This is a genomic window from Halosolutus sp. YCN4 (genome assembly GCF_059736495.1).
Genome location: NZ_JCASSM010000001.1, coordinates 52,853 through 108,388 on the forward strand (window position 1 = coordinate 52,853; position 55,536 = coordinate 108,388).

Consider the following 55,536-nt stretch of genomic DNA (forward strand, 5'->3'; position numbering starts at 1 on the left):
GGCCGGCCGGCGATCGCACGTGTCCGCTCGCGACGAACCATAGTAACAACTGAAACGATTCACACACCGATCGCACAGCCGTCGTGCGATCGGGTGTTCATTGACTTTCAGTTGCTACTATAGCGTCTCACTCGTAGGCCGTCGCGACGTACGGCGAGGCCGCACTGCGGGCGAGCGCACCGTAATCCAGTTCGAACGCGAGGGTGTCGCCCGGTCGAATCGGTTCCCGAACCGCGGTAACGTCGAGGACCGCGTGGTCACTGCTCGCCCCGAGGACGTCGACGCCCTCCCGAACTGGCGTCAGTCCCTCGACGGGGACGTCGACGCGCCCCATCGCGACGATCGCACGGTCCCGGACGCCCCGGTCCTCGACCGTCGGCGCCTCCCCGAACGCGTCGCGGCCGCTCGGCCCCGCCGGTGCGGACGGTTTGGCCTTGCACTCGATCACGTCCGCGGACAGGACGACGGCGTCGGTCTCGAACCCTGGCAGTGGCTGGCCGGTGGTGGGATCCGTCCCCAGCAGGATCGCCTCGCCGATCCGGAGCTGCGTCACCCGCTCCGGGAGGTCGCCGTCGAAGCACAGCCCCAGGGTGTTGGAACTCCCCGCGGAGCAGATCGGGAACTGCCGGCCGATCGACTCTTCGGCCCGCTCGAGCCGGTCGACGAACCGCGATATCGACGTCGCGGTCGGAACGACGCCGTTGAGCGAGCCGGTGTGGGCGGCTACCCCCGCGACCTCGATTCCATCGATCTCTGCAGCGACCGAAAGCATCGCCGCGAGGTCGTCGAGCAGGACTCCCTCGCGTCGGTCACCGACGTCGACCGCGAGCACGACCCGGTGATCGATTCCCCGTCGCGATGCGGCGGCCGCGATCGCTCGCAACACCGACGGCTCGGACTGGAACGAGACGTCCGCGTTACGGAGGACGGCGTCGATCTCGTGACGCATCGGTGGCCTGAGCAGGTAGCGGTCGCAGTCGACCCGAGCGCCGAGCCGTCGCAGGTTGGCCAGCCGCGAATCGGCGATCGCGGTCGCGCCGCCGTCGACCAGCGCCCTGGCGACCCGGGGATCGCCCCCGACGCCCTTCGTGACGCCGACGAGATCGCCGTCGAACCGATCGGCGACCCGGCGGGCGTTCCGCTCGACGATCGCGGGTCGAATCGTCAGGACCGGGGCGTGATCCTGCCGATCCCGACTGGGATCGTCGATCACGGCTCACCCCGCGAACGCGGTCGTCGCGTCGACGAGAATGCGAGCCACGTCGACGACCTCGTCGGTGTAGACGAACTCGCCCGCGCCGTGGATGTTCTCGCCGTCGGGGCCGACGATCACCGTCGGGAGGTCCGCGCGGTGACCGAAGTAGTTGAAGTCGCCGACGCTCGAGAAGTAGCCGATCGCGGGAGCCTGGCCGGTCACCGACTCGGCGGACGCCTTCAGGGACCCGACCAGCGGATGGTCCTCGTCGGTGACGTAGGGGCCGTAGCGGACGTCGGGCGCGGGTGCCTCGCGGAACCCGATCTCGACGTCCGAGTCGAGGTCGAGGGTCGCGACGACGCGCTCGGCATCGGCCAGGACCGTCTCCGCGTCCTCGCCGGTCACGACGTGGCGGTCGACCAGCAGACGACACGCCTCGGGAACCGAGAGCGTCTCCCCGCCGCCCTCGATCGACAGCGGACAGACCGATCCGTCGCCGAGTTCGGGGTGCGTGCCGACGTCCATCTCCGCGAGCGCACCGGCCAGCGTGCCGGCGTCGACCACCGCGTTCCGTCCCTTCTCGGGTTGTGAGCCGTGGGCCGCGTGCCCGCGGACGGTGATGTCGTAGAGGAATCGCCCGCGTGCGCCGAGCAACAGCGCCGGGTTCTCCAGTTCGGACTGGGCGAGGATCGGCCCGGGCTCCGTGACGATCGCCGCGTCGCACTCGTCGGTGATGCCGTCCCTGATGAGCTGGTTCGCGCCCAGCCCGTAGGGCCCCTCCTCGTCGACCACTGCCGCGAGCACCACGTCGCCCCGGAGGTCGGCGTCCGCGAGCGCCCGGAACGCGACGAGCACCGCCGCGAGCCCGCCTTTCATGTCGCAGGCGCCCTGGCCGTAGCACTTCCCGTCCTCGACCCGCCCGGAGAGGGGATCCTCGTCCCACTCCTCGACCAGCTGGACCGTGTCGACGTGGGCGTTCAACAGCAGCGTCGGTGCGTCGGGGTCACTGCCCTCGAGCCGGGCGAGGACGTTATTGCCCTCGTAGCCGGTGATGTCGGGTTCTCTCACCGGCTGGTACTCCGGATCGAGCCCCGCGTCGTCGAGCCACTCGTAGACGTACTCGACGATCGCCGCCTCCTCGAAGTACGGGCTCCGTATCCTGACCAGGTCCTGGAGCAGTTCGATCGTCTCGTCGTACTCGATCGCGTCCGCGTTCGTGTGCGTTTGTTCGCTCATAATGTAGTGTAGAATCGGTCGCGTCAGTCGTCCGCGGGGGTCCCGTCGTCGGCCACCGTCGGTTCGTCGACGATCGCGGGGCTGTACTCCTCCGTCGGGACCCCGGGAAGCGTGTCGAGGATCGCGTCGACGTCCGTATCGGACTGCTCGCCCAGGTACCAGTAGACGGCGAAGACGACGAGGCCGATCGCGAGCCACGGGACGTAGATCGTCATCGATCCCTGGTAGGCCTGTGACAGCAGGAGGACGCAGCCGCCGAGTCCGAGCACGCCCGGGACGAAGATCCACCGGCCGGGATCGAACGCGGCCTCCTCGCGCAGGGCCGGCCGCTCGAGGTACACGTATATCGCGGTGAACGACGTCGCCCCGTAGGCGATCAGGTAGCTGAACGTCGCGATCGCGATGACCTGGTCAAGTCCCGCGGTCCAGAAGGTCAGTCCGACCGAGACCGCAAACAGCGTCAACAGCGACCAGTGGGGGGTTCGCCAGCGCTCGTTGACTTCCGAGAACCGCGTCGAGAAGACCTCGTCCCAGGCCCAGCAGTAGGGAAGTTTGATCCCCGCGGCCATCACGGCGTGGACGCTGGAGGCGGTCGCCAGCAGCCCGCCGAATCCGACGACTGCGGTCGCGTTCAGCGGGAGGAACGTCTCGGCGGCGGTCGAGAGCGGCCGGTCCGAATTGGCGAGGACGGTGTAATCCCCGATGACGCCGTAGATGACCGCGGCGGTCCACATGTACAGCACGATCAGGATGAGCGTCCCGCCGGCCATCGCGAGCGGCAGGTTTCGCGAGGGATTCTTGACCTCGGCCCCGATCTCGCCGGCGACCGCAATCCCGATGTAGGCGTAGAACAGCGGGACGGCGGCCGCGAGCGCGCCGTCGAAGCCGCCCGTGAAGAACGGCGTGTAGTTGCCGGCCTCGACGGTGAACGTCCCGGGGACGACCAGGACCAGGATCGAGACCATCAGCAGGAGGAAGATCGCGTTCTGCGAGATGCTGTACCGGCGGGCTCCGAGCATGTTTACGAGGAACAGGACGGTGATCAGGCCGATCCCGGCCAGGCGCGGGTCGACACCCGGGTAGAACACCTGCAGGTAACTGCCGAACCCGATCGCCAGGACGGCGACGGCCGCCATGTACCCCAGCCAGAGCGACCACGTCGCGACGAATCCCGCGAGCCGGTTGCGAAACACCCGGGTGACGTAGGAGTACGTCGACCCGGCTGCGGGGAAGATCGTCGCGAGCCAACTGTAGTTGATCGCGATCGCCATCGCGATCACACCCGACAGCGCGATGATCAGGATGACGCTCGGTCCGGTCGACGAACTGGCCGTCCCGAGCGTGACGAACAGTCCCGCTCCGAGCGTCCCCGCGACGACGGTGGCGATCGCGCCGAGCGGGCCGATGTCGCGAGCGAGGCTCCGATCAGATTCACTGGCATCTGTTACCATGACGGTTGGTGCCACGAGTCGATCCGCGGTGAACACCCTCCCTAGATACACAGGGTCGGAGAACAGCGCGCCCGCGGCGGTCACCGCGTCTCGGGGTCGAGGAGTTTCGCTTCGGCCTTCCGAAGGTGTTCGAGCAGGGTCGCCTCCGAGATGTCGAGTTCCGCGGCGAGGTCGGCCGCCGACACCTCGCGCGGCCAGCTGTAGTACTGCCTGGTGCGGGCGAGTTCGAACACCTCGCGCTGTCGTTCCGAGAGACAGTCGGTTCGGAACACGCCGTTCGTCAGCCCGCTGTGGAGCGATCGCATCGATTCGATCCTGACGCTGGCCGACTTCTCCTCGCGGATCTCGTCGAGTCGATCGCCGATCGTCTCCCGGTCCTCATGGGTGACGACCGTCCAGTACTCGCGACCGTCGGTCATCCGGACGGGTTCGTCGGGGATAAATCCCCGCGAGACGAGCGCGTCGTTGATGCTGTTGGTGAGTTCGTACTGGACGACGAGTCCGGTGGTGACGTTCTCGGGGTCGGGCGTGCCGACGTCGGTCGCGTAGTGCTGGTCGGCCTCCCAGACGTCGTCGATCAACGGCGATGCGTCGACGGCGTCGACGAGGGTCTCCAGGTCCTCGACCGATCGTCCGTAGGCGGTGAACCGGCCGGTCGCCTTGCCGTCGATCGCGTAGACGCCGTGTCCGAGCAACCCGCCCGGCGTGTCCGCCGTAACCTCCAGCGTCCAGCAGTCGGGGTGCCAGATGTCGAGTTGCAGACGCGACCCCTCGACCTGTTCGTCGATGCGCGGGGAGCGAGTCACGATACGTGTTACCGGACGCTGGTCGGTGATAAATAAGTAGCCGTCCGACAGTCGTGAGACGACCCGACCGTGACGGCTACTCGATCGAAATCACGTTCGCCTCCAGGTCGCGCGGATAGTAGGTCAGCCACTCGATCCCGTCGTCGGTGACGGCGATCGTGTCCGAGTGTCGATAGCCGTACGTATCGGTGTAGATTCCGGGCTCGATCGTCCAAACCTGACCCGGCCGCATCACCGCATCGTCCTCGTCGTAGCTGGTGTGCTCGCTCTCGCAGTGGTCGCCCCAGCCGAGATCGATGTACGGCGGTTCGTGGCCGCCGAGGCCGATGTTGTGTCCGACGTGGTGCTGGGCGAGGTCATCGACCCCCTGCTCCTCGAAGTACTCCTGGACGGTTCGATCGACGTCGGCGATCGGAACGCCCGGCCCGAGCGCCTCGATCGCGATCGTCTGGGCCTCGCACATGAGTTCGAAGTAGTGGACCTGTTCGTCCGTCGGGTCGCCGACGAACATCGTCCGCTCGAGTTCGGAGTAGTAGCCGTCGACGGTCGCCGTCGCGCCCGTGATCAGGACGTCTCCCTCCTCGAGCCGTCGATTCGCGGTGTGACCGTGGGGCAGTCGCGTCTGCTCGCCCGTAATGTAGCCCGCGTGAACCGGGCCGTCGCCACGGGTCCGCGGGACGTACCGTTCGCCCAGCGTATCGAGCATCGCCCTCGAGGCGTCCATCGACGCGCGCTGACTCACCGTCACCGGGTGTGCGCCGGGTTCGGTGTACTCCGCGAGGTACCGATGGCCCAGGTTCGCCCACGTCGCCGACTCCCGGATCAGGTCGATCTCCGCGTCGGACTTCTCCCAGCGCATCCGCGAGACCCACGACTGCGTTTCGACGTCGACATGGTCTGAAAGCGGTGGCCCCTCGTAGCCCATGGTGCCGGGCGCCCCCTCGGCGTCGGCCGCGACGCGTTCCGCGCCGAGACCCGTCAGCATCTCGACTGCGACCGCGATCGGCCGCCCGCCCGGGTAGTCGCGGTAGTGATGCACCGCGTCGATCCGCGGGTTGGACTCGACGCGCTCGGCCTCGAGTCGCGGCACCGTGATCTCGGCGCGATCTTCGGTCACCGCCAGCACGACGGGGCGCTCCGTCTGGATGTGATCGAAGCCGGTCAGGTACTCGATGCTCGTCGCGCCGAACCACAGGCCGGCGTCCGCATCGGTCTCGGCGATCCGGTCGCGAATCCGCTCGAGTCGATCCTCGTATTCCGCATCGGGGAGTTCGGTTGCCATAGGAATCCCTCCGTGCGGTAGCTAAAAAGGATTTATACGGTTTCCTGTAAGTCATTTCCGACGCAACCGCCTCCGGATCGCGGTTGCGCCGGTACATCGTTACAGCAATCCGTATCAGGAGGCGGTGAGCGGGGAACCTCAACGGGGTCCAGTCGCGACCGGTCCGCAGGATCTACACGCTAGCTGCGGCTGGCCACGCAACTCGGGCAGCAGATCGTGGCGACCCGCGTTACGGGATTCCACGCGGGAGGGGGCGGAACGCGCTCGGAATCTACGTTGCCGTGATGAGCGTCTTCGTCCACGTCCTGCAATTGGTACTGCGCGTTCTCTCCCTTCTCGATAACTACTAGCATCCACAGATCGCGCGAATCCCCCACGGGGGAACCCTCCTCAGGGTAGTGTTCCCGGTTGGGTGTCCCCGAAGGTCGCTTCCGGAAACAGCCCGTCGACGTCCCCGTCGTTGAGCGCCTCGATGAGCGCCCCCGCCGTCCCCTCGAGCAACACCATCCCCATCTGGGCCGACGAATCGGCGATCGTGAGCGTCTCCGTCTCCTCGACGGACGACTCGAAGTTCTCGATGGCGGCTTCGATCAACTCGAGTTGCTCCTGTTGTATCTGCTCGAGTTCCACCCGGTACTCGGATTCGTTGAGTTCCGTCCGCTGTCGACTCAGATTGAGCTGGCGCTGCTGGAGTTCGACCAGGTCCTCCTGATCCGGCTGGACGTACGCCGCGACCGTGGACGTCGGCCCGAGGTTTTCGCTCGAGCGGTCGCCGTCACCGTCATCGGTGGAATTGTCTTCGGCGTCCAAGCCGGTCGGACCGGTACTGTCGAGTTGGCTACACCCAGCTACGGAGACCGCTGTTCCGGTTCCTGCGAGACCGAGAAACCGACGACGGTTCGGCGAGAGATCCATTACGCGTCTGCTCTCGACCACTGAAAAATAAGTTTACCTCTCGGGAATCGATCCCTTCGAGTCACGTTTTCCCGGCGCGGCCCCGAACCGATCGAGGGGCGGGTGGACCTCTGTGCGGCGAAAACGGCTATCGAGCGCGAAGCGGCGGGCAGGCCGCCGGGATCTGAACGACTGTCAGACGGACGCGATCGCTTCGCTCGTCGTGTGGGATCCCGAAGCGTCCGTCCTCCTGATTTGAACAGATGCCAGACGGTCGCGCTCACTCCGTTCGCGCGCTGCGACTGGCGTGTTCAAACCGGCTTAGGATAGACTTCTCACTGCTCACATTGTTCGCAGGAGAAGTCCGCCCTCCCCGATTTGCACGCCGGAAGACGCGCACAGCGAAGCGAGCACGTCTTCCGAGCCCTCGTTCGCTTCGCTCACGAGGACGGGGGACAAGCCGATCTACAGTCGGCCACGAATCGCCAGTAAAACGAGTCCGCCCTCCCCGATTTGAACGCAGTGAGACGTTCCGGGCGTGCGGCGCGAAGCGCCGTTCCGGGGCTGCGACTCACAAGCTCAAATCGTGTCGGTCGGATTTTCGGAGAAAATCCGCCCTCCCCGATTTGAACGGGGGACAAGTCGATCTACAGTCGACTGCTCTACCAGTCTGAGCTAAGGGCGGTCGCACTCAAACGTAGTCGCCGGTGCAAATATAAGGGTTATCATTCATCGACGCGTGAGTCCGTGTAACAAACCGTAAACGGAAGAATGATTAATATAGGTGAAGTGTTAACACGATAGGTAGTCAGCCGATGAGCAAGATCACGTTCCGTGCCGACGACGAACTCGTCGAGCAGCTAGAGGCACTCGACGCCTCGAAAAGCGAGGCGATGCGGGAGGCACTGCGTGCGTATCTCACGGGCGCGGAGCCGCGCGACGGGGACCAGGGCGCGGACCAGGAGGTTCGACGAGACGGGACGGATCCGATCGACGACCTGATTCGCGATCGCGTTGACACGCTCCTGTCGGAACGACTCCGCGATCGCCCACCGCGAGAACCCCAGGACGTGAACGTCTCCATTACGCTCGACGGGGACGCCGTGGATCGTAATACAACTGTCTCACAGTCGACCGGCGTCCCCGCGGAGCCCGCCGATCGCGACCAGCAGTGCAATCAGTGTGGCGAAAACGTCGATGCAGACCACGTCTACTGCCCGAACTGCGGGGAGAAAGCGTCTCGGCGATCGTTCTGTGAGTGTGGCGACGAACTCCGAACGGACTGGGCGTTCTGCCCCAGCTGTGGGCGTCGGACGCCCGCTGCGGACGTGCTCGACTCGAACTAGTCGGACATCACGACTGTCGTAAGACACAGAAAGTGATGTCGGACGAAAGTTTTATTATCTCAGACAGTCTCCACCTTAGTCGCGTAAGACGGTCGTCTTACAGCGGTCGGCTGGGGCCGGAAAACGCCCGATGTCGGGCGGTTCCGACGTAAGACACGCCGCGTCTGACAGGGGCGCGGGATCCGTCTTACCCGCAATGGGGAATACAATCATGGAGCGTGTGACACTGCGAATCCCGAAACAGCAGATCGAGGAGGTAGAGCAACTGGTCGACTCGGGCGAGTTCCCGAACCGGAGCGAGGCGATCCGGTCGGCGGTCCGAGAGATGATCAACGAACAGTACGACGGACACAGCGAGCAGTCCGGGAAGCGGACCTGGGCGAAGGTGTAACGATGCAGGATATCGTTCAGGACGCCCTCGAGAACGCCGAGGAAGAGGCCCGCGAGATGGACGCCGACATGGACGGCGACGAGTTCGGCGATCCGCGAATCGTCATCGTCGGCTGCGGTGGCGCGGGCAACAACACGATCAACCGCCTGTACAACATCGGCGTCGACGGGGCCGACACGATCGCGATCAACACCGACAAACAGCACCTCAAGATGATCGAGGCCGACACGAAGATCCTCGTCGGCAAGTCCCTCACCAGCGGGCTCGGGGCGGGCGGCGACCCCTCGATGGGCGAGCGCGCGACCGAGATGGCCCAGGGCACGATCAAGGAAGTCCTCGGCGAGGCGGACCTCGTGTTCGTGACCGCGGGCATGGGCGGTGGCACCGGTACGGGTGCCGCCCCCGTCGTCTCGAAGATCGCCAAGGAACAGGGTGCGATCGTCGTCGGGATGGTCTCGACGCCGTTCAACGTCGAGCGCGCCCGCACGGTGAAAGCCGAGGAGGGCCTCGAGAAACTTCGCGATCAGGCCGACTCGATCATCGTGCTCGACAACAACCGACTGCTCGATTACGTCCCGAACCTCCCGATCGGCAAGGCGTTCTCGGTGATGGACCAGATCATCGCCGAGACCGTCAAGGGAATCTCGGAGACGATCACCCAGCCCTCGCTGATCAATCTCGACTACGCGGACATGTCGACGATCATGAACCAGGGCGGGGTCGCCGTGATGCTGGTCGGAGAAACACAGGACAAGAACAAGACCGACGAGGTCGTCAAGGACGCGATGAACCACCCGCTGCTCGACGTCGACTACCGCGGCGCCTCGGGTGGCCTCGTCCACATCACCGGCGGGCCGGACCTCACCTTAAAGGAGGCCGAAGGGATCGCGGACAACATCACCGAACGCCTCGAAGCCTCGGCGAACGTCATCTGGGGCGCCCGGATCCAGGAGAACTACAAGGGGAAGGTCCGCGTCATGGCGATCATGACCGGCGTCCAGAGCGCGCAGGTGCTCGGACCGACGACGCAGAAGCAGGCCGACAAGTCCCGCCAGAGCATCGAGGGCGTGACTGAGGCCGACTTCGACGCGAGCAAGAACGTCGAGAAACACGAGTTCGGTGCCCAGAGCGACGGTGGGAAGCGCGAACTCGAGAAGCAGAACGGCGTCGACGTCATCCGGTAATCGACCGGCCGCTCTTTTTTACGCTGGGTGCAGGGCGTTTTCGTCGCTGCAATCTGCCCGAGACGACCGCTCAGGTGCGTTTACGTCGGGTATCGGTTCGGGGCGTGTCTCCTTCCTCGCGGGCCGATCGAGCCGGAGCACTCGAGTACGCGCCTCAGGCCAGCGACTCGAGGAGCGAACACTTCCGACAGACCTCCCGCGTGGTGGTCGAGCCGCATTCGACGCACGCTCGCAGGTCGGCCCGATCGCCGCCCTCGTCGCCGCCGTACTCGTCGGCCGCGATGCCGGCGAGTTCCTCGTAGCCGGCGATGATCGAGTGGCGCGTGCCGGGGTGGTTCTCCTCGAGGTCGTACAGCAACTGCTGGATCTCGCCGCGGTACGCCTCGCTCGAGTGCGGGCACTCGGTGATGTGGGCCGGGAGGTCCTCGATGTAGGCGTAGAGGGCGACTTCCTTCTCGGGAACGTCCCGAAGCGGCTTGGCGCGGGGGACGAACTCGTCCTGGTCGCCGCGCTCGGACAGCGGTCCGAGGCTGGCGTCGAAGTGCTTGGCGATCTGTTCGACGTCGCCCTCGAGGAAGTTCATCAGCGCCGTCTGGGCCTCGTCGTCGAGATTGTGGCCCGTCAGCAGCAGGTCGGCGTCGAGGTCCTCGGCGTACCGGGAGAGCACGTCCCGCCGGAAGACGCCGCAGTAGGCGCAGGCGGCCATGTTCTCGGGGTCGTCCTCGACGACGTCGTCCATTCGGATTCCGAACTCGTCCTCGTAGGAGACGAGTTCGTGGCGGATTCCCAGGTCGTCCGCGAGTTCGACGCAGGCGTCGACCGACCTGTCGCGGTAGCCCTCGATACCCTCGTGGATCGTCAGGCCGACGAGTTCGATGCGCGGGTCCTCGGCGAAGGTCTCGTGGAGAATCTGCGTGAGGACGACGCTGTCTTTCCCGCCCGAGAGGCCGATCACCCACGTCTGCGGGTTCTCGGGCGTCGCGTCGTGTGGCACGAGATCGTCCCGCCGCACTCGACGGCGCACCCGCTTTTCGACCGATTCGCGGAAGTGATCCGCACAGAGGTGCGCCCCGGAGTAGGCGGCGTGCATCACCGCCTCCTCGTCACACCGGTTACAGTCCATCGCCGCCACCTTACCGGTGAACGCGTATGTCCGTTTCGTCTCTTCGCCCCCCGTCGCCGCGAGTTCGTGACAGTCGAGACTCCTTTCGGCGGACCGAGAGAACGGAAGTATGACGTCGTACGACGGATCGGCGTCGACCGACTCATACGGACTACTGTCAGTCAGTTCCGGTACAACCGCGATCATTCTTGCGGTTGCACCGGTACATCGGTACAGCAGACCGTATCAGGCCGGGATTTCGTCTTCCTCGTCTCGCTCCTCGACCGCGGCGGCACCCTCCGCGAGCGCCGCGAGGAGCGTGTCGACGTGGGCCTCGCGACTGCGCGAGGAGAACAGTTCGTGGCCGCCGTCGTACAGGACGACGTGTCTGGCGGGCACGCGCTCCCCGATCGGGCGCAGGCTGACGACGGGGTCGCGAAGCGAACAGAAGACGACGGCGTCGTGGTCGATCGTCAGCAGGTCCCGCTGTGCGCGGCGGGTTTCCCGGACGAACGCGGGCGAAACCCAGCGTGGCGTCGTGGCGATCTGGTGGTCGGTCGCCAGGTCGCCGAGGGCGTCCGCGTCCATCTCGCCGATCGGCAGACACGGGAACGTCGTCGGGATCGCCGAGACGGCCTCTAAGGCCAGGTTCGGGAACTCCTCGCTGTACCCCCACCACGGGCTCAGGTAGACGTGGTTGTCCGCGCCGTCGAGGGCCTGCGCGACGAGCGCGCCGGCGCTGTGGCCCAGCAACTGGTAGCCGTCGAGGTCGAGGACGTACTCCGCGATCGGCTCGAGCCAGTCGGCTTTGAAGTCGTCGATGTTCGTGGGGAGTTCGAACGCGTGGACGCGGTAGCCGGCATCGGTCAACTCGCCGATGAGCCAGCTGACGTTCTCGTGGGTCCAGCGGTTGCCCCAGCCCATGACGAAGACGAGTTCCTCCTCGCCGTCCTCGTTGAAGACGCGGTGTCTCATATGCTTCCGTTCGACGCCGTCCGACAAAAATCTGCTCTCTTGACACGAGCCTGGGACAATCCGCACGAACCCGCATCCCGTTTGGTAACGGCTTTCGGTACCGGACCACAGTACCGCGTATGTTCGACGCCCTGCGGGCCCGCTTCTACCGGACCGCGTTCAACCTGTTTCCCGCCTACCGGGGGACCGGCGGGCGAGTCACCCACATCGATCCGGACTGGCGGGAGATCCGGATCGAACTGCCGCTCTCGTGGCGGACGCGCAACTACGTCGGGACGATCTTCGGCGGGAGCATGTACGCGGCGGTCGACCCGTTTTACATGATCATGCTTCTCAAGACGCTCGGCGACGAGTACGTCGTCTGGGACAGGGAAGCCGAGATCCGGTTCACGAAACCCGGCCGGGAGACGCTGTACGCGACGTTTACGCTCTCCGACGCCGAACTCGAGGCGATCCGGGCCGAACTCGATCGGCCGGGCACGGAGTCGATCGATCGCCACTACACCGTCGACCTGGTCGACGCGACGGGCGAGGTCCACGCGACCGTCCGGAAGACGGTTTACGTCTCGACGGACCAGTCGAAGAAGGCCTGAAACGCGCCAGCCCGCCGACCGGAAACCGTTTTGCGGCTCCGCGCCCAACTCCGGACGATGACCGGCTTCGACCGGAACGCAGCCGTCGATCGGCTCGAGACGCTCGTCGACACCGTCGAGGCGGAGCGGATGCCCGTCCCCGTCCGCGAGGTCTGGGCCTTCGGCGACGTCGCGCTCGGACTCGATCCGATCGATCGGCTCGACGTCTACGTGACGAAGGACGTACTGATGCGCGACGATAGCGATCCCGCGGCCGGCGACGCTGGCGAGCAGTTTCGCGTCGAGGGCGTCGGCAAGTCGGTTCGTGCCGACTGGGCCGCCGACCACCCGGAGCACCTCCGGGCGAACGCGAACGGCCACGCCGCCCCCGAGAAGTGTCTCGCCGCCCACCTGCTCGGCGAGGACGAACCGATCCACCTCGAGGTCTGCAACGCGTCCTTCGAGGACAACGTCACCCAGCGCCTCCGGGGGGCGAAACTGCGCGAGGATTACACCCGGTTGCTCGATCCCCGGGGCGTCTGTCTGTGGGCCGACGGCACCCGGAGCGAGGAGGCGTTCCGCAAACTCCGCGAGAGCGAACTGGCCCTGCCGACGCTGTCTGCGGCCCTGGAGATGCTCGGGATGGACGACGAGGAGGCGACCGAGGCCGCACGGGAACTCCACGCCTGGCGCGAGCGACAGGACGGGGTGACGGTTCGCGGAGACGTCGTCTGAGCGGGTATCAATAGTTGATAATTCGGTTTCTTTATTCAATTTTGGACGCGAACCTAGGCTGGTCGATTCGTTACGTGCAGATGCGAACTGACCAGAGATCTACGTCTCAGTCGTAATAGATAACCATCGTGTTCCCGTCGATTTGGATCTTATATTTATCGACGATGAACGAAATAGTGTGTGGGTTGTCGCTATTGACAAGCGTATCGAGCGCGTCGGGATCGACGTGATTGTATAGGATCGTGCCCAGTTCTACTGGAAGGGCAGTTGGTTCAACGCCTTCCAAAGAAGCTATAGCGTTGATGACGGCCTCACTCGGAGCGGAGTTGGACCAGTCGTATTGGCTCTGAATTGACTCAGAATACGCGTGAGATTCCCCCATGCGTTCCTGTGGCACCGCGCTCGGTTATACGTGTTGTGACCTTCTGGGTGACACTCCGCCCTCGTTCAGCCTACTGCCTGAACGTAACGCGAGCTTCACACGGGAGAAACCGTGCTACTATCTACTGCTATAGTAACAACTGAAGCGATTTTCACATCACCGATCGCACTGTCCCCGATTCGCCCTCGGTTCGCTCGCTCCGAACCGTGCTCCCGCCGTGCGATCGGGTGTGCATCGACGTTCAGTGGCTCCTAGTTGAGCATGATGCCCATCATCTGCTCGGCGACGTACTGGCCGTCGATCTTGTAGTGGGCCTGCCGGAGCGCTTCGGTCTCCCAGCGGTGGTCCTCGAGGAAGCGGACGGCGTCCTGGTTCGTCGCCGGGAGGCTCTGATAGACCTTCTCGAACCCGTTTTCGGACGCCCACTTGAGCCCCCGTTCCATGAGCTGGCTGCCGATCCCGTGGCCCCGGTACGCTTCGAGTACGCCCATCGTGAGTTCGGCGGTGTGAGACAGCTTCTCGTAGTTCGGGGAGTCCAGGTGGGCCCAGCCGACCACCTCGCCGTCGACGGTGGCCACGAAGAAGATTCGGGACTCGATGTCGTTGTGCCGGAAGACGACCTTCTCGTGGTCCAGCAGGTCGACGACGGTCTCCGCGACGAGGTAGTCGTTCTCCTCGGCCACCTCGCGCATCACGGCCACGATCCCCTTGAGATCGCTCTGCTTCGCCGGTCGAATCGTGAACGTGAGATCGTCGACCGTGTGCGTCGCCTCGGCACCGGTGTCGATCGCGATCCGCAACAGGCTCCCCTCCGCTTCGAGGTACTCGTCGTCTTTGAGCCGGTCGATCGCCTCTCGCAGCCGGTTCGGTTCGATCGAGAGTGCCGTCTCGAGTTCTTCGGGCGCGACGGCGCCGTTTCGCTCGACGTACCCGTAGATCGCCTCGTGCTCCTCGTTCTCGAATCGAGGTTGTTCGATGGCTTGCATCTCGGGACTAGTTCTCCGACGGCGTATTTAGTGATTGTCAGGTGTTACCAAACATCATTGTGGTGCGTCCGGACAGGTTCGGTCCGGCGAGGGCGCGACCGACGGTGCGGGACGCTCAGTTCAGGTCGCTCCGGGCGAACCAGAACTGGCTGACCAGTACCAGACCGATCGTCATCGCGAGCAGGACGGCGACGCCGACGAGGTCGTACTCGCCGTCGAGCAAGATCGCGTTCGGATCGTAGTACCGCATCGGCGCGATCGCGCCCAGCGCCTCGGAGTCGGTTTCGGCGAGCAGCGACTCGAACAGGTAGAGGCCGAACGTCACCCCCAGCGCGACCCGCTGGGCGATACTGGCCCGATCGAAGACGGCGGACGCGAGCAGGCCGATCCCCGCGCAGGCGAGGAGATACGGTATCGAGAGCAGGTGGACGGCGAGCACGTCGCTCGCGGCGATCGGGTGGTCGATCAGCCGCGAACCCACGAAGACGACGATCGGCGTGGGCAGGTTGACGACGACGATCGGGACGACCATCGCGGCGAACTTCTCCCCGACCACCCGGGCCCGCGAGATCGGCATCGCGAGCAGGACGTCCATCCGCCCGCGATCGACGTCGTCGGCGATCACGCCCGCCGTGGCGTAGGCGACGTACAGCCCCAGCAGGATGATCCAGCCGAACATGTAGAGTTCGAACGCGAGGAAGCCCTCGAGGGTGGCCATCGTCTGGACGTCGAACAGCTGGATGATCTGGTCGGGATAGGCATCGAGGAGCGCGTCGGCGTCCTCGAACGCCTCTCCGAAGGAGGGGTAGACCCAGATCACGAGCGCCGCGAGCAGGGCCATCCCGACCCCGAGGACGGCACTTCCCGTGAGTCGGTGCCGTCCGTCGTACCGGGCGACCTCAAACATCTCCCTCACCCCCGTAAAACCGCATGAAGACGTCCTCGAGCGGCGCTTCCTCGATCGAGCAATCCTGCAACTGGTATCCGGACAGCGCCGACAGGAGGTCGTTGACGTTGCCGGTGAACGTGAAGGTACACTCGTCGATGGCGTCCGGCGTCGAGGTCGCAGTCGCCGCGGAGTCGCCCGGACCGCCCGTCGTCTCCGCCGTCGTCCCGTGACGGGCCCCCGCCGCCTCCGGTGACTCGCGCGCAGGCGCGTCGTGTTGGCCGATTTCGAGGTCGTGGACGCCCGGCAGATCCAGCGCATCGACCGGGATCGGCTCCGCCGCCTTGAGTCGGACGACCTTCCCGCTCCGATCGAGCAACGCCTCGACGGGTTCGATCGCGACGATCCGTCCGTCGCGGATGATCCCGACCCGATCGCAGAGCCGCCGGACCTCGCCGAGGATGTGCGAGGAGAAGAAGACAGTCACGCCGCGTGCGCGTTCGTTCCGGACAAAACTCGCGAACCGCTGTTTCAGGAGCGGATCGAGCCCGTTCGTCGGCTCGTCGAGGATAACGAGGTCGGGTTCGTGCATGAACGTCGTCACGAGCCCAAGTTTCTGGACGTTCCCCTGCGAGTACTCGCGGACCGGCCGATCGAGCGGCGGATCGAACAACTCGAGCAACTCGTCGCTGCGCTCGTCGCCCTTGATGCTCGCGTGGAGGTCGAGCACCTCCCGGCCGGTCGCGCCCTCGTCGAACGCCGGATCGTCCGGCAGGTAGCCGATCCGTCGCTTGGCCTGGATGAGTTCCCGTTCCGCGGTGATGTCGTGGCCGAGCAGTCGCGCCGTGCCCGCGGTCGGCGACAGAAAGCCCAGCAGGGTCCGGATCGTCGTCGTCTTCCCGGCCCCGTTCGGCCCGAGGTAGCCGAACACCTCGCCCCGTTCGACGGTGAACGTCACGTCGTCGTTAGCGAGCACCTCGCCGTAATCCTTCGTCAGGCCCTCGAGTTCGATCGCACCCATGCGGCGCCTACGAGCGGGGGAGTCAAGGTATTGTCGACCTTAGAATAGGTTCGGAACCCGGACTGTGTCGACATCGGAGAGCCAGTCTACTGGTACGTCGATTCGGGCTAGGCGTCGGGGATCCGGCCGATCGTCACGTAGAACGGCACCGTCTCGGTGCGCCGGTACTCGCGATCGGTCATCTGGTCGATCACGTCACGGCCCATCTCGCGCCAGGCGCTCCGGAGGTCGTCGTACTCGACTCGACTCAACGGGCCGTCGAGCATGGTCTCCCTGTCGTCGGCCAGCCCGGCCCCCGACGCCTTGCGGCGAGCGACGATCAGGGCGTGCTCGTCGTACGGCGGTTCGATCGTCCGATCGTGGTCGTACCGGCGCGTCTCGCAGACGTCGAGTCCGGCGTCCGTAAACGCCGTTCTCGCGTCGGCACCGAGGGTGACGTCCGTGTCGACCCCGTCGAGGTAGGCCCGCCGCGCCCGGCGTTCGAGCGACTCCTCCACGTCGACGCTCGAGTCGACGGCCACCGCGCCGTTGTCGGGTTCGATGGCCGCCACGAGGTCGGTCGAGACCCGGGCGAACTCCGCCAGCGCGGCGGCGGGGTCGGGCAGGTTGATCAACAGCGCTTGGCAGACCACGAGGTCGAACGCGTCGTCCGGAAACGGCAACTCGAGCGCGTCGCCGGCGACCACCGGGACGCGGTCGCGGGCGACCGCGAGGAGGTCCCGATCGGCGTCGCAGCCGATCACCTCGCCGGGACACTCCGCGGCGAGCACGCGGCTCAACTCGCCGGTTCCGCAGCCGACGTCGAGGATCCGATCGCGGCTCTCGAGAGCCAGCGGCTCGAGCGCCTCCCGGGAGTCGTCCCACATCCCGGAACGGGTCCGGTGCAGGTAGTCTTCGGAGAACTCGCGCACGGCTCCCGGTAGGGCCGTTCGGGGTAAAAACGGGTCGATCCCGCGCCGGCAACGCACCCTCGCGGCGATCGATCGTCGGGGTTCGCGCCTTACTCCTCGCGCAGTTCCGTGACCGTCTCGATGTTCCAGGCGAAGCCGCGGCCGTCCTCCGTCGGCGTCTCGAGCGCGAAGGGCAGGTCGCGCAGGTCGGGGTGGTTGACGATCGCCTTCATGCCGTCCTCGCCGATGTATCCCTCGCCGATGTGGGCGTGTTCGTCCTTGTGCGTGCCCACGTCGTGTTTCGAGTCGTTGAGGTGGATGTACTCGAGGTACTCCAGGCCGACCTCGTCGTCGAACCGGCCGATCGTCTCGTCGACCGCCTCGGGGGTCGTCAGGTCGTTGCCCGCGACGAGCGTGTGGGCGGTGTCGATGCAGATCCCGATTTCCGTCTCGGTCCGATCGATGATGCCGGCGAGGTGCTCGAACTCGCCGCCGAGTTTGGTGCCGCTGCCGGCGTCGGACTCGATGAGGATCCGGACGCCGTCGGGGACGTCGAGGTCGTCGATGACGCCCGCGGCGTTGTCCAGGCCGCCCTCGACGCCCGCGCCCGTGTGTGCGCCCAGGTGGACGTTGACGTACGGGATACCGAGTTTCTCGGCGGCGTCGAGTTCCGCCTGCATGCTCTCTTTGGACTTCCGGCGGAGGTCCTCCTTCGGCGTACAGAGGTTGACCAGGTACGAGGAGTGGATCACCCACGGCCCCTCGAGCAGTTCGTCGGACTCCTCCCGGAACCCCTCGGCGGCCTCGTCGCTGATTTCGGGCTGTTGCCAGACCTGCGGCGAGGTCGTGAAGATCTGTCCGCAGTTCCCGCCGAACGCGAGCTGGCGGTGGACCGCGTTGCGGACGTCGTCGTAGGGCGGTGTCTCGTCGTCGGAGGAGACGCGCGAACCGGAGATCGAAACGTGTGCGCCGACCTTCATGGTCATGGACACCCGTCAGTACCGGTTCGTGATAGGTATAACGGAGCGCGGCGGGCGCCACGGATCGGTGCTGGTCGTCGGCCGATCGGCGGCCGTCTCGAGTCGTCGTGGTCCTCGGCGCCGCCCCACGATCGGCCTCACCCCTCGGTCGCTTCGAGCACGTCCCGATCGCGGATCCACGCGCCGGCCCCGAACTTCCGGTCGGCCAGGTCGCGGGCGGCCGCGAGTTCGTCCTCGCGCCACGCCGATTCCGTCGCGTCGCACCACTCGCCCAGCGAGTCGGCGAGGGTCGTGACCGCCTCCTCGCGATCGATCCCGGCCTGTTCGCGGATGCTCGTCACCCGGTTCGTGAAGGTCGATTCGTCGATCGTCGCGTCGAAGACGCCGACGTGGTGGGTCGGTTCGAGGTCGTAACTGATCGAGCCGTGCTGGATCACGACGTCGCGCTGGCGGTACTGGGCGTTACCGCTTATCTTCCGGGCGCTCGCACCCTCTCCCGCGGGCGCGACGACGTCGTGTGCGGGATGGATGTCCCGCAGGTAGCAGGAGGGCTGGTAGATCGCGTCCTGCTCGGTCGCCGCGAAGTCGGCGTCGACGCCCATCCGCTCGAACGCCTCGAGGATCGGCTCGCAAAACAGCGCGTAACAGTCCATCAGGTCACCCGGCACCTCGTCGGCGGGGGCGACGATCGAGTAGGAGATGTCGGCGCGGCGGTCGTGGTAGATCCCGCCGCCACCGGTCTGTCGGCGGGTGACGTCGATCCCCTCGCGATCGCAGTAGTCCCAGTCGACCGTGTCGGCGTCCTGGCGGTACCCCAGCGAGAGGGTGCTCGGGTCCCAGTCGTAGACCCGGACGGTACGGATCCCGTCCTCGAGCGCCGTCCGCGCGGCGACCTCTTCGATGGCCATCTGCAGGGCCCCCTCGCGGGGGTCGTCCCGGATCAGCCGCCACTCCCGATCGGCGAGTGCCGTCATACGCGGCCCCACGCCCGCGAGGGGCAAAGCGATTCCGACCGGACGATCGGTCGAAACGAGATCCGGCCGCCGTCGACTGCCCGTCTCAGTCGTCCGCCGGAATCGGATCGCCGGGGGTGTCCGGCCGGGGGAAGTTGTCGATGGTGTCCGCGCGGAACGCCTGCTCGTCGAACTCGTACTCGCCGTCGAAGAAGTCCATCAGCGTGTGCGTGTCCTGCATCGCGTTCTTGAGACAGGTCGACGCGCCCGGCGACGGGGTGATGTTGAAGATGATGTCGTCGCCGACGATCTTCGCCTCGCCCATGTCGAGGGACTTCGCCTTCGTGTCGACGATCTGCGGGCGGACGCCGCCGTACCCCTTCGCGCGTTCGATGTCCTCGAGTTCGACGCTCGGGACGACCTTCTGAACGTGCGGGAGGAACTGTCGCGGACCGACTTTCGGGAGGTCGTACACGAGGTTCCGGAGGACGTAGGGAAGGAGGACCCGATCGGAGAGGATGTTAGCGTAGCTGAGAAACGCCGCGCCGTTGAGTCCGAACACGTCGAGGAAGTCCCCGACGGTCGAGATGCGACCCCGTTCGAGCGTCGGGACGAGTTTCGCGGTCGGGCCGAACCGGGTGATACTGTCGTCGTGAACGTCCGCGTCGCCGTGGACGGCGGCGAAGGGCAGTTTCTTCATCTGGAGCGTGTAGACCTTCCCGTTCAGGAGGTCGTCGGCGAGAAAGAAGCTCCCGGCGACCGGCAGCAACACCTTGTCCTGGCCGTAGCCGAGTTCCTTCGCCATCTGGAGGCTGTGCGACCCGGCCGCGACGACGGAGACGTCACAGTCGAAGCGCCCGTCGCTCGTCTCGATCGTGTAGCCGTCCAGCGTCGGCGTGATGTCCGTGACTTCCGTGCCCGTGTAGACGTCCACGCCGGCTTCCTCCGCGGCGCGATCGACGAGCGATTTCGTCACCTCGCCGTAGTCGACGACGTAGCCGTCCGGCGTCTGGAGCGCGAGCATCTCCGTGTCCGGGTCGCGGCCTTCCACGACCTTCGGCTCGAGGTCGGCGATTTCGTCGCGGCCGATCGCCCGGAGTTTCGGGAAGAGGGCCCCGAACCCTTCGTCCTCGTAGCGACGCTCGAGTTTGTCCACCTCTTCGTCGCCGACGCCGAGCACCATCTTGCTTCGCCTGTCGTGCATCTCGCGGTCGGCGTCGTAGTTCTCCAGGTAGCCCGCGAGCAGTTCCGCTCCTTCCTTTACTTCTTCGGCCTTCTCGAGGGTGTAGTTGGTCTCGATGTCCCCGAAGTGGAGCGTCTGCGAGTTGTTCGTGCAGTGGGAGTTGATTGCAGCAATCTTCGATTCTTTCTCGATCAACGCGATGGATTCGACGTCGGTGAACGTCGCGGTCGTGTACAGAAGCGACGCGCCACTGATACCGCCACCGACGATAACGAGGTCGTATTTGCCCGACATTGTCGTTGGAGTAATCTGTACCTCGATATCCCCGATGGATAACTCATGGTTTTTTTGATCCGGTTTCCGGCGATCGACGACCCCGCTGTCGACGATTCGTGTATCGATCGCGAGCATCGGAAGATGCCGAGCGACATCCCGCGATGGGATGAGACTCGAACCGATCCGTGTCGCCGATTTCTCTCGGCAGGCGGATTTTATATATCGTTATAAGATATACTGCAGGTCGGCTTGGGCGCAAACCGGCCGTACTGGGTGTGGAACCGGTGGGTCAGTCACCGGGGTCCGTCGGTCCGTCGCCCGTCACGCCGTTTTTACGTACTCGCCGGCTACCCCGACGTATGGTGCGAAACGTCGCCGGGTTACTTCCGGAACTCGAGACGGAAGACTTCTATCTCCTCTCGGGTGTCGAACAGGGGATGCGCTTCTCCGAGTGGGTCCAGCGCGAGAAACTCCCCTCGTTTACCGGCCTGACCGAGGAGGAGGTCGACTACCGGCTCGAGCGCTGTCTCAAACGGGGATTGATCGAGAAGAAGACGATCCAGTACGAGGGGTACACCCTCCAGTTCGAGGGGTACGACGCGCTCGCACTGCGGGCGCTCGTCGAACGCGACACGATCGGCGAGTTCGGGTCGCCGCTGGGAGTCGGGAAGGAGAGCGACGTCTACGAGGTCCGATCGTACAAACCGCTGGCCCTGAAGTACCACCGGGAGGGGTACACGAACTTCCGGGAGGTTCACAAGGAACGCGACTACGCCTCCGACAAGGACCACGTCTCCTGGATGTACACGGCTCGCAAGGCCGCCGAACGGGAACACGACATTCTCGAGGACCTGTACCCGGACGTTTCGGTCCCCCAGCCGATCGACCAGAACCGCCACGCGATCGTGATGGAGAAGATGGACGGGGTGGAACTCTCCCGGACGAAACTCGAGGACGAACAGGTCCTGGGCGTGCTCGACCTGTTGCTCTCGGAGATCGCACGCGCGCACGAGCACGGGTACGTCCACGCGGACATGAGCGAGTACAACGTCTTCGTCGACGAAGGCGGCGTGACGATCTTCGACTGGCCCCAGGCCGTGCCGACGGACCACGGGAACGCCGAGGAGTTCCTCCGACGCGACCTGAAGAACGTCGTCGGCTACTTCCGTCGCAAGTACCCCCGGCACGTCCCGGAGGAGATCTCGATCGACGGTCTCGCTGCGTCGATCGCGGACGATGAATTCGAGACCGTCTCCGCGTTCGTCTGACTGCCGGTTCGGTTCCCGTCGTGGCGCTCCCCTCACACCGACCGTTGCCGGACGGGAATTCTCCTGCGCGAGGGTATCGTTCGAGTGATTCCTCCGACTCCAGCCACCCCCGTGCTATCGGTTCGGACGCGCAACGCCGTCGGGCCGATCGGTATCCGTCGACGGAATCGCCACCGATCGGCCGGCGGCGACTGGTGACGGCCCTGGCCGCCAGCGACGCCGTCGGGGTTCCGTTTCCGAATTCGCGGCCGATTTGGGGATCGGTGGCTCCGCATGGAGCGAGGCACCGACCAGCGCGGCGCGCGGCACGGACCGATCGACCCCAGAATCGCCGTCTGCGACGCTCCCGTCGTGTAGTGGGTCGTTCGTCGTCATAGAACGCTCTATCTGAGATAAACCAAATACCGATATACGAAATCTGCGTGATCTCGGTTTCGGGCAGGTCGCGGCGACGCCCTCTCGAACGGTTTAGACCGGCGTTCCCGAGAGGTCCGGCTGCCGGTCCGGCTCGATCGGCCGGTCGAGACTCCGGAGTTGCTCGTACGCGCGAGCGGTCGTCGCGAGCGTATAGACGGTGACGGCCGCCCCGGCGATCTGGGTGAGTACGAGTCCGACCGCGCCACCGAACAGGAGCGCCGGGAAGGCGACGGCCGCGTTGACGGCCAGTCCGATGACGAGGACGGCGACGCCAAGACCGAACAGTCGGAGCCGACTGCCGCGAGTGAGCGCCCAGCTACTCCGGAACGCGCGAACGAAGTTCTGATCCTCCACGGCGACGAAGACGGCCCAGTAGTAGAGACTGACGAGCAGGAACAGGCCCGGCAGGACGAGGAAGACGGTCCCGATGGCGACCACGAGCGCGAACGCGATCGCGCCGACGAGCGTGTTGAGCGCGACGAGACCGATGTTCCGGGTGGCGAACGCGCGGGGAACCGTCTCGGTTTCCTCGGAGACGAACGTCCTGAGAGCCACGATCGTCACGACGAGCGAGGCAACCGCGAGGCCGATCGAGAGGAGTCCGGCGACGACGGTCAGGAGACCGCCCGCCGGTTCTCCGCCCGCACCCATCGGGGCGAAGGCCGATCGGGTGATGACAGCGTTTCCGACGGCGAGAATGGCGAAGATCGCGACGAGGAGGAGTCCGTTCCGCTGGCGCGTGCGGTCGAACCCCTCGACCATCGCGTCGATGATGTTGAAAGCCATACGAGTTCTACGCGTCTCGAGTAGATATATGTAGCACTCGTTATAGGTGTCTCGGAGGCGGAGTGTTCGGTATCCGTGGCTCTACGTGCGTGTTGTGGCTGGTTCGTATTCCGCCGGATCCCATACTATCGAACGTCAGCCACGAATCGGCCCCGTCGCCGGAATCAGGTCTCTTCCGCGAGGACGGTTACCGTCCGCTCGGTGCCGCTTACCGCGGTCCACTCCCGATCGGTGAGGGTGCCGTCGGCGTCGGTCTCGGTGGTGACGGCGATCGGGCCGAACGTGTAGCGATCGGAGTCGGCGACATCGTCCGGGGCCGCCGCGAAGTGGGTGAGGCTCTCGTAGACCGATTGGGCGTCGTCGAGGCCGAAGTAGACGTGCGTGCCGCCGCCGAAGGCCGGAGTCGTCGCCTCGACGTCGCCGTAGGTTTCGTCGACGTCCCATCCCTCGGGAACCGTGTCGCGGACGAGGACCTCGCGATCGTCGGGATGGCGGACCGCGACGTCGAGCGCCGTGCGGTTGGTCTGGCCGCCGGTAAAGACGCTTCCGTCGTCCTCGCGGTCGCCCTCGACGACCAGTCGCTCGGGGTCGAACGCGGTCTCGAGGTCGAGGTGGGCGCGACAGTCGAAGCCGGTGACGAGGCCGAGGACGTTCACCAGTTTCGCGACGACGTAGAAGACGCGTTCGCCGCCGTTCGCTTCGAGGTCGTCGACGCTCACGCTGGTCGACACCGCCGCCTCGCCGTCGCTGTCGTCGGACTGCGTCTGACTGCTCGAGGCGTACTGCGCCTCGCTGTCGACGATCGTCGGCTCTCCCGTTAGCCCGTCGGGGTTCTGGGCGTCGTACAGGAAGAGGTCGAGGTGCGGATCGCCTTTCGTCGCGTCCGCGTTGGCCCCGCTGTAGTGACTGAACGCGACCGTTGCGGTGACCTCGCCGGGGTCGGAGATGCGGACGTGGCCCGCGACGGCGCGCTCGTCGTCCGGGACCGCGAGGCCGACGGCGTCGGAGACCGACCCGTTGGTGAGGTCGCAGGTAACGGCGTCGATCGCGGGGCCGACGTTGGCGCGCCCGTAGCCCTCGTAGGGGTCGCGACCGCCGTGGGTGTAGACGGGGGCCTTCGCACGGTGATACGGGGCGGCCGTCAGCGCGGTTTCGGTGGCCGTGGCGAGGATGGTGCTTTTCAGGCGGAGTACGTCGTCGTACCCCGTCTCGGCGGGGTCGGGAAGGGCGATCGGGTCCGGCGCGTCCTCCTCCATCGCCTGTGCGACGAGGCCGGCGATGCCACAGACGCTCGGACTGGCCATCGAGGTGCCCGCTTTCCCGGTGTAGTCGCGGACGCCGTCGCCGCACATGCCCTCGCGCCGGGCGCCGTAGCGCATCGCCTCGGCGTCGCCGTCGTCGAACAGGAGCGCGTCCAGCACGTCGCTCGAGAGTTCGAGGTCGTACGCCGCGTCGCCGGTGATCTCGTCGTCGAATTCGGTGTCGGGCGTGAGTTCGTCGTCCGAGACGTCCTCGAGGTCGCGGACCGGTTCGAGGTCAGCGTCGAGGGCCTCTGCGTCGCCGTCGTCGGTGCGGACCTCGTCCTCGGGGACCCCGTTCTCAGCGGCGATGTCGAGGACGTTAATCTGGCCGCCGGGTGCGGTAACGTCGGGCTTCGTGTATGGTTCGCCGGATTCGTCGATGCCGCCGATTCCGCCCGAAGAGTAGGCGGCGATCCCGTCGTAGGGTCCCGTCGCCACGACGGAGATGGCCTCGTTCGCGACCGCCGGCGCGCCGTTGCCGCTGGCTGGCGTGGCGTCGTTGCCCGCGGCCGCGACGGTGAGCATCCCCGCCTCGGCCATCTCGCGGATCCGTCCGGGAACGTCGTCGAGGGTTTCGCCCGCGGCCCCCAGCGGCAGACCGCCGACGTACCCCCAGGACATGTTGACCGCGCGGAGGTTGAACGTCTCGACGAACTCGTCAGCGTAGGTCGCGAGGTCGGCGGTCGGCGCGGAGAGATCCGTCAGCGCGAGGAGGCTCGCGTTCGGCGCGACGCCGGCGTGCACCGATCGATCGCCGTCGGCGGTTCGATCGCCGACGGTGTCGGCGGGGTGCTCGAACGCGCCGACGGCGACCGTCCGAACGCGCCCCGAGGAGACGAGTTCCCCCTCGATTGCGCGGACGTGGACGGTGTAGGTCGCCTCGCCGGCGTCGTGGACGGTCGGCGTCTCGGCGACGGTGTTCTCGAAGGTGACCTCGCTCGTTCCGGACGCGCCGGCCGACGTCGCGAGTTCCTGCCCGTCCGGCCCCTCGATGACGAGTTCGATCGCGTCGCCGTACGCGCTTGCGAAGACGCCGGTGCCGGCCTCGGCGGACACCTCGTAGGTGAGCGCATCGCCGAGCAGAAGTACCGCGTGTGGGTCGTCTTCCCAATAGCGGTCGGGATCGATCGCACTGGCGCGGCCCGACCCGGCCATGATCGAGGCGACGTGGGTCCCGTGGCCGTTCTCGTCGCGGGGCTTCTCGAACCCGCCGTAGCCATCGTGGTCGTTGTGCCAGCCGACGAGTTTCGTCGTACTCGGGATGATCGCACTTGTGTTGGCGAACGGGCTTCCGTCGACCTCGAACCCGTCCTCGGTCGAGACCGTGACTCCGCTCCACGGACCGATATCGGGGTGGCGCGCATCCGTCCCCGAGTCGGTGAGCGCGAGCGTTCGATCGGGTCGGCCCCGGTAGCCGCGTTCCCACGCCTGCCGGGCCTCACGGGCGCGAACGTTCGTGAACGCCGGATCGATGGTGCGCTCGTCGTCCGACGAACCGGCAACTGCGCTCCCCGATTCCAGTCCACCCAGCGTCAGTCCGGTGCCGGCGACCGCGCCGGCTTTCAGTATCGATCGACGCGACAGCGAGGCGTCGTGTTGCGAACGGTGATCGTCATTTTCGTTCATCGTCGCGTGGACGATCGGTCGTCCCTCAAGAAGAGATTGTGACAAACACGTCAAATAGTGGGTCGAGATCGACGATTCGGTTCCCGACTGCCGGTCGGTTATCGTCGCGCGTCTTCGACGGCCTCGACCATCGTTTCGGCCGTCCGCTGAACCTGTTCGAGATCCCCGGCCGCGATCGCGTCGTAATCGACGATCGAACTGCCGACGCCGACGGCGGCCGCGCCCGCGTCGAAGAAGTCGGCGACGTTGTCCGGCCCGATGCCGCCGGTCGGCAGGACCGGGACGTCGCCGAGCGGGCCCTGCAGCGCGCCGACGTGGTCCGGGCCGACCGTACTCGCGGGGAACAGTTTGAGGACGTCCGCCCCGGCCTCGATCGCGGTGACGGCCTCCGTCGGCGTCATCACGCCGGGCACGGAGAGAACGCCGTGGCGGTTACAGGCCGTGACGACCGCGGAATTCACGTCCGGGGCGAGGACGAACTCGGCCCCCGCGTCGATCACCGACCGGGCCGTCGCCTCGTCGAGGACGGTTCCCGCGCCGACGACGGCGTCCGTCTCGGCCAGCGCCTCGTCGACGGCTGCGACCTTCTCGCTCACGTGCGGATCGTTCGCCGTGACCTCGATCGCGCCGACGCCGGCCTCGTGGATGGCGCGGGCGACCGGGACGATTCGATCGGCGTCGACGCCCCGGAGGACGGCGACGATTCCGCTCTCGACGATCCGTTCGTGGACCTGCTGTGAGTCAGTCATGGGTATGACTCAGTTGCGCGTGACTTTAGCCCAGTGGTATGGGACGGCCAGGGGGCCGGCCCGCTGGAACGAGTGCGTTCGGGAGACGAGAACGGGAATCGCCGGGTCGGTTCGAGCGTCACGGGCCGCGCGGCGATCGCCGTCTCGACGAGTACCCGTCCGATCGCGTACCGTTACTCGGCTTCGGTCCCGGCCGCGGACGCCGCCGAATCGAGCAGTTCGAGTTCGATCGCCTTCGCCGTGCTCACGACCAGGCCCGTGGCGTCCTCTTCGAGGCGTTTGCCCTGCATGCGATCGGCGGGGCCGGAGACGCTGATGGCGCCGATCGGGTCGCCGTCGACGACGACGGGGCTGGCGACGCACTGCCAGTCGGGGGTCTGTTCACCACGGTCGAACGCCACGCGCTGGTCGCGAATGGACCGGAGTTGACTCCGGAGGGTGGCGGGATCCGTGACGGTCCGCTCGGTGAGGGCGGGGAGGCCGTGGTCGTCGACGAACGCGTCCACCTCCTCGTGGTCCCGGAAGGCGAGGATCGACTTGCCGGCGGCGGAGGCGTGGAGCGCGACCTGCCCGCCCTCGGGGATCGGGTGGTCGCCGTCGACGACGCGGTAGAGATAGACGCCGTAGTCGGCCTCTGGGACGACCAGGTTGACCGTTTCGCCGGTCGTCTGGGCCAGCGTCCGGAGGTCGGACTTCGCGGCCCGGTAGACGGCGCTCCGTTCGCGGATGCCCAGTCCGAGTCGGAGGAACTGGTGGGTCAGTCCGTACGCACCGTCCGCCCGACGAACGTAGCCGAGCGACACGAGCGTCGAGAGGTGATTGTGAACGGCGCTTTTCGACAGGTCCAACGCCGTGGCTAACTCCGTGACTCCGGCCCGATCGCGGTCCCGCAGTTCCTCGATGATCACGAAGGTCGTCGCGGTCGCCTGAACAGAGATGCCGTCCTGATCCCCCATCGTTCTCCTCAGGGATACTCTCACCGGTCTACTAAATCCTTGTTCTCTATCGGTGAACGATGTCGTCCGGCGCGACATTTATTCCACCAGAATATCTATGGATAGATCATGATGGAGGAAATTGTTACTTGTAAATTGGCCAATATCTGGTTGATGGCCATATAAACAAGGGGTGTTCTGCCATCAGAAACACGATCTAAACGGCCTGTAAACGCCGATACCTGTCCACAAAGAGAAAGGTTTAAACAATAATCGTGATTGTATCCGGAATACTCAGTGAGATTATGCCACGGGATACCACATACGGACAGTACGGTCGGCGACGGCTCCTGAAAGGAAGCGCTGCCCTCGGTGCGGTCGCACTCGCGGGCTGCATCGGGACCGTGAAGACGAAAACCGACGCGGTCGCGAACGCGGTCGATACGGAGGCATCCCGATAGCAATGCGAATCACTGACTACGAACTGTTCGAAGTGCCGCCCCGCTGGCTCTTCCTCAAACTGACGACGAGCGACGGAACCGTCGGCTGGGGCGAACCGGTCGTCGAGGGGCGCGCGAAGACCGTCCGGACGGCGGTCGAGGAACTGCTGGACAACTACCTGCTCGGCGAGGACCCGAGCGCGATCGAGGACCACTGGCAGGCGATGTACCGCGGCGGCTTCTACCGCGGCGGCCCGGTGCTGATGAGCGCCATCGCGGGCGTCGACCAGGCCCTCTGGGACATCAAGGGCGAGACGTTCGACGCGCCGGTGTACGAACTGCTCGGCGGGAAGGCCCGAAACCGGGTCCGGGTCTACCAGTGGATCGGCGGCGATCGACCGCGCGACGTCGGCGACGCGGCACGGGAGAAAGTCGACGAGGGGTTCACCGCGCTCAAGATGAACGCCACGCCGGAGATCCGATCGGTCGACAACCCGCGGGCGGTCGACGACGCGGTCGATCGGATCGCGGCCGTTCGCGAGGCGGTCGGCGACGAGGTCGACATCGGCGTCGACTTCCACGGCCGCGTCTCGAAGCCGATGGCCCGCAGATTGGCGCAGGCGCTCGAACCGTACGATCCGATGTTCATCGAGGAACCGGTCCTCCCGGAACACAACGACGCGCTGCCGGACATCCGGGCGTCGACGACGACCCCGATCGCGACCGGCGAGCGGATGTACTCGCGGTGGGATTTCAAGGAGGTATTCGAGTCGAACGCGGTGGACGTGATCCAGCCCGACCTCTCCCACGCCGGCGGGATCACGGAGGTGAACAAGATCGCGTCGATGGCCGAGGCCTACGACGTCTCGCTGGCCCCGCACTGTCCGCTCGGGCCGATCGCGCTGGCCTCCTGCATCCAGGTCGACGCCTGCTCGCCGAACACGCTCATCCAGGAGCAGAGCCTCGACATCCACTACAACGAGACCAGCGACGTGCTCGATTACCTCGCCGATCCCTCGGTGTTCGAGTACCGCGACGGCTACGTCGACATCCCCGGCGGCCCGGGACTCGGCATCGAGATCGACGAGGACCACGTCCGCGACCAGACGGGCGGCGTCGACTGGCACAACCCGATCTGGCGACACGACGACGGCAGCGTCGCCGAGTGGTAACGATGGAGGGCTATCGATGACGCGCCGGCCGGACTCGCCGATCGAGCACGCCGTCCCCGGCCGGTTCGAGGGGCAGACGGCGATCGTCACGGGATCGACCCGCGGCATCGGTGCGGGCGTCGCGAAGCGACTCGCCGCAGAGGGTGCGAGCGTCGTGATCTCCGGTCGAACCGCGGACGCGGGCGAGGCTCTCGTCGACGAGATCGACGACGCGATCGGCGCGGGCGCGGCGACGTTCGTCCGGGCGGACATGCGCGACCCGGAGGACATCGCCGCACTCGCCGAAGCCACCGCCGACGAGTTCGGCGGGATCGACGTCCTCGTGAACAACGCGGCGGTCCAGACCGAAACCCCCGCCGACGAGGCGACCCGGGAGGACTGGGACTTCGTCCTCGAGACGGACTTCCGAGCCTACTGGCTCGCGGCGAAAGCGACGCTCGCGCACATGGACCGGGGAGCGATCGTCAACGTCTCCTCGAACCACGCGTTCTCGACGATGCCCGCGCACTTCCCGTACAACGCGGTAAAGGCCGGGATCAACGGGATGACGCGGGCGATGGCGCTCGACTTCGGGCCGACGGTCCGCGTGAACACCGTCGCACCCGGCTGGGTCGAGGTCGAGCGGACCCGCGAGGAACTCCCCGAGGGCCGTCTCGCGGCGGTCGAATCGATCCACCCGACCGGTCGGATCGGCGTTCCGGCCGACGTCGCCGGGGCGGTTTCTTTCCTCGCGAGCCCTGACGCCGCGTTCGTCACCGGCGCGTCGCTGCTGGTCGACGGCGGGCGCGGCGCGGTGATGCAGGACGATACGCTTCCCGACTACCGCGCACGGGAGGACTGAAGTCACCGGCCCCACGACTCTAAGCCATGTCGACGCCGAAAACTGCGATCAACCTCTACAGCGTGCGCGCCCTCGACGAATCGCTCACCGACATCCTCGATCGGGTCGCCGCCGCCGGCTACGACGGCGTCCAGTTCGCCGGCCCGTACAGCCCGATCGCCACCGACGCCGACCTGGGAGCGATCGCGGACGCGCTCGCCGACCGCGACCTCGAGGCGACGCCGCCACACGTCGGCTTCGAGACCCTGCGAGACGATCGCGACGCAGTCCGCGAGGCCTACGAGTCGTTCGACGTCGACGGCGTCGTCGTCCCGTGGCTGGACCCATCGCGGTTCGAATCGGCTACGGCAGTCGACGCGGCCGCAGCCAACCTCGAGGACCTCGCGGCGGCGCTCGCAGCCGACGGGTGGGACCTCCACTACCACAACCACGCCCACGAGTACGTCGCCCTCGACGGCGAGCGGGCGTTCGATCGCTTCCTCGCGCGAACCGGGGTCGGGATCGAACTCGACGTCGGGTGGGCGCTCGTCGGCGGCGACGATCCCGCAGCGCGCATCCGCGAGTACGGCGATCGGTTGTCGCAGGTTCACATGAAAGACATCTCCGTCGGCGGGGTGTCCGGACCGGTCGCCGCCGACTCGGACGCCGTCGAGTTCGTCGAGATCGGACGGGGCAACGTCGACATGGAGGCCTGTGCCGAGGCGGCCGCGGCTGTCGACACGGAGTGGCTGATCTACGAACACGACGATCCAACCGATCCGGCGGCCTCGATCGATCGAGGGGCGGCGTTTCTGGACGCCCTGTGACGATAACGCGCCGTTCGTGGCGACGCAAAACGAAAGCGGATGCTGAACGCGTCTCGACGAAGCTGCCCACGGGTGCCCACGGGTGCCCACGGCGTCGAGACGGCTAGGCCGTCTATTCGAAGCGATCGACGGCCCGCTCGTAGCGAGCGGACGGCTCCTCCCAGTCGACGACCTCGAAGAAGTTGTCGACGAAGTCGCCGCGGTCGGGTCCGTAATCGTGGTAGTAGGAGTGTTCCCAGACGTCCAGCGCGAGCACCGGGTGCGAGCCCCAGAGCGCGCCCTGGTCGTGCTTGTCGACCACGACGTTACGGAGTCGATTGGAGAAACTGTCGTAGACGAGCAGCGCCCAGCCGCCGGCCGCTGACGCGGCGGCCTCGAACTCGCCCTTCCAGGCCTCGTAGGAGCCGAACTCCTCCTCGATGCGATCGGCGAGCGCGCCGGTCGGTTCGTCGCCGCCGTCGGGACTCATACTCTTCCAGAACAGGTCGTGGAGGACGTGACCCGATCCGTTGTGCGTGACGTCGCGGATCGCACCGGCGGACGAGGAGAAGTCCCCCTCCTCGCGGTTCGCGGCCAGCGTTTCTTCGGCGCCGTTCCAGCCGTCGACGTAGCCCTGGTGGTGCGTGTCGTGGTGCCAGGTGAGCACCTGTTCGGAGACGTGCGGTTCGAGCGCGTCGTAGTCGTACGGCAGCGGCGGCAGTTCGTAGCGTGTCATGGATTCGGTCTCCGGTAGGATTGCAGGTGCCAGCGGAGAATAAGGATTTCCTGAAATTCAGTTTTGTATCCCGAAACGCACGTTTCGCGTTGCACTACCGATCGCCGAACAGGCGGCACAACAGCTCTTTCTGGCCGAGTCGGAGGTGTCGATTGACGGTCGGCTGTGACACGCCGAGCATCTCGGCGATCTCTTCACCCGTGCTCTCGCGAGGCCACTCGAAGAAGCCGCCGAAGTAGGCCGCGTTCAGCACCTCCTGCTGGCGATCGCTCAGCGAGTCGACGAGTTCCCGTTCGGTGTTCGTCGATCGCTCGACGTCCTGCCGCGAGACGAGTTCGACGGACGGGAACTGCTCGCCGAGCATTTCGACGAACTCGCGGACGTCGGTCTCGACCGGGATGTCGACCACGACCTCGGCCCGGTCGGGGGTCGCGACGATCGACTGGGGGCTGCCCCCGTGACGAACGAGTTTCGCCGCGACGACCGGTCCTCGCGCCCGGACCTCGAACCGGTGGTCGCCGCCGACCGAACTGATGTACCGGTGGTCCGCGACCGAAACCAGATCGTTCAGGACGGCTTCGATCGTCTCTACGTGCGCGCCGGTGACGGTCACGAACAGTTGCGTCTCGTCGTCCGAGGCGGCGACGAGTCCGTCGTATCGGACGCGGGCGTTCGCGTCGCGAGCGAGTTGCGTCACGAACGAGTCGGCGTCGGTGAATCGCAGTTTCAACTGGAGAGCGGTACTCGCGTGGAGCCCTCGCCGGGTCTCGACCGCGTTTATCGAACTGGCGATCGTTTCGCCGAGTTCCTCGAAGACGGTTCGTTCGAGGTCGGTGATGGCCGACTGTTCGGTGGTGTACACTGCCAGCAAGCCGTAGGAGTACTCGTCGTACGCCAGCGGCACGACGACGATCGACTGGAACCCGAACGAGAGGGCCGTTCCTCGCCACGGTTCGTCTCGCATCCCTTCGACGACGTTCGAGACGACCGTCGAATCGCCGGTCCGAGCGGTCTGCCACGCCGGTTCGTCGCTCGGCACGCGTCCGTCGACCGCGATCGCGTCGAGGTAGTTCAACGTGGTCCCGTGCCACGTTCGCGGGGCCAGTTCCTGGCCGCTCGACTCGAGGTCGCCGATCCAGGCGAACTCGATCCCGTCGCTCTCGACGAGGTGTTCGCAGACGGCCGCTTCGATCCCGTCGCGACTCGTCGCCCGGACCAACGACCGATCGATCGTTCGCAGTAGTTCGTTGATCGCGACCTGCCGCGTGAGGGTCTCGTTCCGGGCCTCGAGTTCCGCGTCGCGTTGCTCGAGGCTCGTCTCGCTTCGCAGTCGATCGAACGCCGCGACCGCCGTCGCGACGAGCGTTTCCACCAGCCGTCGGGTCGCATCGTCGACGGCGATGTCGTCCGAAACGGCGACGAAGACGCCGTGGTCGCCGATCGGAACCAGGAGCGCGTTCTCGACCCCGTCGTCGAACGGGGACGATTCGCCGGGGACGTCCGGCAGGTCGAGCAGGGACCCGGTGCCGGTGACGAAGGCGTTCCAGACGGGCGACTCCTCGTCGCCGATCGCGATCGGTGACGGCTCGTCACAGCGGTCGTCGAACCCCGGCGTGGTCACGACCGGAACGAACTCGTTCGTGTCGGTATCGAGCAGATACATCGCGACGCCGGGAATGTCGAGGACGTCCGTCGCGACGTCGACCACGAGTGCGGCGGTGTCGGCTTTCGACTCCGTGTGGAGTAGGCCGCGCGTCGCGTCGTGGAGCGACTGCAGGGCGATCTCGTGGTGCTTTTGCGAGGTGATGTCCTGGAGCGACCCGCGAACGGCGACGATACGATCGCCCTCGAACACGGGCGTCCCGATCGTCCGCACCCAGCGGACCTCGTCGGCCGCCGTGATCAGTCGCGCCTCGATATCGTAGCTCTCGCCGTCCTCGATCGCTCGGGTGATCGCCGACCGGACGCGGTCCCGATCGTCCGGGTGGTAGAACTCGATGCCGCGCTCCATATCGTGAGCCGCGTCGAGCGGCAGATCGTGGATCCGGTAGAGTTCGTCCGTCCACATCCCGCTGTAGGGGGGTTCCGTCCGGAGATCGAGTTCCCAGCCGCCGACCTCTGCGAGCCGCTGTGTCTGCCGGAGCAAGTCGCTGGTTCGCTCGAGCACCTGCTCGTGCTCCTGGCGATCGGTGATATCCAGCGCGGCACAGGTCAGGCCGGCGATCGCTCCGGACTCGTCCCGCAGCGGTTCGACGGTCAGGTCGTAGGTGACCGTGCCGCTCGGCACCTCGTAGGTCACCACCTCGCGAACGCCGGTCCCCGTCTCCAGCACCTGCCGTTTCGGTGCCATGATCGTCTCGGCTGCGGCCGCCGGAAGCAGTTCGTCGTCTCGTTTCCCGAGCACGTCTTCGGGGCGGAAGTCGGAGCGTGGGTTGCTGATCCACGTGTACCGAAGGTCGGTATCCTGCCTGAATGCGACCATCGGCGAGTTCTCGAGCGCCACTCGGAAGTGCTCCTTCTCGGTGCGGAGTTCCGATTCGAGGCGTTTGCGCTCGCTCACGTCGCGGCCGATTCCGGCGACGACCGGGCGGCCATCTACGTCCTCGAGTGTGACGCCGATGAATTCGAACGGGATCGACGTTCCCGCTTTCGTCAGGAGATCGACCGCCAGTCGGTTCTGCCCCTCCTCGACGGTCTTCTCGAGCGCGTCCGCGACCCGCTGCGTATCCTCGTCGCCGAAAAATTCGAGCGCGTTCATCGACGCGACCTCCCGATCGCTGTAGCCGGTCACTTCGGTCAACCGATCGTTCCAGCGTTCGAGATCACCGTTCACGTCGAGCACGTAAAAGACGTCGTCGAGCGCGTTCAGGATGTCGTTCGTGTAGGTCTTCTGGCGGTCGAGTTCCTGTTCGCGTTTGTACAACGTGTGCCAGCGACGAACCTGGGCCGGAACCTCGTGGGCCGGAACCTCGTGGTCCGGTGTCATCGCGGTCCATAGGTGCACGGCAGGCATAAACTGGACGGCGAACCAGTCCGGCGTCGCCACGCCTCCGCCGATCGATGCGGCGATCGGGTCTATACACGTAATACCCATCCGCCGGCTGGTGAATACTCGTAAGAGGTAGCGACTTTTCCCCCGTCGTCCTCCGCTGTGGTAATGGATCACAAGAACGGGCTCCACCGACTGGCCGCCTTCGATGACCGAACGAGTATGCGAATCATCGACGCACTGTCGACTGCGCGACGCGTTCCGCCGGAGCAACTCGAACTGCCGCTCTACGACGTCGTCGATCCCGAAGCGCTCGATCGGCTCTTCGAGGCGGATCCGGCGACCGGTCTCCAGGTGACGTTCGAGTACGCGGACCACATCGTGCAGATCCGGAGCGGCGGACGAGTTTCGATCGACGGCGTCGGCTACGACCCGGGGGACGACCCCGAACGCAGTCTCGGCTGATGGGGCGTGTGAATCCACCGCCGGCGGAGTATCCTACGATCGAAGAACGGTACGAAGAGTACACGGTCGGGTCGACCAGGATCGCGTTGATCGGGCATCCGACGGACGGATGCGCCTGGATCATGTCCGATTACACGCTGCCGATCGGCCGGTGATCGACCGAGAGGCCGTCGACGATCTCGCCGTCGGCGACCGCCACGTCGAACGCCTCGATCGTCGCGTCACCGACGAGCCACGAGACCGCTCCGGCGGCGACGCGATACCGGTCGCTCGAGAAGTTCGTCACCCAGGTCCGGCCGCCGCGTTCGCAGACGCGGAGGCCGTCGGGGAGCCGATCGCTGTGGGACACGCCCGCGCGTCCGAGGAGAGGTCGGACGAGGTCGTCCGCGGGATCGGCCGCCGGCCAGACGCCACAGTAGACGGACGCTCACGGGTGGGTCCGATCGGGTCGCGGAGTCGGAACTCGTCGACGGTACCCTCCGGGCAACCGTCGACGGCTCGGACGTGGTCTTCCGGACGGAGTGAGGCGGCGATCGGCTCCGACCTCGACGGTTCGAAGCGCTTATACACGAACGCTGGATACGTTTCGACAGACTCGCTGGGTCGCGGGCACCAGCGGGCACCTGTTCGGCACGACGCCGCCACAGGTCGGGATGTGATCCGCGGGGCGACGCCCCGTCTCGGATTGAACCAGGAAACGCCCGCGGTGATGACGATGGCAAAAAGCTTCTACTCCCACATCAAGGACGCGTGGAAGGACCCCGACGACGGGAAACTCGGGGAACTCCAGTGGCAGCGCAAGCAGGAATGGCGAAAGCAGGGCGCGATCGAACGGATCGATCGCCCGACGCGACTCGACAAGGCCCGCGAACTCGGCTACAAGGCCAAGCAGGGGATCGTGATGGCCCGCGTCTCGGTCCGCAAGGGGACCGCTCGCAAGGAGCGGTTCACGGCCGGTCGCCGGACGAAGCGCCAGGGTGTCAACCGCATCGGGCGGCGCAAGAACATCCAGCGCATGGGCGAAGAGCGCGTCTCCCGGAAGTACCCCAACCTGCGGGTGCTCAACAGCTACTGGGTCGGTGAAGACGGCAGCCAGAAGTGGTTCGAAGTGATCCTCGTCGATCCGAACCACCCGGCGATCGAGAACGACGACGACCTCAACTGGATCTGTAACGACGATCACCAGAACCGCGCCTTCCGCGGCCTCACCAACGCGGGCACGGCCAACCGCGGCCTCAACAACCGCGGCAAGGGTGCGGAGAAGGTCCGCCCGTCCAACAACGGCGGCCAGGGCCGCGCGAAGTAACGTCGCGATCGCGCGATCGACCCCGTATCATCTCGCCTTTTATCGACCGCTCGTCTTCGAGAGCACTCGGTGCGGCTCCTTGTCTCGTGGGAGAAAGGGTGGGCGTTTATTTCAGGGGCCGCCCTACACACGGCTATGCCCGAACACGTTCTCGTCGCCGTCGACGAATCGGACCGATCGGCCGACGCCATCGATTTCGCCTGTACGGAGTACCCGGACGCCCGGATCACGGCGTTGCACGTCCTCGATCCGGGCGAGTTCTACACCGCGACCGGCGTCGAAGGCGGCGCGATGGCCAACTACGAGGAGATCCAGAAACACCACGAGAACCGGGCCGAGGAAATCCTCGAGGACGCCCGCGAGCAAGCGGCCGAACACGGCGTCGAGGTCGGTACCGACCACGTCATCGGCGGCGTCTCCCGATCGATCGTCTCCTACGCCGAGGAGAACGACGTCGATCACATCGCGATCGGCAGTCACGGCCGGACCGGCGCCAGTCGGATCCTGCTCGGCAGTGTCGCGGAGACCGTCGCCCGGCGGTCGCCGGTGCCGGTGACGATCGTTCGCTGAAAACGGTCGGCGGCAGTCCCGCGGTCAGGCCGAGAGGGTCTGGCTCTCTCGTTCGGCTTCCGTCGAACGCACGTCCAGGTCGGCCTTCAGAGCCTCGATGGCCTCCTCGGGATCGGTTTCGGAATCGAAGACCCGATCGAATCCCATCTCGCGGAACTTCTTCCGGGTCTTCTCGAAGTCGTCCTGTCCGACGGCGAGGTTGCCGCCGATGTACGTGGTGACGTCGAGGTCGGCGTCCGCCAGCCGCTGGTGGAAGCCCTGACAGTCCTGCTCGGCGTGACCGTACAGCGAGGAGACGAGTACGGCCTCGGCGTCGGCGGACTCCGCGGCCTCGATGAACTCCTCCTGAGAGGTCTGGACCCCCAGGTTGACGACGTCGAACCCGCTCGCCTCCAGCGCCTGTTCGAGGATGGTGATCCCGACGACGTGGGCGTCGGAACCGATCACGCCGAGGATGACTGGCTTCGTCATGGTCGTACCACCACCAACTGCGGCGATCCACATAAACCTAATCATTAATCATGTGCTACTCGGTGACATGGTTGTCGTCGTGCGATTCTGTTCGTTCGTCGAGCCACGCTGTCGATCGAGAGCCGGGAACGAGAACCCGATCGCGAACCGATCACTCGAGTGGAACCGTTCAGCGAAGAAAGTCTACGATCGTCCGGTCCGTAGATCGGCCGCACAGTCAGGCCGCGACGACTGTCCGCTCGGCCACGCCGCAGTGACCGGCCGGCGGTCGTGCCGATCAGACGGTCGTCAGCGCGCCGACCGGGGCGTCCGTCCGTTCGCGCGCCCGCATGATCCCGTCGTCACCGGCCGCGATGAGGGCGAAGACGCCCGCCACGTTCGCGTCGGCCGTCTCGACGATATCGAGCAGGAGTTCCTGGGTCTCGCCCGATCGGATGAGATCGTCCACGACGAGGACGGATTCGGCCGGACCGATCGCGGACGCTGGCAGGTAGTAGGTGAGTTCGATCCCCGACTGGAGGCGCTCGCGCGCCTCGATGAACTCCTCGACGGCGGTCTCCTTGCGCTTTTTCGCGTAGGCGCACCGGGTGCCGTAGTAACTCGCCAGCGCCGCGGCGAGGGTGATCCCGTCGGTCGCGGCGGTGAGGACGACGTCCGGTCGATCGAACTCGTAGCCGTTCGCCACGACGGGCGCGACGAGATCCAGGAACGACTGGTCGAAGACCGTTCCGGAGTTGTCGACGTACCCCTCGTCGTCGACCCGAATCCTGGCCTCGAGTTCCTCGGCCAGCGCCTCCCGCCCGAGGTCGTCGACGACCTCCCGTGCACGTTCGGTTCCCGGAAGGACGTGCCCGTTGACGTACCGGTTGAGATCGCCGGCCGGGAGTCCGGTCGTCTCAGCCAGTTCCTCGTACGTCCGGGTCTCCTTCAGCATCCGCAACACGTCGACGGCCCGCAACTGGAGGGCCGCCTTCTCGGCTCTGTTCATGGTAGGTATCCACGATCCCACAAGTATGGGTATTTCGATCCTTTTCAACCCACTTGATCAGCATGAACGTGGGCCAACCGGGAACCCGGATGAGCCATGACTCGATCGGCGAGCGCGAATCGTGCGCCGGAAAATCGACCCGCAGGAATTCGATCGCCGAACCGAGCCTGTCGTCAGTTCTGCAGGAAGTCCGGTTCCGTCCGCTGTTCCTCGCGTTCCGCTTCGAGGTGCGCCCTGAAGTCCTCGATCGCGACGTCGTACTCCTGGTCCTCGAAGCGATCGCGGACCGAGATGTTGCCGGCCTCCTCCTCGTTGTCGCCGACGATGATCTGGTAGGGGACCCGATCGTCGTGGGCCGCGCGGATCTTCCGCTCGAGCGTCGAGTCGCGGTCGTCGACCTCGACGCGGAAGTCGTCGAACTCGTTCGCGACGCGGTGGGCGTAGCCGAGGTTGTCGTCGGAGATCGGCAGCACGCGGACCTGTTCGGGCGCCAGCCACAGCGGGAACCGCCCCTCGTAGTGCTCGATGAGCATCATGAAGAACCGCTCGTAGCTGCCGTACAGCGCGCGGTGGATCATGACCGGGCGGTGCTCCTCGTTGTCCTCGCCCACGTAGGAGAGGTCGAACCGCTCGGGCATGTTGAAATCGAGCTGGACCGTCGGGCCGTCCCACGAGCGGCCGATCGCGTCCTCGAACGCGAAGTCGATCTTCGGCCCGTAGAACGCGCCGTCGCCCTCCTCGATCTCGTACTCGTGTCCGTGGGCCTCGAGCACGCTCTCGAGTTGGGCCTCGGCTTTCTCCCAGATCTCGTCGGAGCCGACCGACTTCTCGGGTCGCGTGGCCAGCGCCATCTCGTACTCCAGGTCGAACGTCTCGAGGACGTCCGTGATCATGTCCATGATCTCCTCGACCTCGCGCTCGATCTGGTCGGGGCGGATGAACAGGTGGCCGTCGTCGATCGTGAACGCCCAGACCCGCGAGAGCCCGGAGAGTTCGCCGCGCTGTTCCTTCCGATACACTTTGCCGTTCTCGGCGTACCGGATCGGCAGGTCGCGGTAGCTCCAGGAGTGGTCCTGGAAGATGGCGGCGTGACCGGGACAGTTCATCGGCTTCAGGCCGAACTCGTCGTCGCCGACGTCGAAGATGAACATGTCGTCGGCGTAGTTCTCGTAGTGACCCGATCGGTGCCAGAGGTCCGTCTTGAAGACGTGGGGCGTCTCGACGTAGTCGTAGCCCGCCTCTTCGTTCAGATCCCGGACGAACTCCTCGAGTTCGGAGAGGACCGTCTTTCCGGCGGGGTGATAGAGCGGCAGGCCCGGCCCCGTCACGTCCTGGATGGAGAAGAGGTCCATCTCCGATCCGATGCGGCGGTGATCGCGCTTCTCGGCCTCGCGCTTGCGCTCCAAGAACGCCTCGAGGTCGCTCTCGTCCTCGAAGGCCGTCCCGTAGATGCGCGTCTGCATCGGGTTGTCCTCGTCGCCGCGCCAGTAGGCGCCGGCGATCTCGAGCAGTTCGACGACGCCGATCTCGCCCGTCGAGTCGACGTGCGGTCCGGCACAGAGATCCTCCCACTCGCCCTGGCTGTAGAACGTGACGGTGTCGTTCTCGTCGGCGAACTCCTCTAAGAGTTCGAGTTTGTAGGGCTCGTTGGCGAGTCGCTCCTCGGCCTCCTCGATCGAGACCTCCTCGCGTTCGATGTCGTAGTCGGCCTCGATGATCTCCTCGATCTCGCTTTCGAGGTCCGCGAGGTCCTCCTCGTCGACGTCGAGGTTGTCGAAGTCGTAGTAGAAGCCCTCGTCCGTCGGCGGGCCGATCGCGAGGTCGACGTCGTCGTAGTGGCGTTCGACGGCCTGGGCGAGACAGTGGGCCGCGGAGTGGCGCATCACGTCGAGGTACTCCTCGCTGCCGTCGGTGACGATTTCGAGTTCGGCGCCGTCGTAGACGGGTTCCTCCTTGGCGACGAGGTCGCCGTCGAGTTTGCCGGCGACGGTGTCGCTCCCGAGGCCGGGCCCGATCTCGTAGGCACAGTCCTCGACCGTCGCGCCGGGGTCGACGTCGAGTTCGGATCCGTCTGGCAGTACGACCGCGATCTGCTCCTGTGAGTCTGATTCTGACATGGCTATCGCTGTGGCTGATCTGGGAACTTCGGTGAGAAGTCCGGTGGGTGGTCCGCTCGCCCCGCCCGACTGTGAGTCGATTCCGACACAGCCAGCGGTAGGTGGAAGTTAGAAGCGGGCGAGAGCCCCTGTAAAGCGGACACCTACCATCGTGGATACGCGTAGTCTCGTCCGGGATAAAAACATTGTGATGGACCCGCGCGTTCGTCATTCGGTGATCTTTCCGTGGACCCGATCGGCCGCGCAGTCGCTGTCAGCACGGTGGTCTCGCCTGCGAGTGTTTGGCTCGTCACACGACACGCACACCGTCGTCCGAACGATTTTGCGTCCGAGTCGGCTACGATCGATCGTGGGCCTCGACCCAGGCGACGACGATCCGTTCGACGACCCCTTCGGCGACGATTCGCTCAGGGATCCGTTCGAGAGCGACCCGCTCGAGGATCCGTTCGCGGGCGACGACGAGGGTGACGAGGACCTGGAAGAGACGCTCGGCGAGATCGACCGATCGACCCTGATCGCGTTCGTCGTCGTCGCCGTGCTCGTCCACACCGGACTCTTCGCGGGCGCGCTGGGGATCATGCTCCTCGGGTTCCGGGGCCAGTGGCTCCTCGGCGGCGGCCTCGCGATCGGCGGACTCCTCGCGCTCGGTCTCGCGGCGGTGAGCTACCGACGGTACCGGGGTGGGCAGTAACCCGAAAAAGACGATCGGTTCGGGAGGGGACGGCTCGCTGAGAAGGCCGTCGAGGATCGATCGTCGACACTCCGCCTCGATTGCTCCTCCGTTCGTTCAGTCCGCCCACGTCTCGCTCAGTTCTTCGAGTGACGGGAGGACGCCGAGTTCCTGGAACAGGCCGAGCGCGTCGTAGCTCGTCCACAGTTCGACGATCCGTCCGTCTTCGACGCGGTACATCTCCATCCCCGAGACGGAAACGCGATCGCCAGTCGGCTCGAGGCCCATGAACTCGCCCTCGTGGGTACCACGTGCGGTGTATCGGACGGCGGCGGTCGCTCCCTCGACGATCACGGTTTCGACCTCGTACTCGACGTCGGGAAACGCCTCCCGGTAGGTCTCGACGTACTCGCGGTACTCGTCACGGCCTCGCGGCTCGTCGTCGGTCGACGGATCGTGCAGGACGAACTCCTCCGCGAAGATCTCGTCGATCGCGTCGAGGTTCCCCTCGGTCCAGATCTCCTCCGGATCGCGTCGAACGAGTTCGGTGATGTCTGTCATGGTTGTGCTGTCGGTTTCGCCGAGTCAGATCGCCCGCTCGTGCGGACGCGGTGGCTGCCTCGAAACGGCCCGGTGTCGTACCACGAACGGGCTTGTAAAACTCTCTGCCTCGTCGCCATTCCGTCTCGGAGATCGGAGCACTCGGTGGATCGGTCCGGCTCCGACCGGGTTCGAGACGGAGACCGCTCCTGTGGGCGCGGCGCCCGTCGATCGGAGGTGCCGGATCGTCGGCCCTGCCCGTACCGATACTCGTTTTGCGGTACGCCGTACATGACACGGTATGACGACCACGGCCGTGTTGTTCGACCTCGACGACACGCTCTACCCGTATCCACCGTGCAAGGAAGCGGGTCTCGACGCGGCTCGGGAGACGGCCCGCGAGCTGGGTTACGACTTCGATCGCGAGTCGTTCGACGAGTTCTACCGGCGGGGACGACGGGAGGTCAAGCGCGAACTCTCCGGGACGGCGGCGACCCACGAGCGCTTCCTGTACTTCAAGCGCGCGCTCGAGCAGCGGACGGGCGAACCGAACCCCGGCGACGCACTGGCGCTGGGCGAGGCGTTCTGGAACGCCTACGTCGACGAGATGGAACTCTTCCCGGGCGTCGAGGAGACGCTCGCCACGCTCCAGGCGGCGGGGCTCGACGTCGCCATCGTGACCAACCTCACGACGCGCATCCAGCTCGAGAAAGTCGACCGGCTCGGACTCGAGCCCGACATCGATCTCCTGCTCACGTCGGAGGAGACGGGCCGGGAGAAGCCGGGGTCGGTCATGTTCACGCTCCCGCTGGCGCGGCTCGATCGGCGGGCGTCCGAGGCGGTGATGGTCGGCGACGACGTCAGAGCCGACGTCGTGGGTGCAAACGCCGTCGGTCTCGAGACGGTGCTGTTCAACGCCGACGTCGACGGCCCGCTCGAGGGGCGACGGAAACCCGACCACAGGATAGATGCGTTCGAGGAACTAACGGAGGTGGTACTGTGATCCTCGAGTCCGAACGACGGCTCGTCGTCGATCGCGCCTCGAAACTCGCCGCGCTCACGCCCGGGCGGACGGGGAACCTGAGCGTTCGGGACGGAACGGACGGCGACGCGTTCGCGATCACGCCCACCGGCGTCCCGTACGACAGTTTCGACGTCGACGACGTCCCCGTCGTCGGGATCGATGGCGAGCAACGCGACGGCCGGATGGCACCCAGCAGCGAGGTGCCGATGCACGCCGCGATCTACCGGCGCGAGGACGTCGGCGCGATCGTCCACACCCACTCGCCGTGGTCGACGACGATGGCGATCGCCCACGAGCCGTTGCCGCCGATCCACTACATGATCGTCGCGGTCGGCAAGCGGGTTCCGGTCGCCGAGTACGCGCCCTACGGGACCGACGAACTCGCGGCGAACATCGTGACTGCGATGGCGGAGGCGGACGCGACCGCCTCGTTCATCGAGAACCACGGCCTCGTCGTCACCGCCCCCGATCTCGAGACCGCACTGGAGAACACGGCCCACGTCGAGAGTCTCGCTCGCATCTACCTGGAAGCGCGATCGGCCGGGCTCGAACCGGAGACCCTCACCGACGACGAACTCGAGACGGTGATCGAGAAGTTCGAGTCCTACGGCCAGTGACTCGCCGTGCGACGGGACGAACAGTTACGCACCATCCTCGAGTGGCGCCACGAGGCAACACCACCGCGTCGAGATCGCTCACTCCCGGAGCGCCGCGACGCTCGATCGGGTCGCGACGTAGAGCGTCGAGTCCGAAGCGGCGAGTCGGACGACCCCACCGCCGCCGACCACGTCCGTCTCCCAGAGCCGCTCGCCGGACTCGCTGTCCAGTGCGGCCAGCGGGTTCCCGGCGTACACCGTGCCGTCGGCGGAGATGGCGCTGGCGTGGCCGCTCACGTCGGCCGTCCACCGCCGGCCACCGTCGGGACGTATCGCACGGAGCCGCGCTCCGTTCGTCGCTGACGGCACGACGACCGGTCCGTCCTCGGTGAGAGCGAGATGGAGCGGACCCTGGTCGAGTTCGATTTCGTTCCGGTCCTCTCCGGACGGTTCGGCGACCAGTACGCGGCCGCCGTCGCGGCCCGGAGCATACAGCGGAACGTAGATCAACTCCTCTCCGACGACGGGCTGTGCCGATTCGATCGGGTAATCACGCCGGGTCCGCCAGCGCTCTTCCAGCACTCGACCATCGACCTCGTACCTGACGAGAATGCCCGAAAACGCCGCGTACAATGCATCACCGGCGGACGCCACGTTCCGCACCCAGTCGTCGCGTTCGCGCACGACCGCACCGGTATCCGCGTGGAGCGTCCAGTACCGATCCCGGCCCGCGACGAACACGTATCCGTTCTGCTCGTGGACGCCCCTGATCTGGTCCGGGACGGTGGTTCGCCAGCGTTCCGCCCCGTCGAGCGATCGCGCCACCAGATCCGGGTCTCGAAGCGCCCAGTTCAGCTGATACAGTCTCCCGTCGACGTATTTCAACCCAGCAGGACCCGCGATATCGTGCTCCCACCGTACCCGTCCGTCGGGGGCGTCCAGTGCCAGCAGGCGACGCTCCGTCGCGACGTACACCGTGTCGTCGGCGACGACGAGCCCCCCGTCGCCGAGCGGCGCGTCCAGGTCCCGTTCCCAGTCGACCTCGGGTTCGGTTCGCGGTGGCGTCGCGTGGGGATTGTGCCGGCGTTTCGCGGGACCGTAATCGCGTTCCGCCCACGCTCCCGACTCGGGACGCCAGTCGGGATCGACCCGACGTTCCGGTGGACTACGGCGGAGGTCACCGACCCGTTCCCGGGCGGTGGTACAGCCGGCGAGGCCGACGATCGCGGCGGATGTACCCACAAGAACCTGCCGCCGACGCACGGAACGCATGCGTGATGATTATTTTCCTACACCAAAAGGATATGTACATCTGCCAGCACCGGCAGTCGGAGAGCGGTCACGAACGCGTCTCTCGATACCGCCTTCGCGGCCGTTCGCTTAGAGATGCGGTTCCGGCAGGTTCCCGTCGTGGAGGCTCTCGGGAAGCGTCTCGAACCAGCGGGCTGCCGAGATTTCGTCGTCGGTGACACCTACTCGATCGGCGGCGGGAATCGTCCCCTCGGCGCGGGCCGAATCGACGACGTACTGGCCCGAAAACCGCTCCTCGCCGTCGCGTCTCGAGACGTACGTCTGGTCGACGACGACGAGCGGCGACCCGATCGTCGCTGCCAGTCCGGTTTCTTCACGCACCTCGCGTCGGGCCGCGTCGATCGGGTCTTCGCCGGGTTCGACGCCGCCGCCGGGCAGGATCCAGCCGTCGGACCAGCGGTTCTTCACGAGCGCGATCCGTCCGCCGGGATCGGTCACGCGGGCCGCGGCCGTCAGTCCGGTGCCTTCGATCGCCCACGAGCGAAGCGACGCGAGTTTCGACTCGGGGAGCCGGAGACTCGGGGAGCCGGATCGTCTGTCGCTCCCGGTGGACGCCGGCGTCGAGGTCGAGCCCCATCGGTCGGTAACGGTGACCGTCTCTAGTCCCGATCGGCCAGCAGTTCCTCGGCCGTCACCAGCGCCTCCATCTCGACGCCGGCGTCTGTGACGTTCTCGCGGCCGCCTTCCTGTCGATCGACGACGACCAGCGCCCGATCGACGGTCGCGCCCGCCTCGCGCAGCGCCTCGACGGCGTCGACGAGGCTCGTTCCCGTCGTGACGATGTCCTCGACGACGACGACCTCCTCGCCCTCCTCGAGGCGGCCTTCGATCAGGTTCCCGGTACCGTACTCCTTGCGCTGCTTGCGCGCGATGACGTAGGGAACGTCCGCGGCGACGCTGGTCGCGGCCGCGAGCGGGACGCCGCCGAGCGCGACGCCGCCGAGTTTGTCGTCCGCGTCGAGTCGGGCGGCGAAGGCGTCGGCGATCGCCTCCAGACAGCGCGGGTCGGTCTCGAAGAGGTACTTGTCGACGTAGTACTCGCTCGTCCCGCCGTGGGACAGTTCGAACTCGCCGTATTTGACGGCCTCCGCCGCGCGGAGCGCGTCGATGAGTTCCTGGTTCGTCATTGTCCGGACAGGCGGGCCCGACCGAAATAAACGGTCTGATACGATCGACCCGGGACACGTGGATTTTTTGATCGATCGATCCGACTTAGCGGCCATGACTGCGACGGCACCGGACGACTCGCGAGCGATCGATCGAGCGCGTGCCGCGGACGAGCCACACCCCGAGGCACAGGCCGTCCTCGACGCGCTCGAGGCGATGGACGCGCCGTCGCTCGCCGACCTCTCCCCCGAGGAGGCGCGCGCAGCTATGGCGACGATGTACGATCGCGACTCCGCCATCGCGGTCGCACGCGTCGAGGACCGGCGGATCGACGGGCCGGCCGGCGAGATACCAATCCGGCTCTACGATCCCGACCCCGATCGGGTCGACGAGAGCGGCGAGTCGCGGCCGACGATCTGTTACGTCCACGGCGGCGGCTGGGTCGTCGGGAGCATCGACGCCGCCGACGCGACGTGTCGCAAACTGGCGACCGAGACCGGCTACCCGGTCGTCAGCGTGGGCTATCGACTCGCCCCCGAACACCCGTTCCCGGCCGGGCTCGAGGACTGCTACGCCGCGCTCGAGTGGGCCGCCGACAGCGTCGACGACGTCGGCGGCGACCCCGATCGCCTCGTCCTCGCGGGCGACAGCGCGGGCGGGAACCTCGCGACGGCGACGAGCCTGCTTTCGGCCCGCCGCGACGGCCCGTCGGTCGCCTACCAGGTGCTTTTCTACCCCGCCACGGGCGACGCGACGGGGACCGACTCCTACGAGGCCTTCGGCGACGGCTACCTGCTCTCGACCGAGGAGAGCGCGTGGTTCCGGGACCACTACTTCGAGCGCGAGATCGACGAGGCCAACGTCTTCGCGGCGCCGCGACTCGCGAGCGATCGCCTGCTCTCGGCCCTCCCGCCGGCGACGGTCGTCACCGCGGGGTTCGATCCATTGCGAGACGATGGAGCCGCGTACGCCGATCGGCTCGCGGACGCGGGCGTCCCGGTCACGTACCGGAATTACCCGGATATGATCCACGGCTTCGCGGGGATGCTCGAACCGCCGATCGAACTCGAAGTGGCCCACGAGGCCCACGCCGACGTGGCGACGGATCTGTGCGACGCGCTCGAGTGAATCGCGGACGCTCCGTGTCGCGTAGGTGTCCCGTGCCGGCCGGTAGCTTAGGCTACGCGTACGCGGGCTACTCCAGGATCGTCTCCGGCCGCTTGAGGTACATGTCCTGCTTCGAGACGCGATCGTAGAGCCGGTACAGGGTATCGACCGCCTCGGGAGCCGGTTCGAACTGGACGAGCGGAGCCGAGTAGTAGCCGCGACAGGTGACCAAGAAGAAGTACAGCGTCTTGTGGTGTTTCGGCGTCGCGTCGGCGACGCCGATTTCGGCCCCGCCGATGTCGTCGGCGAAGTCGTTCAGCATGGCTGTGATGTCGTCGTTGAGTTGATCGTCCGGCCGGTAGTGGGGCACTCCGAAGGTCTGCTCGAGGAACTCGGTCGTCGCTTTTAGAAATGGGTTCGAGTCGATCCCGGTCAGGTCGACCGCCGCGAACGTCTCGTAGAGCGAGAGCAGCGTCGACAGTTCGTCCTGCGTCACGGCAACCGGCATCACGGGTTCCCCGCGCGGGAGCGAGTAGTCCGGAAAACTGTGGGAGCGCGGGTCGGGTGGCTTCGCGAGGATCGTCTCGAGATCCATACCGGATGCTACGACAGCCGGCGTCTAAAGTCCCATCCAGGCCGGGTTCCCGATCGATCGGTGGCGGACGGTTCGATCCGGGCTCTCGGGCCGGGACGGCTACTCCACCGTCGCGTACTCCTCGTAGATTCGATCCATCCGGGCGGCCATGATGAAGTCGGTCTCGAACAGCCCGTCGATCTTGTGGGTCCACATCTCGATCACGACTTCGCCCCACGAGAGGTGGATGTCGGGGTGGTGCCACTCCTCCTCGGCCAGTTCGCCCGCGTCCTTCGTGAACTCGAGGGCGTCGCGGAAGTCGTCGAACTCGTAGGTCCCCTCGAGGTGATGTTCGTCGACGACGTCCCAGACGTCGGTGTCGAGATCCTCGTAGAACTCCTCGAGTTCCGCACCCTCGAGCGGATCGTCGTCGCTCGTACAGGCGATACACTCCCGATCGGCGAGTTCGGTGTCGGCCATGTGCGATCGTACGTTCTCGGGGACAATGTATCTCCCACCCCGGTCAGGCTGGGTGCGCTCGATCGGTGCCGTCGGGCGCCTCTCTCGAGTCCCGATCGCGACGGCGACCTAAGCCATACACACTATCTGTATCTAATGTACACGAAAAACTTTTATCGATCCTGAACGATCACCTCGATAGAGCACTCGGTACCATGCCCCAGGAAATTTTCGACGAGCGAGAGTACGAACGGCGGGTCAGGCGAACGAAAGAGCGGCTTCGGGAGGAGGAACTGGACGCCGTCGTCGTCGCGGATCCGGCGAACATGAACTATCTGGCGGGATACGACGGCTGGTCGTTCTACGTCCACCAGGCGGTCGTCGTCACTCCGGACCGGAACGAACCGGTCTGGGTCGGCCGGGAGATGGACGCGAACGGGGCCCGGGCGACGACCTGGCTCTCCGAGGAGAGCATCCGCTCGTACAGCGACGACCACGTCCACTCGCCGTACGACCTCCACCCGATGGACTACCTCGCCGGCGTGCTGGAGGAACTCGACGTCGCCGACGGGCGAATCGGCCTCGAGATGGACGCCGCCTACTTCACGGCGAAGTCCTACACGCGCCTGCAACAGAACCTCCCCGACGCCGAGTTCGAGGACACGACGCTGCTCGTCAACTGGGTCCGGATCAAGAAGTCCGAGCAGGAACTCGAGTACATGCGCGAGGCGGCGCGCATCTCCGAGAGCGCGATGGCGGCGGGACTCGACGCGATCGAGGCGGGCGTTCCCGAGTACGAGGCCGCCCGGGCGATCTACGACGCGCTGATCGGCGGTACCGAGGAGTACGGCGGCGACTACCCCTCGATCGTCCCGCTGATGCCCTCGGGCGATCACACCGACACGCCCCACCTGACCTGGACCGATCGGCCGTTCCAGGACGGGGATCCGGTCATCATCGAACTCTCCGGCTGTCGCCACCGGTACCACTCGCCGCTCGCGCGCACGACGTTCGTCGGCGATCCGCCCGCCGAACTCGAGCGCACCGCCGACATCGTCATCGAAGGGATCGAAGCCGCGCTCGACGCCGTCGAACCGGGCGTTACCTGCGAGACCGTCGAGAAAGCCTGGCGCGAGACGATCGCCCGGTACGACATCGAGAAGGAGGATCGCATCGGGTACTCGATGGGGCTCGGCTACCCGCCGGACTGGGGCGAACACACCGCGAGCATCCGTCCGGGCGACGAGACGGTACTCGAGGAGGACATGACGTTCCACATGATCCCCGGGATCTGGACGGCCGACATCGGCATGGAGATCAGCGAAACGTTCCGCGTCACCGAAACCGGTACGGAGACGCTGGCCGACTTCCCGCGGGAGCTGTTTACCGCATAACTGAATCCCGTTTTCGCTGATTTCGTCCGGTAGAACCGACATTCCGTCGATTCTGTGGTTCGACTCCGTGTTCGAACGATGCCGGCGAAAACCCGGGCGGCCGTCAAGGTCCGAGCGCGTCCGCGAGTTTCTCGATCGGGTGTGGCGGCTCCGAACCGCCCTCGCGATCCCCGAGTTGGGTTCGGCAGGAGGCCCCCGGCGCGACGACCGTCTCGCCGTCGCTCTCGTCGATCTGGTCGAAGAGGATCCGACCGATCGCCTCGCTGAGCGAGTAGTGTTCGGCCTCGTAGCCGAACGAACCTGCCATCCCGCAACAGCCCGAGTCCAGCGCGTCGACCTCGTACCCCGCCGCTCGCAGGACGGCGGCCGCGTGGCCGTCCTTCTCCGTCGCCTTCTGGTGGCAGTGGCCGTGGTAGGTCAGCCGCTCCCTCGGTTCGGCGAGGGGCAGGGCCGCGACCAGGTCGAACGTATCGAGGTACTCCATCACGCCGTAGGTATTCGCCGCGACGCGATCGACGTCGACGCCCGAGAGCAGATCCCGGTAGTCGGACTGGACCATTACCGCGTCCGACGGCTCGACGAGGACGACGTCCCAGCCGTCCTCGACGTGCGGAATCAGCGCGTCGACGTTCGTCCGCGCTCGATCCCGGGCGGTATCGAGGAAGCCCTTCGAGAACGCCGGCCGGCCCGTCGAGGAGACGTCCGCAGGAATCCGGACGTGGGCGGCCGCCGTTTCGAGGACCTGCACCGCCGCCTTCCCGGCGCAAGGGTGGTTGTAGTTCGTGTAGGTGTCCGGGAAGAGCAGGACCTTCCGATCGGCCTCGGCGATCGGAACCCGGGGGCCCCGCGTGGCGAACCAGTCTTCGAAGCTCTCGTTCGCGAAGGTGGGAAGCGATCGCTCGCGGGCGATCCCCAGCGTCTTCTCGGCGATCGCGTCGGCGCCGGGGAGCGACGCGGCCCAGTTCGAAACGGGTGCGAGTTTCGAACCAAGGGTGTTGACCCGATCGACGTTGGCGAAGAGCCGATCGCGCAGGGAGGCGCCGTGGTCCTCGTGGTGGGCGTGCTCGACCTCCGCTTTGAGTTTGGCCACGTCGACCTCGCTCGGACAGTCGCGGGCGCAGCCCTTGCAGCCGATGCAGAGGTCGACCACCTCGGCCATGAACTCGGCGTCCGTCGCGTCGGCGTCGAGGTCGCCGCTCATCGCCTGCCGGAGCAGGTTCGCCCGGCCGCGCGTGCTCAGTCCCTCCTCCTCCGTCGCCCGGAACGTGGGGCACATCACGCCGCCGGTCGTCTTCTGGCCGCCACGACAGCCCGCGCAGCCGTGACAGAGTTCGACCATGCCCTGCATTCCGTTCTCGTTCGCCCAGTTCAGCGCGGGTTCGAAGCCGGCGTCGAACTCGTAGTTCGGCGAGAACCGGAGGTTCTCGGTCATGTCGTGATCGCCGCAGACGGTTCCGGGGTTCAGGAGCCAGTCCGGATCGAACGCCGCCTTCAACTCCCGGAAGAGCGACCAGACCTCGTCCCCGTAGAGCTTCCGGTTCCACTGGGTTCGGGCGCGGCCGTCGCCGTGTTCGCCGGAGACCGACCCGCCGTACCGGACGACGAGGTCCGTGACGGCGTCGGCGATCGCCTCGAACTGAGTCAGGCCGGCCGGGCTCTTGGTGTCGACGAGCGGCCGCATGTGCATGCAGCCGGGCCCGGCGTGGGCGTAGAAGCTGGCGAACGTGTCGTGCTCCTCGAGGACGGCCCGGAAGTCGTCGACGTAGTCGGCGAGGTTCTCCGTCGGGACGGCCGTGTCCTCGATGAACGAGATGTGCTTCGCGTCGGAGGTCCGCGAGAGCAGGATCGGCGCCGCGCTCTTGCGGAGCTTCCAGAGTTCGGCCCGATCGGCGGGATCGTGCGCCTCGAGGGCGTCGAACGCGCGAACCGGATCGGAACTGGCTCCCGCCGTTCCGCCGTCGGCTTCGGGTTCGTCCGCGTCGGCCCCGAGCCGATCCCCGGCGGCCGTCCGATCGGGGACCGCCGGATCGGAATCGGGGAGCCGATCGGCGAGCAGGTCGGCGACCTTCGCCCGTCCGTCGGCGTCGCCCCCGGCGTAGAACTCGACGAGCAACGCGGTCTCGGTTCCGGCCGGGAGTCGCTCGGCGACGTCGGCGAACGCCTCGGTGTCGCGGGCGAGGTCGAGCAGGACGTCGTCGATCGCCTCGATCGCGGCCGGTTCGTGGGTGCGGACGATCGTGTCGACGTCGGCCATCGCCTCGCGCAGGTCGCGGTAGGTGAGGAGCGCGACGGCTTTCGTCTCGGGGATCGGCTCGAGCGAGACAGTGGCCGTCGTGACGACGCCGAGGGTCCCCTCGCTGCCGGCGAAGACGCGGGCGAGGTTGACGGTCGCGTCGAGGTCGGGGTCGTCGTCGATCGCGATCGACTCTCCGCTGTTCTCGTCGAACGCGTTCGGGCTCCCGTGGGCCTCCGCGACGAGTCGATCGAGGTTGTAGCCCGAGACGTTCCGTTTCAGCTGCGGGAAGACCGCGGCGATCGCGTCGGCCTCCTCGTCGACGACCCGCCGGAGCGCCTCGTGGATTCGACCGAGCAAGTCGCCGTCCGGGTCGGCCCGATCGCGGAGGTCGGCGACCGTCACCTCGCCGAAGGTGGCGACGGTACCGTCCGCGAGGACGACCTCGCACTCCTCGACGGCGGCGTCGGTCTTCCCGTACTCCAGGGAGTGGGCGCCGGTCGAGTTGTTCCCGATCGCGCCGCCGATCGTGCTGCGGTTCCCGGCGGCGGGATCCGGGGCGAACTTCAGGTCGTGAGGTTCGAGCGCGGCGTTGAGTTCGGCCAGGACGGCACCCGCCTGGACGGTCGCCAGTCGCCCGTCGGGGTCGACGTCGAGGAGGTCGTCCATGTGGACGGAGAGGTCGAGGACGACCGCCTCGTTGACCGCCTGGCCGGCGAGGCTCGTCCCGCCGCCGCGCGGGAGGACCGGGATCCCTCGATCGGCGCAGTACTCGACCACGGCGGCGACGTCGGCGGTCGACCGCGGGAAGACGACGCCGACGGGGGTCGCCTCGTAGGCGCTCGCATCGGTCGCGTAGAGCTGGCGGCTGTACTCGTCGAAGCGAACGTCGCCGTCGACGCGCTCGTCCAGCGCCGCCACCAGCGCCGGGCGGTTCTCGTCGCCGCCGACGTAGTCGTACGCCGCCCGCCGATCGGCGGCCGGGTTTCCGGTCCGCGAACCGATCTGTCCATCGCCGCTCCGTCGATCGCCGGGTCCGGGCTCCGCCCCTGACGGTCGTGAATCCTCGCTCGCCATGGGTCGTTAGCTCGACCCTGGGGCGAGCACCGCGTTTTCCAGTTCGCCGCCCTCCTCGAGCGCCGCGACGTTGCGGGCGACGATGTCGGCCAGCCGGTCCCAGTGTTTCGGCGTGTGGCCGCCCGTGTGTGGCGTGATGAGACAGTTCTCGAGGTCCCAGAGCGGGTGGTCGTTCGGCAGCGGCTCGGGATCCGTCACGTCGAGCGCGGCGCCGCGGATCCCCTCGACCTGCAGCGCCGAGACCAGCGCGTCCGTGTCGACGATGCCGCCGCGGGCCGCGTTGACGACGACCGCGTTCGGGGGGAGCGTCGCCAGTTCCGCCTCGCCGACGAGTCCGCGGGTGAGGTCGTTGAGCGGGCAGGCGATGACCACGTAGTCGCTCCGGGCGAACGCCTCGTGGACGTCGTCCGCGTCGAACCCGAGCACCTCGTCGGTCGGACCGCCCTTCGACGGGGTGTAGCGGATCCCGATCGTCTCGACCTCGAACCCCTCGAGTCGTTTCGCGATTTCCTGGCCGATCGAACCGAGGCCGACGACGGTCACGGTGCTGTCGGTGAACTCGAACGACTGGAAGTGACGCCACTCGCCGTTTTGCTTTCGGCGCCACCCTTCGTGGAGCCGTCTGGCGAATACGAGCATGTTGCCGATCGCCTGTTCGGCGATGCCGGGCGCGTGGATTCCGCCCGCGTTGGTGACCGCGACGCCGTGTTCCTCGAGCGCGTCCATCGGCACGTGATCCGTCCCGGCGAACGTGCACGCGAACAGTTCGAGTCGATCGGCCCGCGCGAGGAGGGTTTCCTCGATCGTGATTCCCGTCACGACTCGCGCTCGTGGAACGAGTTCCCGCTCCTCGTTCGGCGTTCGGGCCAGCGCCACGGTGCGCTCGGGCAGACGCTCGCGAAGCGTTTCGGCGTACGATTCCATCGATAGCCCCTCCGTCCCCTCTCGAAGGACGACGATATCCGGAGTTGCGCTCATGGTGGGTGTCGCGTCGCGCGGACGCGTTGTCTGAGGATTGCTACGCTGTGACTTATCCTTTTTGTGTACACGTCGTAATCGATGATTGTGTATAGTTAAGTCGGTGGAGCGAGTCAGTCACTGGCATGACCGAACCGATTCACGATCGGCTCGTCACCGTCCGGCGCGGCCTGCACCGCCACCCGGAGCCCGCGTGGCGGGAATTCGTCACGACAGCGCGCCTCGTCGAGGAATTGCGGGCCATCGGCGTCGACGAACTCGCCGTCGGCCCCGACGCCTACGACCCCGCGGACCGGATGGCGGTCCCGGACGACGCGGAACTCGACCCCTGGATCGAACGCGCCAGGGAGCGAGGCGTGGACGAGGCGCTGCTCGATCGAATGGCCGGCGGGAACACGGGCGCGGTCGCCGTCCTCGATCGCGGCGAGGGGCCGTCGATCGGGCTACGGGTCGACATCGACGGACTGTTCATCGAGGAGTCGACCGACCCGGACCACGCGCCGGCCGCCGACGGATTCCGTTCGGAGATCGACGGGACGATGCACGCTTGCGGCCACGACGCGCACATGACCTGGGGGCTGGCCGTCCTCGAGGCGGTCAAAGCGAGCGACTTTGCTGGTCGATTCGTCGTCTTCTTCCAGCCAGCCGAGGAGACCAGCGGCGGCGGCCGTCCGATGGCAAGAAGCGACTACGCCGCCGACCTCGACTACCTGCTGGCCGTCCACGTCGGCCTCGACCATCCGACCGGCGAGGTCGTCGCCGGCATCGAGAAGCCGCTCGCGATGTGTCACATCGACGCGACGATCGAGGGGACGTCCGCTCACGCGGGCAAGGCGCCCAACGAGGGCGACAACGCGATGCACGCGCTCGGGACGGCGATCGAGAACACGTACGGCATACCGCGCCACGCCGACGGGATGACTCGCGTGAACGTCGGCCGGGCCGAGGCGGGAACGACGAGCAACGTCATCGCCGAGCGCGCCACCATCAAGGCGGAAGCCCGCGGCGAGACGACGGCGCTCATGGAGTACGCGAAGGACCGACTCCGACACGTCGTTCGAAACGCCGCGAAACTCCACGGCTGTCGCGCCGAGATCGAGGTGGTAAGCGAGTCCCCGCGGGCCGACAGCGATCCAGAACTGCAGGAACTCGTCGCCGAGGTGGCCCGCGGCGTCGCCGGCGTCGACACCGTTGTCCCGAGCGCGGACTTCGGGGCCAGCGAGGACGCCACCTTCCTGATGGATCGCGTCCAGAACCAGGGCGGCCTGGCCTCGTACCTCATCGTCGGCACGGACCACCCGACGAGCCACCACACGCCGACGTTCGACGTCGACGAACGGAGCCTCGAAATCGGCGTCTCGGTCCTCACGGAGTCGGTCCTCACGCTCGCGGACCGCCGGCCATGACCGAACTGCAGTCCCCGATCTCCGTCGAGGACGTCGAGGCAGCGCGCGATCGGATCGACGAGGTCGTCCACCGCACGCCGCTCGACACCTCCCGCACGTTCGCCGAGATGAGCGGCGCGGATTCTGTCGGGCTCAAACTCGAGAACGTCCAGCGGACGGGTTCGTTCAAGATCCGAGGTGCGTACAACAAGATGACGCAGCTGTCGTCCGCGGCGCGCGAGGCGGGCGTCATCGCCTCGAGCGCCGGCAACCACGCGCAGGGCGTCGCGCTCGCCGGCGACCTGCTGGATATCGACACGACGATCGTCGTGCCGGAGGTGACGCCCGCGGCGAAGATCGACGCGACGCGGGGCTACGGCGCCGACGTCGTCG

The 55,536-nt window shown here is 66.5% G+C and carries 54 protein-coding genes and 1 tRNA gene (1 of these 55 running past the window's edge); 20 read left to right on the top strand and 35 right to left on the bottom strand.

Annotation, left to right across the window (positions count from 1 at the left end; translation table 11 throughout):
* Positions 1-127 precede the first annotated feature (127 nt).
* The 7 genes from AC6I6X_RS00315 to AC6I6X_RS00345 all read right to left on the bottom strand — a co-directional run bounded on the left by AC6I6X_RS00315 (position 128) and on the right by AC6I6X_RS00345 (position 7,549).
* A complete protein-coding gene (locus AC6I6X_RS00315; protein ID WP_497928522.1) occupies positions 128-1,213 on the bottom strand; it encodes an alanine racemase in 1,086 nt (361 codons plus the stop codon).
* A gap of 3 nt (positions 1,214-1,216) precedes the next feature.
* The gene (locus AC6I6X_RS00320; RefSeq protein ID WP_497928523.1) at positions 1,217-2,431 is read right to left on the bottom strand and encodes a M20 family metallopeptidase; all 1,215 of its coding nucleotides are present in this window, start codon (positions 2,429-2,431) and stop codon (positions 1,217-1,219) included.
* Positions 2,432-2,454: 23 nt separating this feature from the next.
* Positions 2,455-3,882, bottom strand: a complete 1,428-nt coding sequence (locus tag AC6I6X_RS00325) for an APC family permease (protein WP_497928524.1) — start codon at positions 3,880-3,882, stop codon at positions 2,455-2,457.
* An 80-nt stretch (positions 3,883-3,962) separates the two neighbouring features.
* Positions 3,963-4,688 carry a helix-turn-helix domain-containing protein gene (locus AC6I6X_RS00330; RefSeq protein ID WP_497928525.1) on the bottom strand — a complete coding sequence of 242 codons (726 nt, stop codon included), beginning with the start codon at positions 4,686-4,688 and terminating at the stop codon, positions 3,963-3,965.
* 76 nt (positions 4,689-4,764) lie between these two features.
* On the bottom strand, positions 4,765-5,970 hold the full coding sequence (locus AC6I6X_RS00335) for a M24 family metallopeptidase (protein ID WP_497928526.1): 1,206 nt from the start codon (positions 5,968-5,970) through the stop codon (positions 4,765-4,767).
* 390 nt (positions 5,971-6,360) lie between these two features.
* Positions 6,361-6,885: a hypothetical protein gene (locus AC6I6X_RS00340; protein WP_497928527.1), complete on the bottom strand. Its 525-nt coding sequence runs from the start codon at positions 6,883-6,885 to the stop codon at positions 6,361-6,363.
* A gap of 590 nt (positions 6,886-7,475) precedes the next feature.
* Positions 7,476-7,549: transfer RNA gene (locus tag AC6I6X_RS00345), tRNA-Tyr, on the bottom strand.
* A gap of 130 nt (positions 7,550-7,679) precedes the next feature.
* Here AC6I6X_RS00345 and AC6I6X_RS00350 point away from each other — a divergent pair.
* The 3 genes from AC6I6X_RS00350 to ftsZ all read left to right on the top strand — a co-directional run bounded on the left by AC6I6X_RS00350 (position 7,680) and on the right by ftsZ (position 9,785).
* Positions 7,680-8,210, top strand: coding sequence for a double zinc ribbon domain-containing protein (locus AC6I6X_RS00350; RefSeq protein ID WP_497928528.1), 531 nt, complete (start codon positions 7,680-7,682; stop codon positions 8,208-8,210).
* A 211-nt stretch (positions 8,211-8,421) separates the two neighbouring features.
* Positions 8,422-8,601 (top strand): transcriptional regulator CdrS, encoded by a 180-nt coding sequence (cdrS, locus tag AC6I6X_RS00355; RefSeq protein ID WP_250140132.1) that lies wholly within the window; start codon positions 8,422-8,424, stop codon positions 8,599-8,601.
* A 2-nt stretch (positions 8,602-8,603) separates the two neighbouring features.
* A complete protein-coding gene (gene ftsZ / locus AC6I6X_RS00360; protein ID WP_497928529.1) occupies positions 8,604-9,785 on the top strand; it encodes a cell division protein FtsZ in 1,182 nt (393 codons plus the stop codon).
* A gap of 154 nt (positions 9,786-9,939) precedes the next feature.
* Here ftsZ and ncsA read toward each other — a convergent pair whose 3' ends face one another.
* Positions 9,940-10,908, bottom strand: coding sequence for a tRNA 2-thiolation protein NcsA (gene ncsA / locus AC6I6X_RS00365; protein ID WP_497928531.1), 969 nt, complete (start codon positions 10,906-10,908; stop codon positions 9,940-9,942).
* 225 nt (positions 10,909-11,133) lie between these two features.
* The gene (locus AC6I6X_RS00370; RefSeq protein ID WP_497928532.1) at positions 11,134-11,862 is read right to left on the bottom strand and encodes an alpha/beta fold hydrolase; all 729 of its coding nucleotides are present in this window, start codon (positions 11,860-11,862) and stop codon (positions 11,134-11,136) included.
* 119 nt (positions 11,863-11,981) lie between these two features.
* Here AC6I6X_RS00370 and AC6I6X_RS00375 point away from each other — a divergent pair, with 119 nt between their 5' ends.
* Positions 11,982-12,455: a DUF4442 domain-containing protein gene (locus tag AC6I6X_RS00375; protein ID WP_497928533.1), complete on the top strand. Its 474-nt coding sequence runs from the start codon at positions 11,982-11,984 to the stop codon at positions 12,453-12,455.
* A gap of 57 nt (positions 12,456-12,512) precedes the next feature.
* The gene (locus AC6I6X_RS00380; protein ID WP_497928534.1) at positions 12,513-13,169 is read left to right on the top strand and encodes a DUF7095 family protein; all 657 of its coding nucleotides are present in this window, start codon (positions 12,513-12,515) and stop codon (positions 13,167-13,169) included.
* Positions 13,170-13,275: 106 nt separating this feature from the next.
* On the opposite strand, the gene AC6I6X_RS00385 is transcribed toward AC6I6X_RS00380, so the two are convergent.
* From AC6I6X_RS00385 to AC6I6X_RS00420, 8 genes are all read right to left on the bottom strand, one after another.
* Positions 13,276-13,551, bottom strand: coding sequence for a HalOD1 output domain-containing protein (locus AC6I6X_RS00385; RefSeq protein WP_497928535.1), 276 nt, complete (start codon positions 13,549-13,551; stop codon positions 13,276-13,278).
* Positions 13,552-13,802: 251 nt separating this feature from the next.
* Complete coding sequence (locus AC6I6X_RS00390; RefSeq protein ID WP_497928536.1) at positions 13,803-14,537, bottom strand: GNAT family N-acetyltransferase; 735 nt, start codon at positions 14,535-14,537, stop codon at positions 13,803-13,805.
* Positions 14,538-14,652: 115 nt separating this feature from the next.
* A complete protein-coding gene (locus AC6I6X_RS00395; RefSeq protein WP_497928537.1) occupies positions 14,653-15,444 on the bottom strand; it encodes an ABC transporter permease in 792 nt (263 codons plus the stop codon).
* Positions 15,437-16,444, bottom strand: a complete 1,008-nt coding sequence (locus AC6I6X_RS00400) for an ABC transporter ATP-binding protein (RefSeq protein WP_497928538.1) — start codon at positions 16,442-16,444, stop codon at positions 15,437-15,439. The genes AC6I6X_RS00395 and AC6I6X_RS00400 overlap by 8 nt, the downstream gene beginning before the upstream one ends.
* A 107-nt stretch (positions 16,445-16,551) precedes the next feature.
* The gene (locus AC6I6X_RS00405; RefSeq protein ID WP_497928539.1) at positions 16,552-17,355 is read right to left on the bottom strand and encodes a class I SAM-dependent methyltransferase; all 804 of its coding nucleotides are present in this window, start codon (positions 17,353-17,355) and stop codon (positions 16,552-16,554) included.
* Between the two features lie 89 nt (positions 17,356-17,444).
* Entirely contained in the window at positions 17,445-18,314 is an 870-nt protein-coding gene (locus tag AC6I6X_RS00410; protein WP_497929626.1) for a deoxyribonuclease IV, read from the bottom strand.
* Between the two features lie 137 nt (positions 18,315-18,451).
* Positions 18,452-19,288 carry a lipoate--protein ligase family protein gene (locus tag AC6I6X_RS00415; protein WP_497928540.1) on the bottom strand — a complete coding sequence of 279 codons (837 nt, stop codon included), beginning with the start codon at positions 19,286-19,288 and terminating at the stop codon, positions 18,452-18,454.
* A gap of 85 nt (positions 19,289-19,373) precedes the next feature.
* Entirely contained in the window at positions 19,374-20,744 is a 1,371-nt protein-coding gene (locus AC6I6X_RS00420; RefSeq protein WP_497928541.1) for an FAD-dependent oxidoreductase, read from the bottom strand.
* 341 nt (positions 20,745-21,085) lie between these two features.
* Here AC6I6X_RS00420 and AC6I6X_RS00425 point away from each other — a divergent pair, with 341 nt between their 5' ends.
* Positions 21,086-21,994 carry an RIO1 family regulatory kinase/ATPase domain-containing protein gene (locus AC6I6X_RS00425; protein WP_497928543.1) on the top strand — a complete coding sequence of 303 codons (909 nt, stop codon included), beginning with the start codon at positions 21,086-21,088 and terminating at the stop codon, positions 21,992-21,994.
* Between the two features lie 468 nt (positions 21,995-22,462).
* Here the strand turns inward: AC6I6X_RS00425 and AC6I6X_RS00430 are convergent, their stop codons facing one another.
* From AC6I6X_RS00430 to AC6I6X_RS00445, 4 genes are all read right to left on the bottom strand, one after another.
* Positions 22,463-23,197: a DUF7847 domain-containing protein gene (locus AC6I6X_RS00430; RefSeq protein ID WP_497928544.1), complete on the bottom strand. Its 735-nt coding sequence runs from the start codon at positions 23,195-23,197 to the stop codon at positions 22,463-22,465.
* A gap of 164 nt (positions 23,198-23,361) precedes the next feature.
* Positions 23,362-26,124, bottom strand: coding sequence for a S8 family serine peptidase (locus AC6I6X_RS00435; protein ID WP_497928545.1), 2,763 nt, complete (start codon positions 26,122-26,124; stop codon positions 23,362-23,364).
* A gap of 98 nt (positions 26,125-26,222) precedes the next feature.
* On the bottom strand, positions 26,223-26,873 hold the full coding sequence (locus AC6I6X_RS00440) for a bifunctional 4-hydroxy-2-oxoglutarate aldolase/2-dehydro-3-deoxy-phosphogluconate aldolase (protein WP_497928546.1): 651 nt from the start codon (positions 26,871-26,873) through the stop codon (positions 26,223-26,225).
* Positions 26,874-27,046: 173 nt separating this feature from the next.
* Complete coding sequence (locus tag AC6I6X_RS00445) at positions 27,047-27,829, bottom strand: IclR family transcriptional regulator (RefSeq protein ID WP_497928547.1); 783 nt, start codon at positions 27,827-27,829, stop codon at positions 27,047-27,049.
* A gap of 284 nt (positions 27,830-28,113) precedes the next feature.
* On the opposite strand from AC6I6X_RS00445, the gene AC6I6X_RS00450 reads away from it, so the two are divergent.
* From AC6I6X_RS00450 to AC6I6X_RS00465, 4 genes are read left to right on the top strand one after another with little or no spacing between them, the layout of a single operon-like run.
* Positions 28,114-28,269 (top strand): hypothetical protein, encoded by a 156-nt coding sequence (locus tag AC6I6X_RS00450; protein ID WP_497928548.1) that lies wholly within the window; start codon positions 28,114-28,116, stop codon positions 28,267-28,269.
* Between the two features lie 2 nt (positions 28,270-28,271).
* On the top strand, positions 28,272-29,420 hold the full coding sequence (gene dgoD, locus AC6I6X_RS00455; RefSeq protein ID WP_497928549.1) for a galactonate dehydratase: 1,149 nt from the start codon (positions 28,272-28,274) through the stop codon (positions 29,418-29,420).
* A gap of 16 nt (positions 29,421-29,436) precedes the next feature.
* Positions 29,437-30,261, top strand: coding sequence for an SDR family NAD(P)-dependent oxidoreductase (locus AC6I6X_RS00460; protein ID WP_497928550.1), 825 nt, complete (start codon positions 29,437-29,439; stop codon positions 30,259-30,261).
* 26 nt (positions 30,262-30,287) lie between these two features.
* Complete coding sequence (locus AC6I6X_RS00465) at positions 30,288-31,067, top strand: sugar phosphate isomerase/epimerase family protein (RefSeq protein WP_497928551.1); 780 nt, start codon at positions 30,288-30,290, stop codon at positions 31,065-31,067.
* A 112-nt stretch (positions 31,068-31,179) separates the two neighbouring features.
* On the opposite strand, the gene sod is transcribed toward AC6I6X_RS00465, so the two are convergent.
* Entirely contained in the window at positions 31,180-31,782 is a 603-nt protein-coding gene (gene sod, locus AC6I6X_RS00470; RefSeq protein WP_497928552.1) for a superoxide dismutase [Mn], read from the bottom strand.
* Positions 31,783-31,876: 94 nt separating this feature from the next.
* On the bottom strand, positions 31,877-34,768 hold the full coding sequence (locus AC6I6X_RS00475) for a bacterio-opsin activator domain-containing protein (protein ID WP_497928553.1): 2,892 nt from the start codon (positions 34,766-34,768) through the stop codon (positions 31,877-31,879).
* Positions 34,769-34,939: 171 nt separating this feature from the next.
* Here AC6I6X_RS00475 and AC6I6X_RS00480 point away from each other — a divergent pair, with 171 nt between their 5' ends.
* Positions 34,940-35,236, top strand: a complete 297-nt coding sequence (locus AC6I6X_RS00480) for a HalOD1 output domain-containing protein (protein ID WP_497928554.1) — start codon at positions 34,940-34,942, stop codon at positions 35,234-35,236.
* A 130-nt stretch (positions 35,237-35,366) separates the two neighbouring features.
* On the opposite strand, the gene AC6I6X_RS00485 is transcribed toward AC6I6X_RS00480, so the two are convergent.
* Entirely contained in the window at positions 35,367-35,585 is a 219-nt protein-coding gene (locus tag AC6I6X_RS00485) for a hypothetical protein (RefSeq protein WP_497928555.1), read from the bottom strand.
* Between the two features lie 366 nt (positions 35,586-35,951).
* Between AC6I6X_RS00485 and AC6I6X_RS00490 the strand changes: the two genes are divergently transcribed.
* Complete coding sequence (locus AC6I6X_RS00490) at positions 35,952-36,542, top strand: 50S ribosomal protein L15e (protein WP_497928556.1); 591 nt, start codon at positions 35,952-35,954, stop codon at positions 36,540-36,542.
* A 135-nt stretch (positions 36,543-36,677) separates the two neighbouring features.
* A complete protein-coding gene (locus AC6I6X_RS00495) occupies positions 36,678-37,112 on the top strand; it encodes a universal stress protein (RefSeq protein WP_497928557.1) in 435 nt (144 codons plus the stop codon).
* A 24-nt stretch (positions 37,113-37,136) separates the two neighbouring features.
* On the opposite strand, the gene glmS is transcribed toward AC6I6X_RS00495, so the two are convergent.
* The 3 genes from glmS to thrS form a co-directional block, all read right to left on the bottom strand.
* On the bottom strand, positions 37,137-37,583 hold the full coding sequence (glmS, locus tag AC6I6X_RS00500; RefSeq protein WP_497928558.1) for a methylaspartate mutase subunit S: 447 nt from the start codon (positions 37,581-37,583) through the stop codon (positions 37,137-37,139).
* Between the two features lie 277 nt (positions 37,584-37,860).
* A complete protein-coding gene (locus AC6I6X_RS00505; RefSeq protein ID WP_497928559.1) occupies positions 37,861-38,571 on the bottom strand; it encodes a phosphoribosyltransferase family protein in 711 nt (236 codons plus the stop codon).
* A 173-nt stretch (positions 38,572-38,744) separates the two neighbouring features.
* Positions 38,745-40,688 carry a threonine--tRNA ligase gene (gene thrS, locus AC6I6X_RS00510; protein WP_497928560.1) on the bottom strand — a complete coding sequence of 648 codons (1,944 nt, stop codon included), beginning with the start codon at positions 40,686-40,688 and terminating at the stop codon, positions 38,745-38,747.
* Positions 40,689-41,037: 349 nt separating this feature from the next.
* Between thrS and AC6I6X_RS00515 the strand changes: the two genes are divergently transcribed.
* Positions 41,038-41,379 carry a DUF7322 domain-containing protein gene (locus AC6I6X_RS00515; protein WP_497928561.1) on the top strand — a complete coding sequence of 114 codons (342 nt, stop codon included), beginning with the start codon at positions 41,038-41,040 and terminating at the stop codon, positions 41,377-41,379.
* A 96-nt stretch (positions 41,380-41,475) separates the two neighbouring features.
* Here the strand turns inward: AC6I6X_RS00515 and AC6I6X_RS00520 are convergent, their stop codons facing one another.
* Positions 41,476-41,919, bottom strand: coding sequence for an ester cyclase (locus tag AC6I6X_RS00520; RefSeq protein WP_497928562.1), 444 nt, complete (start codon positions 41,917-41,919; stop codon positions 41,476-41,478).
* A gap of 280 nt (positions 41,920-42,199) precedes the next feature.
* Here AC6I6X_RS00520 and AC6I6X_RS00525 point away from each other — a divergent pair, with 280 nt between their 5' ends.
* Entirely contained in the window at positions 42,200-42,901 is a 702-nt protein-coding gene (locus AC6I6X_RS00525) for a ribulose-1,5-bisphosphate 5-phosphatase (protein WP_497928563.1), read from the top strand.
* Positions 42,898-43,539 (top strand): ribulose-1-phosphate aldolase, encoded by a 642-nt coding sequence (locus AC6I6X_RS00530; RefSeq protein ID WP_497928564.1) that lies wholly within the window; start codon positions 42,898-42,900, stop codon positions 43,537-43,539. Before AC6I6X_RS00525 ends, AC6I6X_RS00530 begins: the two co-directional genes overlap by 4 nt.
* Positions 43,540-43,617: 78 nt before the next feature.
* On the opposite strand, the gene AC6I6X_RS00535 is transcribed toward AC6I6X_RS00530, so the two are convergent.
* The 3 genes from AC6I6X_RS00535 to pyrE all read right to left on the bottom strand — a co-directional run bounded on the left by AC6I6X_RS00535 (position 43,618) and on the right by pyrE (position 45,956).
* The gene (locus tag AC6I6X_RS00535) at positions 43,618-44,760 is read right to left on the bottom strand and encodes an outer membrane protein assembly factor BamB family protein (RefSeq protein WP_497928565.1); all 1,143 of its coding nucleotides are present in this window, start codon (positions 44,758-44,760) and stop codon (positions 43,618-43,620) included.
* A 138-nt stretch (positions 44,761-44,898) separates the two neighbouring features.
* Positions 44,899-45,267, bottom strand: a complete 369-nt coding sequence (locus AC6I6X_RS00540; RefSeq protein ID WP_497928566.1) for an NUDIX domain-containing protein — start codon at positions 45,265-45,267, stop codon at positions 44,899-44,901.
* 161 nt (positions 45,268-45,428) lie between these two features.
* Positions 45,429-45,956, bottom strand: coding sequence for an orotate phosphoribosyltransferase (gene pyrE, locus AC6I6X_RS00545; RefSeq protein WP_497928567.1), 528 nt, complete (start codon positions 45,954-45,956; stop codon positions 45,429-45,431).
* 94 nt (positions 45,957-46,050) lie between these two features.
* On the opposite strand from pyrE, the gene lipP1 reads away from it, so the two are divergent.
* Positions 46,051-47,064, top strand: a complete 1,014-nt coding sequence (gene lipP1, locus AC6I6X_RS00550; protein ID WP_497928568.1) for a LipP1 family hormone-sensitive lipase — start codon at positions 46,051-46,053, stop codon at positions 47,062-47,064.
* 67 nt (positions 47,065-47,131) lie between these two features.
* On the opposite strand, the gene AC6I6X_RS00555 is transcribed toward lipP1, so the two are convergent.
* Together AC6I6X_RS00555 and AC6I6X_RS00560 are read right to left on the bottom strand one after the other, a co-directional pair.
* Positions 47,132-47,638, bottom strand: a complete 507-nt coding sequence (locus tag AC6I6X_RS00555) for a hypothetical protein (RefSeq protein WP_497928569.1) — start codon at positions 47,636-47,638, stop codon at positions 47,132-47,134.
* 99 nt (positions 47,639-47,737) lie between these two features.
* The gene (locus tag AC6I6X_RS00560) at positions 47,738-48,097 is read right to left on the bottom strand and encodes a 4a-hydroxytetrahydrobiopterin dehydratase (protein WP_497928570.1); all 360 of its coding nucleotides are present in this window, start codon (positions 48,095-48,097) and stop codon (positions 47,738-47,740) included.
* Positions 48,098-48,291: 194 nt separating this feature from the next.
* Here AC6I6X_RS00560 and AC6I6X_RS00565 point away from each other — a divergent pair, with 194 nt between their 5' ends.
* A complete protein-coding gene (locus tag AC6I6X_RS00565; protein WP_497928571.1) occupies positions 48,292-49,470 on the top strand; it encodes a M24 family metallopeptidase in 1,179 nt (392 codons plus the stop codon).
* Between the two features lie 103 nt (positions 49,471-49,573).
* Here AC6I6X_RS00565 and AC6I6X_RS00570 read toward each other — a convergent pair whose 3' ends face one another.
* Positions 49,574-52,780, bottom strand: a complete 3,207-nt coding sequence (locus tag AC6I6X_RS00570) for an FAD-binding and (Fe-S)-binding domain-containing protein (protein ID WP_497928572.1) — start codon at positions 52,778-52,780, stop codon at positions 49,574-49,576.
* A gap of 6 nt (positions 52,781-52,786) precedes the next feature.
* Positions 52,787-53,758 carry an NAD(P)-dependent oxidoreductase gene (locus AC6I6X_RS00575; protein WP_497928573.1) on the bottom strand — a complete coding sequence of 324 codons (972 nt, stop codon included), beginning with the start codon at positions 53,756-53,758 and terminating at the stop codon, positions 52,787-52,789.
* 125 nt (positions 53,759-53,883) lie between these two features.
* Between AC6I6X_RS00575 and AC6I6X_RS00580 the strand changes: the two genes are divergently transcribed.
* The gene (locus AC6I6X_RS00580; protein ID WP_497928574.1) at positions 53,884-55,164 is read left to right on the top strand and encodes an amidohydrolase; all 1,281 of its coding nucleotides are present in this window, start codon (positions 53,884-53,886) and stop codon (positions 55,162-55,164) included.
* A protein-coding gene (ilvA, locus tag AC6I6X_RS00585) for a threonine ammonia-lyase (RefSeq protein ID WP_497928575.1) crosses the window boundary here: on the top strand, positions 55,161-55,536 show its 5' end (the start). Its footprint extends 863 nt past the window's final position; 376 of the gene's 1,239 nt are visible here — the first part of the coding sequence; the start codon lies at positions 55,161-55,163; the stop codon falls past the right edge of the window. Before AC6I6X_RS00580 ends, ilvA begins: the two co-directional genes overlap by 4 nt.

What these genes read in the sequence shown, in the direction of transcription:
- AC6I6X_RS00320 (WP_497928523.1), bottom strand. Translation starts at nt 2,431, where the DNA reads ATGAGCGAACAAACGCACACGAACGCGGACGCGATCGAGTACGACGAG.
- AC6I6X_RS00325 (WP_497928524.1), bottom strand. Translation starts at nt 3,882, where the DNA reads ATGGTAACAGATGCCAGTGAATCTGATCGGAGCCTCGCTCGCGACATC.
- AC6I6X_RS00335 (WP_497928526.1), bottom strand. Translation starts at nt 5,970, where the DNA reads ATGGCAACCGAACTCCCCGATGCGGAATACGAGGATCGACTCGAGCGG.
- AC6I6X_RS00340 (WP_497928527.1), bottom strand. Translation starts at nt 6,885, where the DNA reads ATGGATCTCTCGCCGAACCGTCGTCGGTTTCTCGGTCTCGCAGGAACC.
- AC6I6X_RS00350 (WP_497928528.1), top strand. Translation starts at nt 7,680, where the DNA reads ATGAGCAAGATCACGTTCCGTGCCGACGACGAACTCGTCGAGCAGCTA.
- cdrS (WP_250140132.1), top strand. Translation starts at nt 8,422, where the DNA reads ATGGAGCGTGTGACACTGCGAATCCCGAAACAGCAGATCGAGGAGGTA.
- ftsZ (WP_497928529.1), top strand. Translation starts at nt 8,604, where the DNA reads ATGCAGGATATCGTTCAGGACGCCCTCGAGAACGCCGAGGAAGAGGCC.
- ncsA (WP_497928531.1), bottom strand. Translation starts at nt 10,908, where the DNA reads ATGGACTGTAACCGGTGTGACGAGGAGGCGGTGATGCACGCCGCCTAC.
- AC6I6X_RS00370 (WP_497928532.1), bottom strand. Translation starts at nt 11,862, where the DNA reads ATGAGACACCGCGTCTTCAACGAGGACGGCGAGGAGGAACTCGTCTTC.
- AC6I6X_RS00375 (WP_497928533.1), top strand. Translation starts at nt 11,982, where the DNA reads ATGTTCGACGCCCTGCGGGCCCGCTTCTACCGGACCGCGTTCAACCTG.
- AC6I6X_RS00380 (WP_497928534.1), top strand. Translation starts at nt 12,513, where the DNA reads ATGACCGGCTTCGACCGGAACGCAGCCGTCGATCGGCTCGAGACGCTC.
- AC6I6X_RS00385 (WP_497928535.1), bottom strand. Translation starts at nt 13,551, where the DNA reads ATGGGGGAATCTCACGCGTATTCTGAGTCAATTCAGAGCCAATACGAC.
- AC6I6X_RS00390 (WP_497928536.1), bottom strand. Translation starts at nt 14,537, where the DNA reads ATGCAAGCCATCGAACAACCTCGATTCGAGAACGAGGAGCACGAGGCG.
- AC6I6X_RS00395 (WP_497928537.1), bottom strand. Translation starts at nt 15,444, where the DNA reads ATGTTTGAGGTCGCCCGGTACGACGGACGGCACCGACTCACGGGAAGT.
- AC6I6X_RS00400 (WP_497928538.1), bottom strand. Translation starts at nt 16,444, where the DNA reads ATGGGTGCGATCGAACTCGAGGGCCTGACGAAGGATTACGGCGAGGTG.
- AC6I6X_RS00410 (WP_497929626.1), bottom strand. Translation starts at nt 18,314, where the DNA reads ATGAAGGTCGGCGCACACGTTTCGATCTCCGGTTCGCGCGTCTCCTCC.
- AC6I6X_RS00415 (WP_497928540.1), bottom strand. Translation starts at nt 19,288, where the DNA reads ATGACGGCACTCGCCGATCGGGAGTGGCGGCTGATCCGGGACGACCCC.
- AC6I6X_RS00420 (WP_497928541.1), bottom strand. Translation starts at nt 20,744, where the DNA reads ATGTCGGGCAAATACGACCTCGTTATCGTCGGTGGCGGTATCAGTGGC.
- AC6I6X_RS00425 (WP_497928543.1), top strand. Translation starts at nt 21,086, where the DNA reads ATGGTGCGAAACGTCGCCGGGTTACTTCCGGAACTCGAGACGGAAGAC.
- AC6I6X_RS00430 (WP_497928544.1), bottom strand. Translation starts at nt 23,197, where the DNA reads ATGGCTTTCAACATCATCGACGCGATGGTCGAGGGGTTCGACCGCACG.
- AC6I6X_RS00435 (WP_497928545.1), bottom strand. Translation starts at nt 26,124, where the DNA reads ATGAACGAAAATGACGATCACCGTTCGCAACACGACGCCTCGCTGTCG.
- AC6I6X_RS00440 (WP_497928546.1), bottom strand. Translation starts at nt 26,873, where the DNA reads ATGACTGACTCACAGCAGGTCCACGAACGGATCGTCGAGAGCGGAATC.
- AC6I6X_RS00445 (WP_497928547.1), bottom strand. Translation starts at nt 27,829, where the DNA reads ATGGGGGATCAGGACGGCATCTCTGTTCAGGCGACCGCGACGACCTTC.
- AC6I6X_RS00450 (WP_497928548.1), top strand. Translation starts at nt 28,114, where the DNA reads ATGCCACGGGATACCACATACGGACAGTACGGTCGGCGACGGCTCCTG.
- dgoD (WP_497928549.1), top strand. Translation starts at nt 28,272, where the DNA reads ATGCGAATCACTGACTACGAACTGTTCGAAGTGCCGCCCCGCTGGCTC.
- AC6I6X_RS00460 (WP_497928550.1), top strand. Translation starts at nt 29,437, where the DNA reads ATGACGCGCCGGCCGGACTCGCCGATCGAGCACGCCGTCCCCGGCCGG.
- AC6I6X_RS00465 (WP_497928551.1), top strand. Translation starts at nt 30,288, where the DNA reads ATGTCGACGCCGAAAACTGCGATCAACCTCTACAGCGTGCGCGCCCTC.
- sod (WP_497928552.1), bottom strand. Translation starts at nt 31,782, where the DNA reads ATGACACGCTACGAACTGCCGCCGCTGCCGTACGACTACGACGCGCTC.
- AC6I6X_RS00475 (WP_497928553.1), bottom strand. Translation starts at nt 34,768, where the DNA reads ATGACACCGGACCACGAGGTTCCGGCCCACGAGGTTCCGGCCCAGGTT.
- AC6I6X_RS00480 (WP_497928554.1), top strand. Translation starts at nt 34,940, where the DNA reads ATGGATCACAAGAACGGGCTCCACCGACTGGCCGCCTTCGATGACCGA.
- AC6I6X_RS00490 (WP_497928556.1), top strand. Translation starts at nt 35,952, where the DNA reads ATGGCAAAAAGCTTCTACTCCCACATCAAGGACGCGTGGAAGGACCCC.
- AC6I6X_RS00495 (WP_497928557.1), top strand. Translation starts at nt 36,678, where the DNA reads ATGCCCGAACACGTTCTCGTCGCCGTCGACGAATCGGACCGATCGGCC.
- glmS (WP_497928558.1), bottom strand. Translation starts at nt 37,583, where the DNA reads ATGACGAAGCCAGTCATCCTCGGCGTGATCGGTTCCGACGCCCACGTC.
- AC6I6X_RS00505 (WP_497928559.1), bottom strand. Translation starts at nt 38,571, where the DNA reads ATGAACAGAGCCGAGAAGGCGGCCCTCCAGTTGCGGGCCGTCGACGTG.
- thrS (WP_497928560.1), bottom strand. Translation starts at nt 40,688, where the DNA reads ATGTCAGAATCAGACTCACAGGAGCAGATCGCGGTCGTACTGCCAGAC.
- AC6I6X_RS00520 (WP_497928562.1), bottom strand. Translation starts at nt 41,919, where the DNA reads ATGACAGACATCACCGAACTCGTTCGACGCGATCCGGAGGAGATCTGG.
- AC6I6X_RS00525 (WP_497928563.1), top strand. Translation starts at nt 42,200, where the DNA reads ATGACGACCACGGCCGTGTTGTTCGACCTCGACGACACGCTCTACCCG.
- pyrE (WP_497928567.1), bottom strand. Translation starts at nt 45,956, where the DNA reads ATGACGAACCAGGAACTCATCGACGCGCTCCGCGCGGCGGAGGCCGTC.
- lipP1 (WP_497928568.1), top strand. Translation starts at nt 46,051, where the DNA reads ATGACTGCGACGGCACCGGACGACTCGCGAGCGATCGATCGAGCGCGT.
- AC6I6X_RS00555 (WP_497928569.1), bottom strand. Translation starts at nt 47,638, where the DNA reads ATGGATCTCGAGACGATCCTCGCGAAGCCACCCGACCCGCGCTCCCAC.
- AC6I6X_RS00560 (WP_497928570.1), bottom strand. Translation starts at nt 48,097, where the DNA reads ATGGCCGACACCGAACTCGCCGATCGGGAGTGTATCGCCTGTACGAGC.
- AC6I6X_RS00565 (WP_497928571.1), top strand. Translation starts at nt 48,292, where the DNA reads ATGCCCCAGGAAATTTTCGACGAGCGAGAGTACGAACGGCGGGTCAGG.
- AC6I6X_RS00570 (WP_497928572.1), bottom strand. Translation starts at nt 52,780, where the DNA reads ATGGCGAGCGAGGATTCACGACCGTCAGGGGCGGAGCCCGGACCCGGC.
- AC6I6X_RS00575 (WP_497928573.1), bottom strand. Translation starts at nt 53,758, where the DNA reads ATGAGCGCAACTCCGGATATCGTCGTCCTTCGAGAGGGGACGGAGGGG.
- AC6I6X_RS00580 (WP_497928574.1), top strand. Translation starts at nt 53,884, where the DNA reads ATGACCGAACCGATTCACGATCGGCTCGTCACCGTCCGGCGCGGCCTG.